At 52.7% G+C, this 57,671-nt stretch carries 53 protein-coding genes, 4 tRNA genes and 3 pseudogenes (2 of these 60 cut by a window edge); 28 read left to right on the plus strand and 32 right to left on the minus strand.

All coding sequences use genetic code 11. The features are described from left to right. The 14 genes from BG55_RS23320 to nnr all read right to left on the minus strand — a co-directional run. Window positions 1–311, minus strand: partial view of an ATP-binding cassette domain-containing protein gene (locus BG55_RS23320; RefSeq protein WP_338070026.1) — the 5' portion only. Its footprint begins 307 nt before the window's first position; only the first 311 of its 618 coding nucleotides appear in the window; its start codon is at window positions 309–311; its stop codon lies off the left edge, out of view. Further along, the gene (locus BG55_RS16830) at window positions 263–1,519 is read right to left on the minus strand and encodes an ABC transporter ATP-binding protein (protein ID WP_235192780.1); all 1,257 of its coding nucleotides are present in this window, start codon (window positions 1,517–1,519) and stop codon (window positions 263–265) included. Before BG55_RS16830 ends, BG55_RS23320 begins: the two co-directional genes overlap by 49 nt. Then, window positions 1,516–2,688 (minus strand): glycosyltransferase family 4 protein, encoded by a 1,173-nt coding sequence (locus BG55_RS16835; protein WP_034939906.1) that lies wholly within the window; start codon window positions 2,686–2,688, stop codon window positions 1,516–1,518. Before BG55_RS16835 ends, BG55_RS16830 begins: the two co-directional genes overlap by 4 nt. Window positions 2,689–2,701: 13 nt before the next feature. Next, window positions 2,702–3,925, minus strand: a complete 1,224-nt coding sequence (locus BG55_RS16840; RefSeq protein ID WP_034939908.1) for a glycosyltransferase family 4 protein — start codon at window positions 3,923–3,925, stop codon at window positions 2,702–2,704. Next, window positions 3,922–4,782, minus strand: coding sequence for a glycosyltransferase family protein (locus BG55_RS16845; RefSeq protein ID WP_235192781.1), 861 nt, complete (start codon window positions 4,780–4,782; stop codon window positions 3,922–3,924). The genes BG55_RS16840 and BG55_RS16845 overlap by 4 nt, the downstream gene beginning before the upstream one ends. 695 nt (window positions 4,783–5,477) lie before the next feature. Beyond that, the gene (hflC, locus tag BG55_RS16850) at window positions 5,478–6,488 is read right to left on the minus strand and encodes a protease modulator HflC (protein WP_034939911.1); all 1,011 of its coding nucleotides are present in this window, start codon (window positions 6,486–6,488) and stop codon (window positions 5,478–5,480) included. Between the two features lie 3 nt (window positions 6,489–6,491). Continuing rightward, a complete protein-coding gene (gene hflK, locus BG55_RS16855) occupies window positions 6,492–7,733 on the minus strand; it encodes an FtsH protease activity modulator HflK (RefSeq protein WP_034939914.1) in 1,242 nt (413 codons plus the stop codon). Between the two features lie 66 nt (window positions 7,734–7,799). After that, window positions 7,800–9,080, minus strand: a complete 1,281-nt coding sequence (hflX, locus tag BG55_RS16860) for a ribosome rescue GTPase HflX (protein ID WP_034939917.1) — start codon at window positions 9,078–9,080, stop codon at window positions 7,800–7,802. A gap of 196 nt (window positions 9,081–9,276) precedes the next feature. After that, complete coding sequence (gene hfq, locus BG55_RS16865) at window positions 9,277–9,588, minus strand: RNA chaperone Hfq (RefSeq protein WP_034939922.1); 312 nt, start codon at window positions 9,586–9,588, stop codon at window positions 9,277–9,279. Between the two features lie 100 nt (window positions 9,589–9,688). Beyond that, window positions 9,689–10,639 (minus strand): tRNA (adenosine(37)-N6)-dimethylallyltransferase MiaA, encoded by a 951-nt coding sequence (gene miaA / locus BG55_RS16870; RefSeq protein ID WP_034939925.1) that lies wholly within the window; start codon window positions 10,637–10,639, stop codon window positions 9,689–9,691. Continuing rightward, the gene (gene mutL / locus BG55_RS16875; protein WP_034939927.1) at window positions 10,632–12,512 is read right to left on the minus strand and encodes a DNA mismatch repair endonuclease MutL; all 1,881 of its coding nucleotides are present in this window, start codon (window positions 12,510–12,512) and stop codon (window positions 10,632–10,634) included. The genes miaA and mutL overlap by 8 nt, the downstream gene beginning before the upstream one ends. 78 nt (window positions 12,513–12,590) lie before the next feature. Beyond that, window positions 12,591–14,264 carry an N-acetylmuramoyl-L-alanine amidase AmiB gene (gene amiB / locus BG55_RS16880; RefSeq protein ID WP_034939929.1) on the minus strand — a complete coding sequence of 558 codons (1,674 nt, stop codon included), beginning with the start codon at window positions 14,262–14,264 and terminating at the stop codon, window positions 12,591–12,593. Beyond that, complete coding sequence (tsaE, locus tag BG55_RS16885) at window positions 14,264–14,737, minus strand: tRNA (adenosine(37)-N6)-threonylcarbamoyltransferase complex ATPase subunit type 1 TsaE (RefSeq protein ID WP_034939930.1); 474 nt, start codon at window positions 14,735–14,737, stop codon at window positions 14,264–14,266. Before tsaE ends, amiB begins: the two co-directional genes overlap by 1 nt. Next, complete coding sequence (nnr, locus tag BG55_RS16890) at window positions 14,737–16,257, minus strand: bifunctional ADP-dependent NAD(P)H-hydrate dehydratase/NAD(P)H-hydrate epimerase (RefSeq protein WP_034939932.1); 1,521 nt, start codon at window positions 16,255–16,257, stop codon at window positions 14,737–14,739. Before nnr ends, tsaE begins: the two co-directional genes overlap by 1 nt. On the opposite strand from nnr, the gene queG reads away from it, so the two are divergent. Continuing rightward, on the plus strand, window positions 16,256–17,395 hold the full coding sequence (gene queG / locus BG55_RS16895; protein ID WP_034939934.1) for a tRNA epoxyqueuosine(34) reductase QueG: 1,140 nt from the start codon (window positions 16,256–16,258) through the stop codon (window positions 17,393–17,395). The genes nnr and queG overlap by 2 nt on opposite strands. Before the next feature lie 307 nt (window positions 17,396–17,702). Here queG and BG55_RS16900 read toward each other — a convergent pair. Together BG55_RS16900 and BG55_RS16905 are read right to left on the minus strand one after the other, a co-directional pair. Continuing rightward, window positions 17,703–17,778, minus strand: a tRNA-Gly gene (locus BG55_RS16900). Window positions 17,779–18,146: 368 nt separating this feature from the next. Further along, a tRNA-Gly gene (locus tag BG55_RS16905) sits at window positions 18,147–18,222 on the minus strand. Window positions 18,223–18,672: 450 nt separating this feature from the next. Here BG55_RS16905 and BG55_RS22895 point away from each other — a divergent pair. Both BG55_RS22895 and BG55_RS16910 read left to right on the plus strand, forming a co-directional pair. After that, complete coding sequence (locus tag BG55_RS22895; RefSeq protein ID WP_160170873.1) at window positions 18,673–18,837, plus strand: hypothetical protein; 165 nt, start codon at window positions 18,673–18,675, stop codon at window positions 18,835–18,837. An 821-nt stretch (window positions 18,838–19,658) separates the two neighbouring features. Further along, window positions 19,659–20,108, plus strand: coding sequence for a winged helix-turn-helix domain-containing protein (locus BG55_RS16910; RefSeq protein ID WP_052018917.1), 450 nt, complete (start codon window positions 19,659–19,661; stop codon window positions 20,106–20,108). Window positions 20,109–20,525: 417 nt separating this feature from the next. On the opposite strand, the gene BG55_RS16915 is transcribed toward BG55_RS16910, so the two are convergent. Continuing rightward, a tRNA-Gly gene (locus BG55_RS16915) sits at window positions 20,526–20,601 on the minus strand. Window positions 20,602–20,783: 182 nt separating this feature from the next. Next, complete coding sequence (gene orn / locus BG55_RS16920; RefSeq protein WP_034939938.1) at window positions 20,784–21,329, minus strand: oligoribonuclease; 546 nt, start codon at window positions 21,327–21,329, stop codon at window positions 20,784–20,786. Between the two features lie 96 nt (window positions 21,330–21,425). Here orn and rsgA point away from each other — a divergent pair, with 96 nt between their 5' ends. The 3 genes from rsgA to mscM all read left to right on the plus strand — a co-directional run bounded on the left by rsgA (window position 21,426) and on the right by mscM (window position 26,838). After that, a complete protein-coding gene (gene rsgA / locus BG55_RS16925) occupies window positions 21,426–22,487 on the plus strand; it encodes a small ribosomal subunit biogenesis GTPase RsgA (RefSeq protein WP_034939940.1) in 1,062 nt (353 codons plus the stop codon). Window positions 22,488–22,592: 105 nt separating this feature from the next. Beyond that, window positions 22,593–23,492: an archaetidylserine decarboxylase gene (gene asd / locus BG55_RS16930; protein WP_034939942.1), complete on the plus strand. Its 900-nt coding sequence runs from the start codon at window positions 22,593–22,595 to the stop codon at window positions 23,490–23,492. 10 nt (window positions 23,493–23,502) lie between these two features. Further along, the gene (mscM, locus tag BG55_RS16935) at window positions 23,503–26,838 is read left to right on the plus strand and encodes a miniconductance mechanosensitive channel MscM (protein WP_034939945.1); all 3,336 of its coding nucleotides are present in this window, start codon (window positions 23,503–23,505) and stop codon (window positions 26,836–26,838) included. 43 nt (window positions 26,839–26,881) lie between these two features. Here mscM and epmA read toward each other — a convergent pair whose 3' ends face one another. After that, window positions 26,882–27,859 (minus strand): elongation factor P--(R)-beta-lysine ligase, encoded by a 978-nt coding sequence (epmA, locus tag BG55_RS16940; RefSeq protein ID WP_034939947.1) that lies wholly within the window; start codon window positions 27,857–27,859, stop codon window positions 26,882–26,884. A 272-nt stretch (window positions 27,860–28,131) separates the two neighbouring features. Here epmA and frdA point away from each other — a divergent pair, with 272 nt between their 5' ends. From frdA to BG55_RS16965, 5 genes are all read left to right on the plus strand, one after another. Continuing rightward, window positions 28,132–29,916 carry a fumarate reductase (quinol) flavoprotein subunit gene (gene frdA / locus BG55_RS16945; RefSeq protein WP_034939950.1) on the plus strand — a complete coding sequence of 595 codons (1,785 nt, stop codon included), beginning with the start codon at window positions 28,132–28,134 and terminating at the stop codon, window positions 29,914–29,916. Continuing rightward, window positions 29,909–30,643, plus strand: coding sequence for a succinate dehydrogenase/fumarate reductase iron-sulfur subunit (locus BG55_RS16950; RefSeq protein ID WP_034939953.1), 735 nt, complete (start codon window positions 29,909–29,911; stop codon window positions 30,641–30,643). Before frdA ends, BG55_RS16950 begins: the two co-directional genes overlap by 8 nt. 10 nt (window positions 30,644–30,653) lie before the next feature. Then, window positions 30,654–31,058 (plus strand): fumarate reductase subunit FrdC, encoded by a 405-nt coding sequence (frdC, locus tag BG55_RS16955; RefSeq protein WP_034939956.1) that lies wholly within the window; start codon window positions 30,654–30,656, stop codon window positions 31,056–31,058. Further along, window positions 31,055–31,408: a fumarate reductase subunit FrdD gene (gene frdD, locus BG55_RS16960; protein ID WP_034939958.1), complete on the plus strand. Its 354-nt coding sequence runs from the start codon at window positions 31,055–31,057 to the stop codon at window positions 31,406–31,408. The genes frdC and frdD overlap by 4 nt, the downstream gene beginning before the upstream one ends. A gap of 74 nt (window positions 31,409–31,482) precedes the next feature. Continuing rightward, complete coding sequence (locus BG55_RS16965) at window positions 31,483–32,007, plus strand: lipocalin family protein (protein ID WP_034939961.1); 525 nt, start codon at window positions 31,483–31,485, stop codon at window positions 32,005–32,007. 35 nt (window positions 32,008–32,042) lie between these two features. Here the strand turns inward: BG55_RS16965 and BG55_RS16970 are convergent, their stop codons facing one another. The 3 genes from BG55_RS16970 to efp all read right to left on the minus strand — a co-directional run bounded on the left by BG55_RS16970 (window position 32,043) and on the right by efp (window position 33,021). Next, complete coding sequence (locus tag BG55_RS16970) at window positions 32,043–32,177, minus strand: entericidin A/B family lipoprotein (RefSeq protein WP_034939964.1); 135 nt, start codon at window positions 32,175–32,177, stop codon at window positions 32,043–32,045. A gap of 90 nt (window positions 32,178–32,267) precedes the next feature. After that, the gene (locus tag BG55_RS22060; protein ID WP_071995050.1) at window positions 32,268–32,399 is read right to left on the minus strand and encodes an entericidin A/B family lipoprotein; all 132 of its coding nucleotides are present in this window, start codon (window positions 32,397–32,399) and stop codon (window positions 32,268–32,270) included. Window positions 32,400–32,454: 55 nt separating this feature from the next. Continuing rightward, the gene (efp, locus tag BG55_RS16975; protein ID WP_034939967.1) at window positions 32,455–33,021 is read right to left on the minus strand and encodes an elongation factor P; all 567 of its coding nucleotides are present in this window, start codon (window positions 33,019–33,021) and stop codon (window positions 32,455–32,457) included. 41 nt (window positions 33,022–33,062) lie between these two features. On the opposite strand from efp, the gene epmB reads away from it, so the two are divergent. Further along, window positions 33,063–34,091: an EF-P beta-lysylation protein EpmB gene (epmB, locus tag BG55_RS16980; RefSeq protein ID WP_034939969.1), complete on the plus strand. Its 1,029-nt coding sequence runs from the start codon at window positions 33,063–33,065 to the stop codon at window positions 34,089–34,091. An 87-nt stretch (window positions 34,092–34,178) separates the two neighbouring features. Here the strand turns inward: epmB and BG55_RS16985 are convergent, their stop codons facing one another. The 4 genes from BG55_RS16985 to BG55_RS17000 form a co-directional block, all read right to left on the minus strand. Continuing rightward, window positions 34,179–34,529, minus strand: coding sequence for a DUF4156 domain-containing protein (locus BG55_RS16985; protein WP_034940039.1), 351 nt, complete (start codon window positions 34,527–34,529; stop codon window positions 34,179–34,181). Between the two features lie 343 nt (window positions 34,530–34,872). Then, entirely contained in the window at window positions 34,873–36,528 is a 1,656-nt protein-coding gene (groL, locus tag BG55_RS16990; protein WP_034939972.1) for a chaperonin GroEL, read from the minus strand. A gap of 46 nt (window positions 36,529–36,574) precedes the next feature. Next, complete coding sequence (locus BG55_RS16995; RefSeq protein ID WP_016190751.1) at window positions 36,575–36,868, minus strand: co-chaperone GroES; 294 nt, start codon at window positions 36,866–36,868, stop codon at window positions 36,575–36,577. A 213-nt stretch (window positions 36,869–37,081) separates the two neighbouring features. Continuing rightward, the gene (locus BG55_RS17000; protein ID WP_034939976.1) at window positions 37,082–37,546 is read right to left on the minus strand and encodes an FxsA family protein; all 465 of its coding nucleotides are present in this window, start codon (window positions 37,544–37,546) and stop codon (window positions 37,082–37,084) included. A 308-nt stretch (window positions 37,547–37,854) separates the two neighbouring features. On the opposite strand from BG55_RS17000, the gene aspA reads away from it, so the two are divergent. The 5 genes from aspA to BG55_RS17025 all read left to right on the plus strand — a co-directional run bounded on the left by aspA (window position 37,855) and on the right by BG55_RS17025 (window position 43,452). Then, window positions 37,855–39,288 (plus strand): aspartate ammonia-lyase, encoded by a 1,434-nt coding sequence (aspA, locus tag BG55_RS17005; RefSeq protein ID WP_034939978.1) that lies wholly within the window; start codon window positions 37,855–37,857, stop codon window positions 39,286–39,288. A gap of 115 nt (window positions 39,289–39,403) precedes the next feature. After that, a complete protein-coding gene (locus tag BG55_RS17010) occupies window positions 39,404–40,705 on the plus strand; it encodes an anaerobic C4-dicarboxylate transporter (RefSeq protein WP_034939980.1) in 1,302 nt (433 codons plus the stop codon). Between the two features lie 177 nt (window positions 40,706–40,882). Then, window positions 40,883–42,625 carry a protein-disulfide reductase DsbD gene (locus BG55_RS17015; RefSeq protein WP_034940041.1) on the plus strand — a complete coding sequence of 581 codons (1,743 nt, stop codon included), beginning with the start codon at window positions 40,883–40,885 and terminating at the stop codon, window positions 42,623–42,625. Window positions 42,626–42,687: 62 nt separating this feature from the next. Next, on the plus strand, window positions 42,688–43,266 hold the full coding sequence (gene dicD / locus BG55_RS17020; protein WP_034939983.1) for a division control transcriptional repressor DicD: 579 nt from the start codon (window positions 42,688–42,690) through the stop codon (window positions 43,264–43,266). Window positions 43,267–43,376: 110 nt separating this feature from the next. After that, window positions 43,377–43,452, plus strand: a tRNA-Phe gene (locus BG55_RS17025). Window positions 43,453–43,733: 281 nt separating this feature from the next. Here BG55_RS17025 and BG55_RS17030 read toward each other — a convergent pair. Together BG55_RS17030 and BG55_RS17035 are read right to left on the minus strand one after the other, a co-directional pair. Then, window positions 43,734–44,693, minus strand: a complete 960-nt coding sequence (locus BG55_RS17030) for a tyrosine-type recombinase/integrase (RefSeq protein ID WP_034939985.1) — start codon at window positions 44,691–44,693, stop codon at window positions 43,734–43,736. A gap of 34 nt (window positions 44,694–44,727) precedes the next feature. Beyond that, window positions 44,728–46,227, minus strand: a complete 1,500-nt coding sequence (locus BG55_RS17035; RefSeq protein WP_152542826.1) for a TraI domain-containing protein — start codon at window positions 46,225–46,227, stop codon at window positions 44,728–44,730. Window positions 46,228–46,416: 189 nt separating this feature from the next. On the opposite strand from BG55_RS17035, the gene BG55_RS17040 reads away from it, so the two are divergent. Together BG55_RS17040 and BG55_RS17045 are read left to right on the plus strand one after the other, a co-directional pair. Continuing rightward, entirely contained in the window at window positions 46,417–46,983 is a 567-nt protein-coding gene (locus BG55_RS17040) for a hypothetical protein (protein WP_034939987.1), read from the plus strand. Between the two features lie 682 nt (window positions 46,984–47,665). Further along, on the plus strand, window positions 47,666–48,421 hold the full coding sequence (locus tag BG55_RS17045; protein ID WP_034939990.1) for a helix-turn-helix transcriptional regulator: 756 nt from the start codon (window positions 47,666–47,668) through the stop codon (window positions 48,419–48,421). Here BG55_RS17045 and BG55_RS17050 read toward each other — a convergent pair. Then, complete coding sequence (locus BG55_RS17050) at window positions 48,393–49,025, minus strand: acyl-homoserine-lactone synthase (protein WP_034939992.1); 633 nt, start codon at window positions 49,023–49,025, stop codon at window positions 48,393–48,395. The genes BG55_RS17045 and BG55_RS17050 overlap by 29 nt on opposite strands. Window positions 49,026–49,125: 100 nt before the next feature. Further along, a complete protein-coding gene (locus BG55_RS22655) occupies window positions 49,126–49,482 on the minus strand; it encodes a hypothetical protein (RefSeq protein WP_152542827.1) in 357 nt (118 codons plus the stop codon). A 141-nt stretch (window positions 49,483–49,623) separates the two neighbouring features. On the opposite strand from BG55_RS22655, the gene BG55_RS17055 reads away from it, so the two are divergent. From BG55_RS17055 to BG55_RS17090, 8 genes and pseudogenes are all read left to right on the plus strand, one after another. Beyond that, the gene (locus BG55_RS17055) at window positions 49,624–50,592 is read left to right on the plus strand and encodes a hypothetical protein (protein WP_034939995.1); all 969 of its coding nucleotides are present in this window, start codon (window positions 49,624–49,626) and stop codon (window positions 50,590–50,592) included. A 110-nt stretch (window positions 50,593–50,702) separates the two neighbouring features. Next, complete coding sequence (locus tag BG55_RS17060; RefSeq protein ID WP_235192782.1) at window positions 50,703–51,902, plus strand: conjugal transfer protein TraF; 1,200 nt, start codon at window positions 50,703–50,705, stop codon at window positions 51,900–51,902. A gap of 46 nt (window positions 51,903–51,948) precedes the next feature. Next, window positions 51,949–52,476 carry a hypothetical protein gene (locus tag BG55_RS17065; protein ID WP_034939997.1) on the plus strand — a complete coding sequence of 176 codons (528 nt, stop codon included), beginning with the start codon at window positions 51,949–51,951 and terminating at the stop codon, window positions 52,474–52,476. A 67-nt stretch (window positions 52,477–52,543) separates the two neighbouring features. Then, window positions 52,544–53,110: a hypothetical protein gene (locus BG55_RS17070; protein ID WP_034939999.1), complete on the plus strand. Its 567-nt coding sequence runs from the start codon at window positions 52,544–52,546 to the stop codon at window positions 53,108–53,110. Beyond that, window positions 53,103–53,378: a hypothetical protein gene (locus tag BG55_RS17075; RefSeq protein WP_052018918.1), complete on the plus strand. Its 276-nt coding sequence runs from the start codon at window positions 53,103–53,105 to the stop codon at window positions 53,376–53,378. The genes BG55_RS17070 and BG55_RS17075 overlap by 8 nt, the downstream gene beginning before the upstream one ends. Further along, window positions 53,371–53,892, plus strand: a pseudogene (locus BG55_RS17080) (class I SAM-dependent methyltransferase); the annotation flags it as partial. The gene BG55_RS17075 and the pseudogene BG55_RS17080, both read left to right, overlap by 8 nt. 321 nt (window positions 53,893–54,213) lie before the next feature. After that, window positions 54,214–54,522 carry a hypothetical protein gene (locus BG55_RS17085; RefSeq protein ID WP_052018920.1) on the plus strand — a complete coding sequence of 103 codons (309 nt, stop codon included), beginning with the start codon at window positions 54,214–54,216 and terminating at the stop codon, window positions 54,520–54,522. A gap of 48 nt (window positions 54,523–54,570) precedes the next feature. Then, a complete protein-coding gene (locus tag BG55_RS17090; protein ID WP_034940000.1) occupies window positions 54,571–54,840 on the plus strand; it encodes a hypothetical protein in 270 nt (89 codons plus the stop codon). A 126-nt stretch (window positions 54,841–54,966) separates the two neighbouring features. On the opposite strand, the pseudogene umuC reads toward BG55_RS17090, so the two are convergent. After that, window positions 54,967–56,007: pseudogene (gene umuC, locus BG55_RS17095) on the minus strand (translesion error-prone DNA polymerase V subunit UmuC); the annotation flags it as partial. A 123-nt stretch (window positions 56,008–56,130) separates the two neighbouring features. After that, a pseudogene (locus BG55_RS17100) lies at window positions 56,131–57,042 on the minus strand (LysR family transcriptional regulator). 99 nt (window positions 57,043–57,141) lie between these two features. Here BG55_RS17100 and BG55_RS17105 point away from each other — a divergent pair. After that, window positions 57,142–57,671 carry the 5' portion of an alkene reductase gene (locus tag BG55_RS17105; RefSeq protein ID WP_034940002.1) on the plus strand. 580 nt of this gene lie beyond the right edge of the window, so only the first 530 of its 1,110 coding nucleotides appear in the window; the start codon lies at window positions 57,142–57,144; its stop codon lies off the right edge, out of view.

The following is a 57,671-nucleotide window of genomic DNA, read 5'->3' on the forward strand; positions in this document are numbered from 1 at the left end:
CGTTGACGTTGCCCCCCGGACAGCGAGTTTCCCCGCTCACTCAGAATCGTATCGTAGCCGTCTGGCAGCCTGAGGATAAATTCGTGCGCCCTCGCCAGCCTGGCGGCGGCGTAAATCTGTTCGTCCGTAACGGCTTCAGTGGCCGCCAGCGCGATGTTTTCACGGATGCTTAGCCCAAACAGCAAATTGTCCTGCGGAACATAGCTGATGCTTTGCCGGACGCTTTTTATCGTGCAGTAACGTAGATCCTTACCATCGATGGTTATGCGTCCTTCCTGGGGATCATACAGCCGCAGCAGCAGACTGAGCAGCGTGACTTTCCCGTGCCGGAAGGCCCAACGATGGCAAGTGACTCGCCTGAACGCAGATAAAAACTGATCTGGTGCAGGGTATTCTGTCCGGAACGGCTGGCGGACGGGTAGCCAAAACTGACCCTCTCAAAGCAGATGTTGCCCTCCACGCGCTGAAGCGCGGTGGCATCCTCTCTGTCGACTATTTCAGGCTTCTCTTCCAGCAGCGCCACCACACGTTCACCGGCAGCCAGCGCTTTTGACAGCCGCCCGGCGTACCGGGCGTATTCACGTACCGGCCGGAAGGAGTTTTTCAGATAGGAGACAAAGATCAGCAGATCGCCAGCCGACATCACCCCTTTGAGAACGTTGGTTGCGCCGTAAAACAGCACAATGGCGGTGGCAACAGCAATAATCAGATCGACCTTACGCTCAAGACCGGCCAGCAGGCGGCGGGACCTTACGTTCTGCTGCATGCTTTTACCATCATCACTGGCAAAGCTTCTGGCGGCAACGGCTTCCAGCGAAAGCGCCTGCACCACGCCAATGGCACCGAGAAACTCTGCCGTACTGGCAGCCAGCGCGCCCTCACGTTTGCGCTGATCGCGACTGACCTTGTGAACTTTACCGCTGGTTTGTCGGGTGCTCCAGATAATCAGTGGCATCAGCAACAGCGACAACAGCGTCATTTGCAGGTTGATGTACAGCATCATGGCGAACATCCCAATCAGGATCAGCATGTTCGCCAACAGTGGCACCAGCGCCGTAATGATTGCCTCGCGAAGCATACCGATGTCATTCACCAGCCGGGTGGTAAGGTCGCCGGTCTTTGCCTGTTGATGAAAGGTCAGTGAGAGTCGTTGCAAATGGTTGAACAGTTCCTGCCGCACGCCACTAATCACCCGACTTCCGGCGACCGCCAGACCGATGGTGCTGAGATAGCTCAATCCTGCCTTGACTGCGGCAATGACCACCACACTGGCGGCACAAAGCAGCAGAAGGTTCTCAAGGCTCATCTCGGGCAGCAACGCATCCAGCTTACTTTCAATTCGGCTGCCATGCTGATTGAGAAGATCGTCAATAATAAATGCTAGTGGCCACGGCTCCAGCAGACGCATCCCTGTCGACAGCAACAGCGCAATGAGTGCCTGAATAATTAAGCCGCGTTGCTGACGAAGCCACGGCGAAAAACGGCGGGCTACCCGCAACCAGGGATGGGATTTCATCATGCCTTCCTGCCCGTGTTCAGCCCGGCCAGTCGTAAAATCTCATCCACCACCGCCAGCCAACTGTGGCGATGAAGCACATGTTGACAGGCCGCCTCGCCCAGCCGTTTACGCCAGGCGGGATCGTCCACCAGCTGCTGCAATGCTTTGGCCAGTTCAGCCGGTTTATCCGGTGCAACCAGTAACCCGGTTTCGTCGTGGCTTATCACTTCGGCAAGATGCCCCACGCGCGAGGCCACAACCGGTAGCCCGGATGCCATATACTCGTATATTTTCAACGGTGAGAAGTAGAACCCCGCCAGCTCGGGATAAGGTGCAACGGCAATATCCATCAGGGCAAGCCATTGCGGCACACCGGCAGGTTCCACACGGCCCGTGAAGATAACGTCGGCCAGCAGGCGAGTGTCTGCAACCTGTTCACTCAGCCGCGCTTTTTCTGGTCCGTCCCCCACAATCAGCAGCCGGGTATGGGGACGCTGCGAGTGGAGCTGTGCAAACGCCGCTATCAGCGTATCCACCCCATGCCAGGGTTTCAGCGTGCCCAGAAAGCCAATCACCACCGCGTCCTGCGGGACGCTGCTCAGCGACTGGCGAACCGCAGGGGTAAAGCGCTGAGAATCAACACCATTCGCGATCACATGAATATTTTCTGCTGAAGGAAAAAAGTCATTCAGGTACGCTTTTACCCCGGGTGATACCGCGATAATCACTGCTGCGCTTACCATTAACCGGCGTAGTACCTGACTGGCTTTCTCTTCGGCGACCATCTGACGGTAGTTGCGCTGCTCTTCAATTAATGGGGCATTCACTTCCAGAACCGTCTTCCAGCCCTGACGGCTGGCATACTCCAGCGCGGCATAACTCCACAGGGAATAACGCTCATAAACCAGATCGAATGGCCCCTGCTGATGCAGTGCCTCAGCCAGCTGCTGGTTGCTTTCCAACGCGACTCTGGCGCGAAGCTGCGCATCTTTTCCGGGAATGGCTGGCAGTGAACAGAGCTGAACAGAGCGCAGGTCAGGTGGCGGATTGCCGCCAAACCGGCTGGCAAACAGAACCACGCTGGCCCCTTTTTTTATCAGCGCACGCAGTACTTCCTGAACGTGGACCGAGGCCCCTTTACAACCAAACACCGGAATACCGGCATCGGCACAGACGTATGCTATGCGCATAGTAAATTCCTTTTCAACCGTGACTGGCGGACGCTTGTGGCTCCTGAGCAAACAGGGCCCTTAATTCGGCGGTATTACGGTCCACGTCATACTCCCTGACAATTTTTTCCCTGGCCTGACGTGAAAGTTTTTCCCTGATATCTGCGTCCAGCAACAGGCAGGCTATCGCCTGCGCCAGCTCATCAATATTATCCGGCGCTACGCACAACCCCGTTTGCCGATCGCAGACCAGTTCAGGGATACCGGCCACGCGAGTGGAGATAACCGGCGTGCCCAGCGCCATCGCCTCGACCAGAATGGTCGGCAAACCATCGCGGTCGCCATCCTCACTCACGATACAGGGAGCAACGACCACGGCGGCACCTTGTATCGCCTCCGCCACCCGATCGCGCGAAATCGCGCCGGTCAGGGTAACCTGCGACTCCAGCCCGGCACGCGCAATGCTATCAGCCAGCGGTTCGCGCAATGGCCCGTCACCGATTAGCGTGCAGTGAAACGCGATACCCCTTGCTTTCATCAGTCGCAGCGCATCGACCAGTAATAAAAAACCTTTTTTAGCCACCAGGCGGCCAGCTGCAACGATTTCTGGCGGACGCTGGTAAGGCGATCGCCACGGAAATTGCGCCAGTGCCAGACCATTATAAATACGTCGGATTTTTTGCCGGGCAGCGCCGTGCTGCTCACACAGCCAGCACAGATTGTAGTCTGAGACGGTAACCACGTGGCGGGCATCACGCAGCTTAAGCGCCAGTTGGATATCCTGCGGATAGTGGAAGTAAATGTCTTTTGCATGCGCGGTCAGAGTCCAGCTTATGCCGCTGAATTTTGCCGCCAGACGGGCAACCGTCGCAGCCTGAGTGGCAAAATGCGCATGCAGATGGGTGATTTTTCTTTGCTGTATCAACAGTGCTAACTCAATGCCCTGCGCCAGTTCGTGCACGTCGTGGTTTTTTTCCTCTCTCAGCTTTTCAGTAAAACCCGTCAGGCTGGTCAGCGCATCGCTGACCAACAGCCAGAAAGCGTCCACATTGCGCTGTTTATCCCGCAGGCGAATCAGCGGGGAGCATACTTTGCCAATATCCGCCTGAAACCAGGTTTCCATTACCGGTCCAAGAGCAAAAATATCCACCTGCATCCCTGCCCGTTCATGAGCCAGAATTTCGTTAACCACAAAAGTCTCCGAAAAACGGGGATAGCGCTTTAAAACATATCCCACCCGCAACGGCGTTACCTTCATGACACACGCTCCCTGGTTGTTACTCTGTCCGCAAGAATGCTACGCACGCTTTCGCCGATATAATCCAGCCCGCCAAAATCGAGGAGTTCACGCGGATCGGCAAAGTGATGCTGCCGTGCCAGCCAGCGGCTCAATGAACCGACCGTCAGTTGATGGGGATGAATGCAGTCAATCAGGCCCCGTTGAGCCAGCCGCTCAGCTCTGATCCACTGCTCCTGTCGGGGATCGACCCGGGGTACAATCAGCGCATTCTTGTTGAGGGTAAGAATCTCTATCACCGTGTTGTATCCTCCCATCGCCACCACGGCACGGGCATCACGCAGTAAACCCAGTGGTTCTGCAACGAACTCCAGCATTTTCATATGGGGACGTTGCACAACGAGCTGGCTCAGCGCCTTTCTCTGCGCCGGAGGCATCATTGACCCCGTGACCAGGATGCCCCGGACGCCGACGGGAAATTCTGCCCTGGCGAAAGTTTCAGCAAGGTGGAAACCATCCTGACCACCGCCCACCAGACAAAGTAAATAAGGAGAAGAGTGAGAAGAGGCGCTGTATGCGGTCAGTCGATGACGATTTGAAGCATCAAGGTAACCCGTGAAGGCTATTTTTTGCCTGAAGGATAAAGCCGAAAAATATTCCTTACGCAAATCATACAGTGTCTTATCGCCGTAAACCCAAATTGTGGAATAAAACAAATTAATGGCTGAAGTATTATCCTGTTTACTCCACTGTTTTTTTACTGCTTCAGGACTGTCAATAATATCCCTTAGTCCTAAAACCATATGCGTTTTCTTTTTAGTCAGCAGCGGAAGACTAAGATCTAATTCACGCATCGCCCCACGAGGAACATTATCCACCACCATTATATCCGGGGAGAATGCATTCAACGCTGCATATATTAATTGCGAACGCAATCGAACCAGCGACTTAACATCTTTTCCTAACGAACGGGGGAAATATTTTCCTTCTGACGTCTTAATATAAGAGGGGAGAATGAGAGAGTCTGCTCCAGCCGGGAGCGCAAAGCTTCCCGCTTCCCGTACCCCTGAGATCAGCAAGACCTCAGCATCGGGGCAAGCTTTGAGAACAGTCTGACTGAGCAACATATTTCGACGAATATGCCCAAAGCCCATAGTATCGTGCGAATAAAATACGCAGCGAGGTGGCCGTTTTCTCTTGTCGGAAACATCCATTTCCCATCATCCTTTTTTTGATGAAACAATCCTTGTATTACCGCGGGCACCGCAATATTTTCAATCTGATAATAATGCTCTTAATTATTACCAACGGCATTCAGCTTGCTGAAATAATCCCACAACAATTAATTACCCGTAATTAATCCAGAAAGAACATTAGAGAAGAAGAGGCTACACAAACCATCCGTCAGCGTCAATGGCAAAAATACCCAAATATACGCAGGGAATTATTAAATATGTCTGACACGATATTTAATAATTTTCAGTAAAGCACATGGAATAAAAAAGTTAGCCAGAAATAAGCAAAAAAAAACCGGGAATATAACTATTCCCGGTTTATGTTAATGCCAACTTAATCAGTGACCGTTAGCACTGCTGGCAGGCGATTTCATAAAGCGGAAGAAATCACTGTCCGGGCTCAGCACCATGACATCCTGATTATTTCTGAAGCTGTTTTCATAAGCTCGTAAGCTACGAATAAAGGCATAAAAGTCCGGATCCTGGCTGAAAGCATCAGCAAACAGTTTAGCGGCTTCCGCATCCCCCTCACCACGGGTGATCAGGGCCGTACGCTGCGCTTCCGCCAGCGTGCGCGTCACTTCGTAATCAGCGGTAGCCCGCAGTTTTTCGGCCTCTTCCTGTCCCTGAGAACGCTGGCTACGGGCAACAGCCTCACGTTCGGCGCGCATACGGTTGTAGATCGCATCAGACACTTCGGTAGGCAGGTTGATCTGCTTGATGCGCACATCCATCACCTGAATCCCCAGCGCCGCCATACTGTTTGGATTGATTGCTGGCTCTTTGCTGGTGGTCTCACGTTCCACACGAGCCGCCACTGAAGCGATAGCATCATCCGCTGCCGGGGTGGCAATTTCGTCATCCTGACCGGCACTTCCGGTATTCAGCGCATCCCGAACGTCCGTCGTCAGCCGTCCGCGGGAATCCGTAACGATATCTTTGACATCCAGACGCCCAATTTCAGAGCGCAGACGGTCACTGAATTTGCGTTTTAACAGCACTTCAGCCTGAGAAACATCGCCACCGCCAGTCGCCAGGTAGTAACGGCTGAAGTCGCTGATGCGCCACTTGATGTAGGAATCAACGATCAGGTCTTTTTTCTCTTTGGTGACAAAACGGTCCGCCTGGTTGTCCATGGTCTGAATACGTGCATCCAGCGACTTCACCGACTCGAGGAATGGAATCTTGAAATGCAGACCCGGTTCATAGACCAGTGGCTTGTTCTCGCTGTCACGCAGGACCTTGCCAAAACGCATCACGATGCCACGCTGGCCTTCCTGCACAACAAACAGTGACGCGTAGAGCACCACCAGTACAACAATCAGCACTCTGATTAATGGCTTACGCATCGCTTACTCTCCCCCTGCGCGCTGGGTATCGTTGCGCTGAGCATTTGCCCTGCGCTGCTCCATGAAACTGGCCGAACCGTTTGATGAGCTGTTGTTACTACTGACATCACCGTTACTGGTAGCCGGAGGCAGGCGAAGCAGACTGTTACTGCCGCTATCCTGTGCCGTGCTGGTTTTTACACCACCCTGACCGCGCATCAGTTGATCCAGCGGTAATACCATCAGGTTACTACCCTTGTCATTGACCAGCACTTTACGGGTATGGCTGAGCACGCTCTCCATAGTTTCAATGTACAGACGCTCGCGAGTGATTTGCGGCGCAGATTTATACTCCGGCAGAATCCGTGCAAAGCGATCCACTTCCCCCTGCGCTTCCAGCACCGTGCGGGTTTTGTACGCCCGCGCCTCTTCCAGAATACGTTGCGCCTGACCATTCGCACGTGGTTGTACTTCATTAGCGTAAGCTTCGGCCTCACGCACGTACTGTTCCCGATTTTCACGTGCGGCGATAGCATCGTCGAACGCAGCCTTCACCTCTTCAGGTGGACGGGCTGCCTGGAAGTTAACGTCTAACAGGGTGATCCCCATATCGTAAGGACGAATCGTTTCCTCCAGCTCACGCTGAGTATCACTGCGCACCACCGTACGCCCCTCAGTCAGGATACGATCCATGGTTGAGCGACCAATTACCCCGCGCAGGGCACTGTCGGTAGCCTGGCGCAGACTGTCATCAGCACTGGTCACCGCGAACAGATATCGCTCAGGATTCGTTACGCGGTACTGCACGTTCATTTCAACCCGCACGACGTTTTCATCTGAAGTCAACATGGTGCCTGAGGCAGCCAGTTCACGAACGGCTTCGACATTGACCGCACGGACCTCATCGATAAAGGTCGGTTTCCAGTTAAGCCCTGGCTCGACCAGGTGGCTGAACTTACCAAAGCGCGTTACCACTCCGCGCTCTGCCTCTTTAATGGTATAAAAGCCGCTCCCTGCCCAAATCACCACGGCAGCGACCACCACAATACCAATGGCCCGACTACCAAATCCCGGAGTTTTCTGCCCGCCGCTTTTACCGCCGCCAAAACCACCCAGCTTTTTGCTCAGCTTGCGAAAGATATCATCCAAATCAGGTGGCCCTTTGTCACGACCTCCTTTGTTTCCCCCAGAGTTGCCGCCTTGATTATTGCTGCTTCCCCACGGGTCGCGGTCCTGTCCGTTATTACCGGGCTGATTCCACGCCATGTTTGTGCTCCATTATTAGTGTGTGCGGTGTTGTCCCAAAGCCGGGACAGGCATCAGGCCAAATCGCTAAACAATGTAATTCACCAGCCCTGGCTCCTGTTTACACAGTCGCCGCCAGTCGACAACAGGCATACGCACAGCCAACCCCACGCTGCCATCATCCTCATTCCACTCTTTTTCGATCGCCTGCAACTGATAAAAACGGCTGCGCAGCCGCCCTGCCTCTGGCGGCAAACGTAATGCATATTCGGCAATTTCCCCCGCCAGTCGCTCGGTCAGCGCCTGGAACAACAGCGGAACGCCCTCGCCCGTTTGCGCGGACAGCCAAACGCGAACGGGCAGATTCTCTTCGTTACGATCGATTCTGGGAACAAAGTTCTCCAGCATGTCGATTTTGTTCATTATTTGCAGCGTGGGGATCTCATCAGATTCAATCTCTGTCAGAACGTCCTCCACCGCCGCGATATTCTCATCAATGCGCAGGTCTGCCGCATCAATCACATGCAACAACAGCGTTGCCTGACGGGTTTCCTGCAAGGTGGCTTTGAATGCTGCAACCAGGTCATGGGGCAGATGGCGAATAAAGCCTACCGTATCAGCCAGCACCACTTCCCCGACATCAGCGACGTCGATTCTGCGAAGGGTCGGGTCCAGGGTGGCAAACAGCTGATCGGCAGCATAAACCTCTGCCGAGGTCAGGCAGTTAAACAGGGTGGATTTACCGGCGTTGGTATAACCAACCAGCGAGATTGTTGGCACGTCCGCTTTGTTACGGGCCTGTCTGCCCTGATCACGCTGTTTTTCTACCCGCTCAAGGCGGGAAAGGATTAGGGTAATACGATTGCGCAACAGGCGACGGTCGGTTTCAAGCTGGGTTTCACCCGGCCCACGCAGACCAATACCCCCTTTCTGGCGCTCAAGGTGAGTCCATCCGCGAACCAGTCGCGTGGCCAGATGGCGAAGCTGAGCCAGCTCTACCTGCAATTTACCTTCATGAGTTCGCGCCCGTTGGGCAAAGATATCGAGAATAAGCCCCGTGCGATCGATAACACGGCATTCGCACAGTGCTTCCAGATTACGTTCCTGGGCCGGGCTGAGGGCATGATCAAACAGCACCACTGACGCGCCGCTGCTTTTTACTGCTTCAGCAATCTCAACAGCCTTTCCTTCACCGACAAAATATTTAGGATGGGGGGCTTTACGGCTGCCTGTCACCACCCTCAGCGCATCAACGCCCGCAGAAGACACCAGGGTTTCGAATTCCTGAAGATCTTCCATATCTTTGTCCTGGGAAAAGTAGATGTGAACCAGTACGGCCTGCTCACCAGCATCATAACGGTCAAACAAACTTATAACCTCTCAGAACCTTGTTATATCTGCTACGCGATGGCCACACTACGTTGAATCAGAGTCAAAATGCGCGTTAAACGACGTCTTAAGAGCATCATCTTAGCCACGTCAGAATGATGGGCCAGATCGAGCGAAAAGAAGATTGCCAGGACGGAGCCAGGAAAACCTGCGGGACCCGTCCTGAAAACAGTGTTTACTCTGCGTCTTCACCGTCTTGCTGAGGCTGAGAAGAAGCCCCCTGATTGCTGCCACCGTGATGATAGTTATTGCTTCCGCCACCCGCGTTGTTACTGTGATGGGAAACCGGACGGGACGGAACAACGGTAGAGATAGCATGTTTGTACACCATCTGGCTCACCGTGTTCTTCAATAAAATAACAAATTGGTCAAACGACTCGATCTGGCCCTGTAGTTTGATACCGTTTACCAAATAAATCGAAACCGGAACACGTTCACGACGCAGTGCGTTCAAGAACGGATCTTGCAATGATTGCCCCTTAGCCATTCTATCTTTTCCTTATATGCTTGTTGTTTACTACTTAAGGGCCTTCGCCCTGAAAAACTGCGTAAAAATTTGCGCACGATAACGTACCAATTGTACACAATCACCCAGGCTTCGCACTAAGAACCTGTAACACATCAGCCAGCGCGGCATCAGGATGTTCGCTGTCCAACCAGTGGACACCCTCCCAACCACGAAGCCAGGTCATCTGACGCTTAGCCAGTTGCCGGGTCGCACAAATTCCCCGATAAACCATTTCATCGTAATCGATTTCGCCTGACAGATATGACCACATCTGACGATAACCAACACAACGAACGGAAGGCATATCCGTATGCAAATCACCCCGTGCGAACAGCTCACGAGCTTCTGTTTCAAACCCTGACGCTAACATCTGCTGAAAACGCAACTCAATACGCTGATGAATGAGCTCACGTTGCCGGGGAGCAATCGCAAACTGGACAACATCGTATGGCAAAGCCTCACCGGACGTTTTAGTCAGCTCCGTTAAAGTTTTACCCGAAATAAAAAAAACTTCCAGTGCTCGCGAGAGTCTCTGGGGATCATTCGGATGAATACGATTTCCAGCCGTGGGATCTATGCCACATAACTGACGGTGAAGGGCATCCCACCCCTTCTCACTTGCCATTTGCTCTATATGCTGGCGCACTTGCGGATCTGCCGGGGGCAACGGCGACAATCCTTCCAGCAGCGCTTTGTAATAGAGCATCGTGCCACCAACAAGCAACGGAATACGCCCACTTTGGGTAATGTCCGCCATTTCTGCCAGCGCATCCCGACGAAACTCTGCTGCCGAATACGCTTCAGCAGGGTCACGGATGTCCAGCAAACGATGAGGTGCCAACCGCAGCTCCTGCGCAGAAGGTTTGGCTGTACCAATATCCATTCCCCGATAAATCAGCGCTGAATCAACACTAATCAACTCAACCGGCAACTGCTGACGCAAAGCTATTGCCAGCGCTGTTTTACCGGAGGCCGTTGGCCCCATCAAAAAAATGGCCTTTGGGCGGCCAGCCTTACCAGTTTCACTCATGCTTCAGGGCGTTCATCGCCAGTTCAATATCAACGTGTTGTACTAAGCCAGAAGGTGGCGATGTAACCAGTTGTGGGCAAAGCCTTTCGACTTCAGCCAGCAATGCTATCGCCTGCGAGTGATTCCAGTGCGGTTGTTCGACTACCGAATGCCGTGCCAACCATTGCACCATCTGGCTCGCCGATACATCCTGTTGTCGGGCGAGATAGCCTAACAGGTCTGGAATCAAGTTTTGTAAATTTTGTTGTCGCAATGGTAAAGGTACAGCGCGCAGCGTGACGTGTTGCCCGTCAGGCAACAGTTCAATCCCCATCTGAATCAACAGGGATGAGTAGCGTTCAAGCGCATCACGTTCTGCTTTATCTGACCTGATTCGTACCGGGATGAGCAACGGCTGCGCTTTTAATCCCTCTTTACCGGGATCCAGCTGCGCCTGCTTCAGCCAGCGATCGGCCACTGTTAACGAGATCAGCGCCAGACTCCCCTTCGTCTCCACCAGCGCATAACATTCGTGCATCACTGCCAGCACCCGTCCAAAGCTCTGGCTGTGGCCACTTAACGGAGCCGGTACGGCATCGGATGAAACAGGATGATTCTTTGCTAAAGCACTGTGGCTTTTCGCAGGTTGCGGTTGGGTTTGCAGCAATTGCTGATATGCCGCCCCCTCCCTTTTTTGATACGCCGGTTCCTGTCGTGGCCAACTGCCGGATGCCGTTTTGTTTCCTGTCTTAGCCTGCCACTGAGCTGGCGTGCTCTCTCTGGCCTCATGAGTTTGCGGCGGGCCAGAGGAGGCAAAGTGATTTGTGCCGGCAGCCTGACGATTTTCTGGCTGCCAGCGCCCGGCGGGTGCTTCAACCGCAGGCAGGACTTCAGCCCCGGTATGCTGAAGAACGCTGCTCACCCCCTGATAAATGAAATCATGCACCAGCCTGGATTGATGAAAGCGCACTTCATGCTTGGCCGGATGCACGTTGACATCGACCTGATGAGGATCAATTTGCAGGTAGAGAACATAGGCAGGTTGATGCTCATCGCCCAGCTTATCCTGATAAGCCTGGCGAATAGCATGGTTGATCAGTCGGTCACGCATCATCCGGCCGTTGACATAGCAATATTGCAGGTCGGTGATACTCCTGGAACCAGCAGGATCGGCCACCCAGCCGTGTAGCGCCAGGTCACCATGCTGCCACTCAATCGCCAGCGCGTGGTTAAGAAATGCCGTGCCACAAATCGAACCCAGTCGTCGCTCGCGCTGACTGTTTTCAGTTACGCCACGATACTGCCGCATCAGCTTACCGTTATGACTGAGTGAGAAGGCCACATCAAAGCGCGCCAGTGCAATGCGCCGAATGATTTCGTCGATATGCGTAAATTCGGTCTTTTCAGTACGCATAAATTTACGACGGGCGGGGGTGTTGTAGAACAGGTCCAGCACTTCCAGCGTACTACCGGGTGGATGGGCGGCAGGCTTGATGCTTACCTCCATATTGCGTCCTTCAGCATAGGCCTGCCATGCTTCAGTTTGCGCTGTGGTCCGCGAAGTCAGCGTCAGGCGGGATACAGAACTGATACTGGCTAACGCTTCGCCCCGAAAACCGAGGCTCATAATGGCTTCCAGATCGTCGAGCGTGGCAATTTTACTGGTGGCGTGGCGAGCCAGCGCCATCGCCAGCTCATCTTTTCCAATACCACAGCCGTTATCACGGATGCGGATCAGTTTTGCGCCACCTTTTTCGATTTCAATATCAATCCGGGTCGCTCCGGCATCCAAGCTGTTTTCCACCAGCTCTTTCACCACCGACGCCGGACGTTCAACCACTTCACCCGCCGCTATCTGGTTAGCCAGTTGGGGAGGTAACACCTGAATCGGCATAATGAAATTCCTTGCTGTTCAATAATGAGACAGAGAATCGGTCATTCCGGATATCAATGGCAGCCAGATCCCACCCGATTACGAGGCCGGAATAATCAACGTCTGCCCCAGCATGACGTTCTGCGACTTCATATTATTTGCCTGCTGAATCGCCTTTGGGCTGACGCCATAATGCGCCGCGATCGCCGTTAGCGAATCCCCTCGAACCACTTTATGCCTGACAGGTTTTTTCGCCTGCGACACACTGGCAGCTTTGGATATGCTGCTGCCCGCAGGTACTTTCAACCGCTGGCCTACCCAGACCACATCATTTTTCAACGTATTCATGCCACGCAACGTTGCGGTGCTGACGCCATAATGGGCCGCAATCCCTGACAACGTTTCCCCGCGTTTTACCACATGGCGGCTAACCACCCCAGAATATTGCGTGTTCACCGGAGCAGGGTTAGTTTCAACGTTAACCACCGCTGCGGACTGCAACGGCCGGTTTTCCTCCTTTGGGACAGATTGCAGCGGATGCGCCAGGAAGTAGTTACGGAGTCCTTTATAAATCGACTCGGCAATCTTCTGCTGGTAAGCGCTACTGCCGAGCAGTCGCTCCTCCGAAGGGTTACTGATAAAACCGGTTTCCACCAGCAATGAAGGGATATCCGGCGAACGCAATACGCCCAGACTGGCGTGTTCTGGTCGGCGCTTGTGCAGTGCACCAACACGCTGAAGCTGGGCGATGACTTTTACCGCCACATCATAACCAACCCGCTGGGAGTGGCCGAACTGCAAATCAAGTACCGCCTGGCTGAGGTAAGGATCCGCCTGACTGTTCGCCAGCAAGTCACCCGCACCACCTAACAGCTCTGACTGCTTCTCATGCTGTTCCAGCCACCCCGCCATCTCACTGTTAGCGCGGCGGTTGGACAATACCCATACCGATGCACCGGAAGCGCTGCGGTTAGGGGCGGCATCGGCATGAATTGACACCAGCAGATTAGCATTTTGTTTACGTGCCACATCAGAACGGCCCATCACAGAGATGAAATAGTCACCATCACGGGTCATCACGCCTTTAAACATGGGGTCGTCATTCAGCAATGCCTTAAGTTTACGGGCAATGGCAATAGTGACATTTTTCTCCTTCAGGCCACCGGCCCCAATCGCGCCGGGGTCCTGCCCGCCATGGCCGGCATCAATAGCCACGATTACCACATCATTGGCCGAACGAGCGCTCCGTCCCGGTGCCACAACGCGGTCGCCGCTGGTCACTGCGGTGACAGGATTACCCTTGAAAGGATTTTCCGCAGGCGCAGAGGATGCCGGACGGGAAACAGAGCTGACTTCAGCCGGCGCTGATGAAGCTTTTACTGGCTGAGTTCCACTAATGGTGAATACGACGTTATAACTACTGCCCTGGCGCTGTGTCACCGCTCGGGTTTTAGCAGGCTGAGTCAGCTCAAACACCAGACGAATGCTCTGATTGTCTTTAGGCTGGCTTGAACGGATGCGTTTAACAATGTTCTCGCCACTGAACGTCAGCGGCAGGCCCTTCACAACGCCACTTTGACGAATGTCCAGCACGACCCGATTTGGGTTATGCAACGGGAAAAAACCATATACCGGCTGACCATTGAAACTGAGGGTTACCGTTGCCTGGTTGTTGCCGTTTGCCACCTTAATATCAGCAAGATTTGCCGCCAGACTCGAAAAAGTCGCCAGTATCAGTACCAGTAAAAAACCAAACTTCATCCGCAACATCATTAACAGCCCTTTTCCATCACAACCTGTCGCATCATCATTTCACCCACGGCTGAACAGGCTCTCAACTCGGCCTGGCGCGCCCGATTGTGGTAGCTGAGGTGCAGTTCGATATCGGGCGTGGGCAAAATCCCGGCTCCCTGCTGCGGCCATTCAATCAGGCAAAGGCTGTCGTCGGCGAAATAATCGCGAATCCCCATAAACTCAAGTTCCTCCGGGGAAGCCAGACGATAAAGATCGAAATGATATACCCGATGTTCAGGAAGGTTATAAGGTTCCACCAGCGTATAAGTCGGGCTTTTTACGTTTCCCTGATGCCCAAGTGCTTGCAGAAAACCACGGCTGAAAGTGGTTTTTCCTGCACCAAGATCGCCATAAAGATAAAGCGTTACGCCACCTTTACTGACGCGGGCGAGGCTGGCCCCTAAAGCAAGGGTGGCGGCCTCATCGGGCAATGTCATTACGCAGGTATTCATTATTTTTGATTCAACGTCTCTGGATTGACAAACAGATACAGTTCGGAAAACAGATCGCTGGCAATCATGCCTCGCTGACCCGTCCGTTTTGACACTTCTTCCGCCGCAGCACCGTGAACGACACATCCGGCACAGGCGGCATCATACAGTGAGAGTTTTTGCCCGATCAGGCTGCCGATAATACCGGAGAGAACGTCCCCCATGCCACCCGCAGCCATCCCGGCATTCCCCACATCGGCAAAAGCCAGTTGTCCCGCCTCACTGGCAATCAGTGTCCCGGCTCCCTTCAGTACCACCACACCGCCATAACGTTTCGCCAGGCTACGTGCAGAAAGTAAGCGATCACTCTCAATTTCACTGATACTGAGGTTAAGCAGCCTTGCCGCTTCGCCCGGATGTGGCGTAATAATGCGATTTTGACGTTTATCGGGACTGATTGCCAGCAGGTTGAGCGCATCAGCATCCCAAAGCATGGGTTTCTGAGAGTTTTCTACCTTTTTCAGGGCATTTTTCCCCCATTCACCCTGCCCAAGGCCGGGGCCAATGACGATAACATCAGCCCATTCGAGCGCCTCTTCAATAGCCGGGTTGCTCAGTTCATGCACCATCAACTCCGGACGTGCCGTCAGCAGCGGTGCAATATTTTGTTTGTGAGTGAGCACTCGCACTAAACCAGCACCTGCACGCAATGCAGCCTCACCGGCCAGACGTATTGCGCCCGCAGTCCCGTGATCGCCACCGATAATCACCAGTTTACCGTTGTCGCCTTTATGTGAGGTCGGCCTGCGTGGCGAAAGCCAGTGGGTCAGAGATGAAGCGTCATAACGGGCGAACGGCGCGACCTGGCTCGCCAGCCAGCGCTCCAGATTCAGCGCATGGTAGTGCAGCCTGCCAACATAATCGCGGGCTTTACCGGTAAGCAGACCCGCTTTCAGGGCAATGAAAGTCAGGGTATGTGCAGCTGTAATGACCTCGCCTGGTGCCGTTCCGTCAGCCGCGCTCAATCCTGAGGGGATATCCACAGAAAAAACGTGGGCGGGATGCGCATTGGCCTGCTTAATCAACTGCTGATACGCTCCCTGAGGGGCCTTATTCAGACCGGTTCCCAGCAGCGCATCAACGATCACCTCAACTTTTTCCGGCCAGATAACAGAGGGATCGTGAATTACCCCACCCGCCGCCAGCCAGGCATCACGCGCACGCTGCGCATCTTCAGGCAATGGTTTGCTCCCTTCACAGGCAACGAGCGTGACATGCATCCCAGCGGCCAAAGCAAGACGGGCGATAACAAAGCCATCTCCGCCGTTGTTACCGTGCCCGCTGAGAATCAACCAGTGCTGACTGTCTGGCCACAGGCTACGGATATGGCTGAAAGCCGCCTCGCCCGCACGCTGCATCAGCTCATACAACGTTAGCCCAAACGCATCAGCAGCATCTCGCTCAAGTTGCGCTATCGCCTCTACAGGCCAGACGGAATAGGGTAAACTTAGTGGGTTATTGTGCTGGCTCAGGTTATTCATGTCGCATCCTCTCGATCTTCATCAACTTGCCCGAAATATTAAACAGTGGGGGCAACAGCTTGGCTTTCAGCAGGTAGGTATCTGTGATACCGATTTAAGCCTGGAAGAACCGCGTCTACAGGCCTGGCTGGAAAAGCAATATCATGGTGAGATGGCCTGGATGGCACGACATGGCATGATGCGCGCCCGCCCCCATGAACTGCAACCTGGTACCCTGCGGGTGATTAGCGTAAGAATGAATTATCTTCCAGCCAAAGCCGCTTTTGCACGTACCTTAAAAAATCCTCAGCTTGGCTATGTCAGCCGTTATGCGCTGGGCCGTGATTACCACAAAGTATTACGCAATCGCCTGAAAAAGCTTGGGGATCTGATTCGTGAACACTGTGAAAACGCAGAGTTCCGCCCTTTTGTCGATTCAGCACCCGTCATGGAAAGGCCACTGGCAGTGAAAGCCGGACTTGGCTGGACCGGTAAACATTCGCTGGTCCTTAACCGCGAAGCGGGATCCTGGTTCTTTCTTGGTGAACTGTTAATCAACCTGCCGCTGCCTGTCGATACCCCCCAGCAGGAGCAGTGTGGGCGTTGCGTCGCCTGTATCACTACCTGCCCGACCGGAGCCATCGTCGAGCCTTACGTTATTGATGCCAGGCGCTGTATTTCCTATCTGACAATTGAGTTGGAGGGGAGTATTCCGCAAGAGTTCCGGCCGCTGATTGGCAATCGTATTTACGGCTGCGATGACTGCCAGCTGATTTGTCCGTGGAACCGCTATGGGCAGCTGACCGATGAGGATGACTTCAGCCCGCGAGCCGTACTGCATTCTCCGCCGTTAACCGAGTTGTTCGCCTGGGATGAAGCAACCTTTTTACGCGTCACAGAAGGTTCTGCTATCCGCCGCATCGGGCATCTTCGCTGGTTACGTAACGTCGCAGTGGCGCTGGGAAATGCTCCCTGGTCGGTTGAGAATATTGCGGTTCTTAACAGCAGACTCGGTGAAAACGCCATGCTGGATGAGCATATCCTCTGGGCGCTGGCACGCCAGAAAGCAGCTCGTGCTGAAAATGCGATTGAAATGCAAAGTGGACAACAAAAACGGCTGGTCAGGGCAATTGAAAAAGGCTTAACAAGAGATGCCTGACGCGATTCTACCCTTGTCATCATCAGGCGCTACCGTTTTCCACACGCTGTGCATAAAAATAAAAAGTTGTTGTCATTCAATCGTCACAGAAAGTACAAGCGATCTGAACGACAATTTGAAATATTATTTATTTTATTAAAAACAATAAATTACGAATAAAACGTAAAAAAATGTGTATGCAGGCCATTCAACTCAGAGCTGGATTATCTGTGGATAACTCTGTTGAAGAATGTCGATGAGCGTTAAAATACCTGGCAATATTATTGTTGTGGGTAACGATTATCAGGAAACGGAGAGTTTTTAAAACTGGAGCGGGAAACGAGACTCGAACTCGCGACCCCGACCTTGGCAAGGTCGTGCTCTACCAACTGAGCTATTCCCGCTTAATAAGGAGTGCTGTTACAGACCGGATTTGATGTATTTTATTGATAAACAACAAGTTTATCCAAATCCACCGCCGTAAGATGGTGTGCATTATGGACTAAACCCTGGGCCTTAGCAACCTCTTAATACAAGAAAGATTGCAGGACAATTCTGCCGTTTATTTTTTCACCGCCCCACTCCTTTTATACTGCTTATTGCCAACAATGGGGTAACACCAACTTCAGCAGTCAGTTGATGACACACCCTGACTCTGAATATTCACGCGTGAATAAGCGAGAAGAAACAAGGGAGAAGATCAGACGGCTGACAGTTTCATGACAGTAATTTTTGTGCAGGGGTGTGCAGAAGGCTGTCTGCAAAGAAAATCTGGAGCGGGAAACGAGACTCGAACTCGCGACCCCGACCTTGGCAAGGTCGTGCTCTACCAACTGAGCTATTCCCGCAAAGAAAGGCATGTAACGTTGCTTATTACTTCCGTAACGCAAATTTAATATAACTTACTGATTTATAAGAATTTGCATTCCTGCAACAACGGAACGGGTGGCATTATGGACTGATTACATCCCGGTGACAAGCTTTTTCTTTCATTACTGTGAGATAAACTGAAACCGTTTCCGGCATACAGTTACCGCTTTATAAACACAAAAAGTGCCCGATATCCCCGGCACATCAGAGATAAGATTACATATACAGTGGCATTATAAAAACCATGCTGTTCAGATAGTTGATCATCTGCCCTTGCTGGCAGAACCGCCTGCATTTGCAATGTGACCGGCTGGGTTATCCAGCGAAAATACCTTATTTTGAGTTGAAAAATTTCCGGTCGCCTTCGTGCGTCAGGAGGTGTTCACTCCAGGATGAGTAGCACTGCCCTGTACCATCAGGAGTACCATGTGAATCAGGAACAGCGTAATTCTGTGCGTGGGTTCAGAGGTGATCGCTTAAAATACCCTATCGCTGGCACCCTGGGGATTAATACCGCCAGTAGTGACAAGCCCGAACCACCCGATGATAAAATGTTGTGGCGTTTTATTAAAAAATTTCAGGTTAAATACTGATATTCTGAAAGTACAAATCCAGTAATGGCGTGTCCTGATGAAGTCAGGCTCACTGATGTTGTTGGCTTTATCACAGACAGTCACCTCCTTAATTTCAGATAAGCAGGCTTTGAATTAATTCAGCTGACTTGCAATCTCCCTGTTCGGCTTGTTTACCAGTTGTGTTGAGAGCGATTATTCTGACTCTTCGCAGCATTACAGTGAAGTCCATTCGGCAATACCTACATAATAAAAAAATCAGGCCAAATCTGAAAGACCGCCATGCAAAAAATTAAAATTTTCAGTAAAGAAAAAAATGGACCCAAAGGTAAATTTAATTGTTTTTTATTATTTTTATTAATTCATTTGTCTTTTTTTGTATTGCCAGTCATTTTTTCAATACTGCTATTTTGAAAGAAACAACACCAAATAAAGTAACAACAAGAAAACATGCGACATATATTTTTCTGGTGTAATTCTGACATCACCATGAATATCAATAAGAAGTGCAGTGATGCCAAATTTTTTTAAAATATGCTTAGCCTGCAAATAAATCCTGTTACGCTACAAAACCTAACATAAGATTACAAATTCTGTCTCTCAACCTCGCCTCACAATCATAAAGTGTCTGCTAAAGAGAAAACTTAATTAAGCAATTTCAACTTAACTTTAGCGATAAATTGTCGATAATAATTATCGTCGTCAAGAACGCACTTGAGAACCGATATCGTGCGGTTCCGCTACATACAGTACAAAATGGCACATACACATCAGGCCTCCTTAATCTGTACCAGTTCTTTTTTGGAATTTTTGGATTAACCTCTTTAAGGATGTTTAACACTATGGAAAATACTAAAGTCACCAGTTATTGCATTAACAATATTGTCGATTTTATACCCGATAAAAATCGGCTCATTAACTGTGAAAGCAGGGATGAAAACACCCTGTACAGCACTGCGTCACGATGTCTTTTCCTGCTAATAACCAATGTCGGCAAGGTTGTCTCTCATAAATCATTGTATGAAGCAGGGTGGGAGAGTCAGGGAAAAGAAGTCACACCCAATACACTGTACCAAACCATTTCAGAGCTTCGTAAACAGTTAAAGAATGCCGGGTTTAAGCAGAATATTATTCAAACATTGCCTCGCCAGGGGTGGACGATTAATAATGATGTAAAAGTAACTAAAGTCACTGAATCAGTGTTACTGGAAGAGACGTTAGCCATGTCAGCAATTCCTGATAATGGCATCAAAAAATTGTGTAAAAACCTTGTAAAGTTCCTGACCCAGTAAATACGGCAACAGAATACAAATCGATGACCTCTTTATTCTTTTCTGGATAAAGAGGCGATAACTAAACCCTGTGCAACATCAACATGGTAACTATTGGTTGTCTCTTTCTTAGCAGGTCAGTTGCAGGAAAATTTTTCATTTTTCCTGTCGGTCCGGGTAAATGCATGTCACCCACCCGGCGGCCAGTGGTCATCAGAAAAGACTCAACGAAAGATAATAACCGGCAATATTTTAAATTGATGTATGGACGAAGATGAAAATGATATTGAGCCTGATTAACCGGCTTACTGGTGGTCATACAGAAGAGAGGGAGTAACAATGCAGATTATTCAATCTGGCAACTGAAACAATATGGCATTAACTATAAAAAAGAGGGTAGTTCAGTCAGGAGAGTGGCTACTGGTGCTTGTGTAAAACTGGAGCGGGAAACGAGACTCGAACTCGCGACCCCGACCTTGGCAAGGTCGTGCTCTACCAACTGAGCTATTCCCGCTTGGTACGACGCTTAGAAAAGCGTGTCGTTATGGGGTGCGCATTATACGAAAAAATCATCCCCCTGCAACACCGCAAGTAAATTTTTATCCTGACTTGGTTTCATTTGCTGTTTAAATCAGCAAAGTGCTGTCATTTTCAGCACTCTGCCGCAAAATCTGGCAAATCGTACCATTTGATCAACTACGACTGAATAAAATGCTCGCGATAGTAAGCCAGTTCAGCTACCGATTCACGAATATCATCCATAGCCTGATGCGTGCCCTGCTTTTTAAAGCCTGCCAGGATTTCCGGCTTCCAGCGGCGGGCCAGCTCTTTCAGGGTGCTGACATCCAGATAGCGATAATGGAACCAGGCCTCCAGCTCCGGCATATATTTAAACAGAAAACGGCGATCCTGCCCGATGCTGTTACCACAGATTGGTGAGCTGTTCGCTGGCACCCATTGCTTCAGAAATTCAATTGTCGCCAGCTCAGCGGCACGATCATCATATTCACTGGCCTTCACCCGAGCGACCAGCCCACTGTTGGTGTGAGTTTTCACATTCCACTCATCCATCAACGCCAGCTGTGAATCAGACTGGTGTACCGCAAAAACCGGCCCTTCCGCCAGAATATTCAGGTCGGCATCCGTCACCAGCGTGGCAATCTCAATAATGCGATCCCTTTCCGGATCCAGCCCGGTCATTTCAAGGTCAATCCAAATCAAATTACTGGCATTTGCAGTCATAGAGTCTCTCGCCGTGGCTTATATCATCAAACGTTAGCGTGTATCATAAACGTTTTGCCCTGTCAGGGCGAAGTCTGACAAGCCGTGTGAGGAAGAGTGAGTAAAAACAAACTGTCCAAAGGTCAGCAACGCCGTGTCAGTGCCAACCACGAGCGCCGCCTGAAACAGCGAAACGATAAGCCTGAACCCGATGACAGCCTGTTTGGCGATGCGCAGGATGGCGTGGTCATCAGCCGCTTTGGCATGCATGCCGATGTGGAGGATAACAATGGCGTCAATCACCGCTGTAATATTCGCCGCACCATCCGCTCACTGGTAACCGGCGACCGCGTGCGCTGGCGTCCGGGTTTGCAGGAGGGCACTACGGCAAAGGGCATCGTCGAAGCGGTTCATGAACGCAGCTCTGTTCTGACGCGTCCGGACTTTTACGACGGCGTAAAACCCATTGCGGCCAATATAGACCAGATTGTGATTGTCTCGGCAATCCTGCCTGAGCTGTCGCTCAACATCATCGATCGCTATCTGGTGGCAAGTGAGACGCTGGATATCAGGCCGCTACTGGTGCTGAACAAAATTGACCTGCTTGATGCAGAAGGCCGCCAGTTTGTGGATGAGCAAATGGCTATCTATCGCAAGATTGGCTATCGCGTGCTGATGGTGTCAAGCCAACAAAAAAATGGTCTGCAAGATCTGGAAGAAGCGCTGACGGGCAATGTCAGCATTTTTGCAGGCCAGTCTGGCGTCGGTAAATCCAGCCTGCTCAACGCCCTGTTGGGCCTGGAACCAGGCACCAACGAGATTCTCACTAATGAAGTGTCGGATGTCTCAGGTCTGGGCCAGCACACCACCACGGCCTCCCGCCTCTATCATTTTCCTCATGGTGGCGATGTGATCGACTCTCCGGGAGTGCGTGAGTTTGGTTTATGGCATCTGGAACCGGAACAAATTACCCGTGGATTTGTCGAATTCCGGGAGTTCGCCGGTCACTGCAAATTCCGCGACTGCAAACATGATACCGACCCTGGCTGCGCCATCCGTGAAGCCGTTGAGCGCGGTGATATCGATGAGTCGCGTTTTGATAATTACCACCGCATTCTGGAAAGCATGTCAGAGATGCAGCTCAAGACGCGGCGCAGTTTTGCAGAAAACAGTGATTAAAAACAGGCCTGTCCGGTTCGCTGCACAGCCATAGCCCGAATGCACCGGCGCTGTTACAATCCGCACCCTTATATCTTTGCATGCTTACCAAGCCAGGAGGCTATTGTGTTGGATCGTCTGAAACTTGGACTGAATTCTGTTCTGCCCAAAAAAGGCCTTACTGAACTGGCCGGATGGGGCGCAAGCAAGCGCGGCGGCTGGTTAACGAAAGCCGTAATTGATATTTTTGTCTGGTTTTACAAGGTGGATATGAACGAGGCGCAAAAGCCCGACACCGCCAGCTACCGTACGTTTAATGATTTTTTTGTCCGCCCGCTACGCGACGACGTGCGTCCGATAGAAACCGATCCCAACCTGCTGGTACAGCCGGCAGATGGCGCAATCAGTCAGCTTGGTAAAATTGCTGGCGATCAACTGTTCCAGGCGAAAGGCCACACTTACTCACTGGAAGCACTGCTGGCGGGTAATGCAGCCATCAGCGAGCTGTTTCGCGACGGTGAATTTGTCACCACCTATCTCGCGCCGCGTGATTATCACCGCGTGCACATGCCCTGCAACGGTATCCTGCGCGAAATGATCTACGTACCTGGCGATCTCTATTCGGTCAATCCGCTGACCGCGCAGAATATTCCAAATCTGTTCGCCCGCAATGAGCGTGTTATCTGCCTGTTTGATACCGAATTTGGTCCGATGGCACAAATTCTGGTGGGCGCCACTATTGTAGGCAGCATCGAAACTGTCTGGGCTGGCACGGTGACGCCGCCGCGTGAAGGCATAATCAAACGCTGGAGCTGGCCTGGTGCAGAAGAAGAAGGTTCGGTTGTGCTGCTGAAAGGCCAGGAAATGGGGCGTTTCAAACTGGGTTCAACGGTGATCAATCTCTTCGCGCCGGGTAAAGTGAAGCTGGCAGAGCATCTGGCAGCAGAGAGTGAAACCCGCTGTGGTCAGACCCTGGCAACCGGGGTACATAAGGAGCAGGCTTCAAGCGTCCTGCACCACCCGTAGCAGAGCCACCATGTTACGTCTGATACTGGTTATGTTATTGGGCTGGGCACTGTACCAGCCCGTCTGTGCCGCCGCCGTCCCCACCGCAGCACAGCTCAAACAGACGCTTGAAGAAACGCAAGCCAATAAAAACACGCCAAATCAGGCGGAAATTGTAGAAAGCTTACAGTCAGCGCTCAACTGGCTGGATGAACTACAAAAATCGCAGGCTAACGCCAGTGATTATCAGCAAATCATCGACAACTTCCCCAAACTGTCTCGCGAACTACGGCAGCAGATAACCGCCCTGGCCGACAGCCCAAAAACGGTGCGCAGCACGATGACCGCCTCTGAACTGGATCAGGAGATCCTTCAGGTGAGCAGTCAGTTGCTGGAAGAGAGGCGATTGTCGCAGCAGGAACAGGACCACGTCAGGGATATCAGCGATTCGCTGGCGCAGTTGCCTCAACAACAGACTGAAGCCAGGCGTGCGCTTAACGAGATTGAACGGCGACTTCAGGGACAACCACCCGCCGCGACCCCACTGGCGCAAGCGCAACTAGCTGCCCGTCAGGCGGAGTCGGCAGCCAGAAAGGCGCGGGTGGATGAGCTGGAGCTGGCACAGCTTTCGGCTAACAACCGCCAGGAACTGGCACGTATGCGCAGCGAGTATCATCAGCAGCGAGCCAGCCAGCTGGACAGCGGATTACAGGAGCTGCGCAACCAACTTAACAGCCGCCGTCAGCAGGAAGCCGAGCAGGCTCTGGAGAAAACCGAGCAGCTGGCAGAAAACAGCGGCGACCTGCCTGAAAATATCAGCAAACAGTTTCGCATCAACCGCGAGTTGTCCGAAGCGCTGAACCAACAGGCTCAGCAGATGAGTCTGGTGGTTTCACAGCAGCGCACGGCGGTAAATCAGACCATGCAGGTCCGCCAGGCGCTGGATACCCTTCGCGAGCAGTCACAGTGGCTGGGCGTTTCTAATGTGCTGGGTGAGGCGCTGCGTGCACAGGTCGCCCGGCTACCGGAAATGCCCAAGTCGCAGCAGTTGGACAGTGAAATGGGCCAGCTGCGCGTGCAACGTCTGCATTATGAAGATCTGCTGGAACGGCAGCAGCAGCTGCTGATGGCCAGACAGGATGACGGTAGTCCGCTAACCAGTGATCAACGCAGGATCCTCACCGCGCAGATCAAAACCCAGCGCGAACTGCTCGGATCGCTCCTCTCCGGCAGCGACAATCTGATCCTCGAAGTGACCAAGCTGAAAGTGTCGAATGGTCAGTTACAGGATGCCTTGCGCGAGGTGCGGGAAGCCACCCACCGCTACCTGTTCTGGACGGCGGATGTCAGCCCATTGAGTCTCAGCTTTCCACTGGATGTGATGCGCGATCTGAAAACCCTGCTGTCCCTGGACACCCTTGGGCAGCTGGGTGGCGCGCTGGTGATGATGTCTACCAGCCAGGAAACCATATTGCCGATCCTTGGCGCTCTGTTGCTGGTCGGCTTCAGTCTCAGTTCACGTCGCCACTATCGTGACTTCCTTAACCGCTCAGCCAGTAAAGTTGGCAAGGTCACTCAGGATAAATTTGCGCTGACCCTGCGCACCGTGTTCTGGTCAATTCTGGTGGCCCTTCCCCTGCCGGTGCTGTGGATGGCATTGGGCTACGGTCTGCAACACGCCTGGCCTTACCCGATTGCCGTCGCGATCGGCGACGGCGTGACGGCTACCGTGCCTCTGCTGTGGGCCTTTATGATCAGTGCCGGATTCGCCCGCCAGAAGGGGTTGTTTATTGTTCATTTCCGCTGGCAGCAAAACCGGGTTGCCAGAGCGATGCGTTTTTACAGCCTGTGCGTCGGCTTTGTCGTGCCGCTGATTATGTTGCTGATTAGCTTTGATAATCTGGAAGACCGGCAGTTCTCCGCTACGCTGGGCAGACTCTGCTTCATTCTCATTTGCTGCGCACTGAGTCTGGTCACTATCAGCCTGAAACGCGCCGGTATCCCGCTGTACCTCGATAAAGAGGGCAATGGTCAGAACTTTATCAGTAATGTGCTGTGGAATTTGTTGATTGGCATCCCGCTGATTGCCGCACTGGCATCCTGTACCGGTTACCTTGCAACCGCACAGGCGCTGCTGGCAAGACTGGAAACCTCGGTCGCCATCTGGTTTCTGTTGCTGGTGATTTACCACATCATTCGCCGCTGGATGCTGATCCAACGGCGACGAATTGCCTTTGACAGGGCGCGAACACGTCGGGCAGACATTCTTGCTCAACGCGCCAGGGGCGAAGAGGATGTTATCGCCGCCCAGCATAACTCTGATGTGCCGGATATGGATGAGCCGGTTGTCGATTTGGATACCATCAGCGCCCAGTCGCTGCGCCTGGTTCGCTCAATCCTGACGCTGATTGCGCTGGTGTCAGTTATCGTTCTGTGGTCAGAAATTCACTCCGCCTTCGGCTTTCTGGAGAATATTAATCTGTGGGATGTCAGCACCACCGTACAGGGCGTGGAGAGTCTGCAACCCATCACGCTCGGCTCAGTGCTGATCGCCATTCTGGTGCTGATCATCACCACCCAGTTGGTGAGAAATATGCCCGCCCTGCTTGAGCTGGCTCTGCTGCAACACCTTAATCTGACCCCCGGCACCGGCTATGCCATCACCACCGTCACCAAATATCTGCTGATCCTGTTCGGTGGTCTGATGGGCTTCTCAATGATCGGCATCGACTGGTCGAAGCTGCAATGGCTGGTCGCCGCACTGGGTGTCGGGCTGGGCTTTGGTTTGCAGGAGATTTTCGCCAACTTTATTTCCGGCCTGATTATTCTGTTTGAGAAACCCATTCGCATCGGCGATACCGTGACCATCCGCGATCTGACCGGTAGCATCACGCGTATCAATACCCGTGCCACCACCATTACCGACTGGGACCGTAAAGAGATTATTGTGCCGAACAAGGCCTTTATCACCGAACAGTTTATTAACTGGTCCCTTTCTGACTCGGTCACCAGGGTGGTGCTGACCATTCCGGCTGCGGCGGAGGCTGACAGCGAAGAAGTCACCAGGGTGTTGCTGACCGCCGCAGAACGTTGCCAGTATGTGCTGGATGTCCCGCAGCCGGAGGCCTGGCTGGTTGATTTACAACAGGGAATTCAGTTATTCGAATTGCGCATTCATGCCGCAGAAATGGGACACCGTATGCCACTGCGCCACGATCTGCATCAGTTGATACTGCGCGGCTATCAGGAACAGGGTCTGGAAATGCCGTTCCCACCATTCCAGGTAAGAATGGAAACAATCGGCCGCAAAGTAGCGACTAACCCGGCAGCACCTGCTGCCCGAACTTATCGCTCGGGTGGGTTGTAAGGCGGCTGGCTCAGGGAGAGCATTATCCCTGAGCGGCTCACCATCAACAGCGATCGACTGAAAACGCGATCACCTCACTGAGCTGTGACGCTTTCAGTGCCAGCATCACCATGCGATCCACCCCCAGCGCCACACCGGAGCACTCCGGCATACCATGCGCCAGGGCGTCAAGCAGATAGCTGTCAATCGGCTGCTGAGGCAGACCACGGGCGGCGCGTTTGCGGTTATCCTGCTCAAAACGCTGGCGCTGTTCGCGGCTGTCGGTCAGTTCACGAAAACCATTGGCTAATTCCATTCCCCTGAAATAGACCTCAAAACGCTGAGCTACCCGATGATCTTCCGTACTGATCTCCGCCAGGGCCGCCTGAGTTGCCGGAAAGTGATAAACGAAGGCCGGCTTTTCTTTACCAATCTGTGGTTCAACCCCGATGACAAACAGCAGTTGCAGCAGGGTATCGCGATCTTCTTCCCGGTTAGCCAGGTCGCCCACGCCCAGCCTGTCGGCTACCTCGCGCAGCTGGGCCTTATCGGCCGACAGCGGATCAATCTCCAGATGACGGATAAACGCCTGCTGATAGGAAAGCGTTTCCGCCGGGGCACATTCCAGCACCTGCTGAAGCAGATCGTCCACTTCATTCATTAACCGGTACATATCGTAATGCGGCCGATACCATTCCAGCATGGTGAATTCGGGATTGTGATGGCGTCCGGCTTCTTCATTACGAAAACTGCGGCACAGCTGGAAAATGGGGCCACTGCCCGCAGCCAGCAGACGCTTCATATGGTATTCCGGGCTGGTCATCAGATAGAGATCCAGGCCGTCAGCGGCTCCCGGACCCACAAAGCGCGTCTGAAAAGGAAACAGATGGATATCGGTCACAGTCGCCTGACTCATCGCCGGGGTTTCTACTTCCAGCACCCCACGATCGGCAAAAAAGCGCCGTATTTCAGCGATAATTGCCGCCCGTTTTAATAAATTGGCGATGGGCGCGCTCGGCAACCAACTGGCCGTATCGCTCATAGTTTCTACTCCTCATTTAGCAGGGTGAAGCAGTCTACCCGAGCAGGCAGCGACAAACAAATCTGTGTGGATAAATTAAGCATCGTCGTTTATCGCCTGCGCAGCAAGCGACGCGCTGCGGTAAAAAACGCAGGAACGATCGTATTTTTGACGCTTATTTCGCACGCAAATACCTGAGCACATCAAGTTTGCAGTTAACCGGCAGTCTTATACTGTCCACCCCGGAAACAGGGGACTTTCCCCTCATCCTCTATTCTGACAGGAAGAACATCGTGCAAACTTATACTGCCGATCTGGTGATTGTCGGCGCTGGCGGGGCGGGACTCCGCGCAGCTATCGCCGCGGCTGAAGCAAACCCAACCCTGGCTATTGCTCTGGTTTCCAAAGTTTATCCTATGCGCAGCCACACCGTAGCGGCAGAAGGCGGTTCTGCTGCGGTCACCCAGGATCATGACAGTTTTGATCTGCACTTTCAGGATACGGTTTCAGGGGGTGACTGGCTTTGTGAGCAGGATGTGGTGGACTATTTTGTCGAACACTGCCCGCAGGAGATGGCTCAGCTGGAAATATGGGGCTGCCCCTGGAGCCGTCGCCCGGATGGGTCGGTTAACGTAAGGCGTTTTGGCGGTATGAAGATCGAACGAACCTGGTTCGCCGCCGACAAAACCGGCTTTCACATGTTGCACACGCTGTTCCAGACCTCGCTGAAATATCCACAAATCACCCGCTTTGATGAGCATTTTGTCCTCGACCTGTTGGTGGATGAGGGGCAGGCTCGCGGGCTGGTAGCGATGAATATGATGGAGGGAACCCTGCTACAGATCCATGCGGGCGCGGTGGTACTGGCAACCGGCGGCGCAGGAAGGGTCTATCGCTACAACACCAACGGCGGCATTGTCACCGGGGACGGTATGGGGATGGCTTTACGTCATGGTATTGCGCTTCGTGATATGGAGTTTGTGCAGTATCACCCCACCGGCCTCCCAGGCTCTGGCATTCTGATGACCGAAGGCTGTCGCGGCGAAGGTGGCATCATGGTGAATAAGGATGGCTATCGTTATTTACAGGATTACGGCCTTGGCCCGGAAACGCCTCTCGGCCAACCTAAAAACAAATATATGGAGCTGGGACCAAGGGACAAAGTTTCTCAGGCTTTCTGGCACGAATCGCAGAAGGGACGCACCATCCATACCCCGCGTGGTGAAGTGGTTTATCTTGACCTCCGCCATCTTGGAGAGAAGAAACTACAGGAGCGCCTGCCGTTTATTTGCGAATTGAGTAAAGCCTACGTTGGCGTCGATCCGGTTACCAGCCCCATTCCCATCCGTCCCACGGCACACTACACGATGGGTGGCATCGAAACCGATGCCCGGTGTGAAACCCGGATCCGCGGCCTGTTTGCAGTGGGTGAATGTTCCTCGGTGGGACTGCACGGTGCCAATCGTCTTGGTTCTAATTCGCTGGCTGAACTGGTGGTCTTCGGGCGACTGGCCGGAGAGACTGCCGCCGCACGGGCGCTGGAAAACAACAAAACCGCGACGACCAGCCTGCAAGCCCAGGCCAGAGACTGTGAACGGCGGCTGAAAGGGCTGGTTAACCAACAGGGGGACGAAAGCTGGTCCCGGCTTCGCGATGAGATGGGCCAGACTATGGAAGAAGGCTGCGGCATCTATCGCACCCCGGAGCTGATGGAAAAAACCATCAATAAACTGGCCGAGCTGAAAGAGCGTTTCAGCCGGGTACGCATCAGCGATACCTCAAGCGTTTTCAACACCCAGTTGCTTTACAGCATTGAGCTGGGCCACGGGCTGGATGTCGCTGAATGCATGGCCCATTCTGCCTTCCAGCGTAAAGAGTCCCGTGGCGCGCATCAGCGGCTTGATGAAGGCTGCACACAACGCGACGACACGCATTTTCTCAAACATTCTCTCAGTTTCTTCAATCCACAGGGCGCACCCACCATTGCCTGGGACGAGGTCAACATTACCCGTCTGCCACCGGCAAAACGTGTCTACGGTGCCGAAGCAGAAAGTAAGGAGAGCAGTCAGCATGTCTGAACTACCTCGCTGTAAAATTGAAATCCAGCGCTACAACCCGGAAACAGACAAGGTCCCGCGCAGCGAATTTTTCGATGTGCCGTGGGACGAACAGACCTCACTGCTCGATGCGCTGGGCTATATCAAAGACAATCTGGCGTTTGATCTCTCTTATCGCTGGTCATGCAGGATGGCTATTTGCGGCTCCTGCGGCATGATGGTCGACAACGTGCCGAAGCTGGCCTGTAAGACCTTTTTGCGTCATTACCCGAACGGAATGCGTGTCGAGCCGCTGGCTCACTTTCCAGTCGAACGCGACCTGGTCGTCGATATGAGCCGCTTTATTGAGAGTCTGGAAGCCATCAGACCTTATATTATCGGCAGCCATCAGGATGCCAGCCGTGGGCCGGGCAAGCAGACGCCGGGACAAATGGCGAAGTACCATCAGTTTTCCAGCTGTATCAACTGCGGGCTGTGTTATGCGGCCTGTCCACAGTTTGGCCTGAATCCGGAATTTATTGGCCCTGCGGCCATCACCCTCGCCCACCGCTATAACCTAGACAGCCGTGATCGCGGCAAGCGTCAGCGTATGCCCCTGCTGAACAGCGACAATGGCGTCTGGCCCTGCACCTTTGTCGGCTACTGCTCGGAAGTCTGTCCGAAACACGCCGATCCGGCGGCTGCCATCCAACAGAGCAAAGTTGAAAGTGCCAAAGACTTTATGATTGCAACCCTGAGGCCTCAGTAAGGAGCGCGTGATGACCACCAAACGTAATGCTTATCATCGCCCGATGGCCGCCAGTTGGTGGCAAAAATCGGGCTTTTACCGTTTTTACATGCTGCGGGAGGGCACCGCCATTCCGGCGCTGTGGTTCAGCATTGAGCTGATTAGCGGGCTGTTTGCACTTAAGCATGGCGCAGAAAGCTGGCAGGGTTTTGTCACCTTCCTTCAGCACCCGGTGGTACTGCTGCTGAATATTTTCTCACTGGCGGCGGCACTGCTGCACAGTAAAACCTGGTTTGAGCTGGCACCGAAAGCGGCGGTAATCGTTATTGGTGATAAAAAACTATCGCCGGAACCGATCATTAAAGCGCTGTGGGCAGTAACGATCGTCGTCAGCGTTGTCGTGCTGATCGCGACTTTTCTCCAGGAGGTACGATGAAAACAACCACTACCCGTTCTGATGAACCGCTGTTCTGGGGCCTGTTTGGTGCCGGTGGCATGTGGGCAGCCATCGTTTCTCCGGTGCTGGTGCTGCTTATTGGTGTGCTGCTGCCGCTGGGTGTTGGCAGGCAGGCGCTGAGCTACGAACGCATTCTGGATTTTGCCGGGAGCTGGCCGGGCCGGGGGCTGATTTTTCTCGCTATTGTGCTGCCCTTATGGTGCGCGCTCCACCGTCTTCATCACGCCATGCACGATCTGAAAATCCACATCCCGGCTGGCAAATGGGTATTTTACGGGCTGGCCGCCATTCTGACCGTCGTTGCCGCCATCGGCGTGTTAACCCTGTAAATCTCAGGCGGCACGCCTGCCGCCTGGGTGAAAAACACCTATACTCAGGCTGTTCAATAATAAAGGAATAGCTTATGTCTCTGTGGAAAATGCTGGCCGCAGGCGCTGGCGCACTGCTTTCCGTTGCCTGTAGCACCACCCCGCCGAAAGGCGTCGTCCCCATCGAAGGATTTAACGCCTCGCTCTATCTGGGTAGCTGGTACGAAATCGCCAGGCTCGACCACAGCTTTGAGCGCGGTCTGGAACAGGTGACGGCGACCTACAGCAAGCGCGACGACGGTGGCCTGAAGGTGGTAAATCGTGGCTATAACGTCAAAAAACAGCGCTGGCAGGAAAGCACGGGTAAAGCTTACTTTACGGCATCACCCAGCCGGGCATCACTTAAGGTGTCGTTTTTTGGTCCGTTTTATGGTGGCTACAACGTGATAGCGCTGGACAAAGACTATCAGTATGCACTGGTCTGCGGTCCGAATCGCAATTATCTGTGGATCCTTTCGCGACAGCCACAGCTGCCGGAGCAGGTCAAAGAACAGCTGCTCACACAGGCCCGACAGGCCGGGTTTGACGTGACTAAATTGATTTGGGTAACACAGAAGTGAGATAACGCCGGTGCGATGAAAGCACCGGCGTTTTGCTACTGAGCGCTGCGCTGAATGGCACGACCACCGGCTGATACATCTTCACCCACACCACGCGTGGTGTTGCAGGCAGTCAGCGCGGATGAGAGCACCAGAACGGAAAAGATAGCCACAATACTTTTCTTCAACATGACAATGTCCTTTTAACCAGAAGTAAGATACAGCAACTAAAGCATAGCTGTAATTTGGTCGGACGCGCACATTGCGTACAGTAAAAGTGTTCAGCTGGCGGCGTGCGAAATAGCACCGCCCAGATGCTGAACATCCTCACCAAAGCCATGAAAAGTGTTACAAGCGCTCAGCGCGCTGGAGATCATCATTGCCACTGCGATAAAGAGTATCCGCTTCGTCATCTGCTCAGACCCACATAGCCGTAAAAAGGGCCTGAGAACAGGCCCGATCATGCGCTTATTTTACGCGAGAGACATATTCAGCAGAACGGGTGTCAACTTTGATCACTTCGCCAATCTGCACAAACAGGGGCACTTTGACCACGGCACCCGTAGAGAGGGTGGCAGGTTTACCGCCAGTACCAGCCGTGTCCCCTTTCAGACCTGGATCGGTATCCACAACTTCCAGCTCGACGAAGTTGGGGGGCAATACCTGAATAGGCTTACCATTCCACAGGGTCACGATACATTCGGCGTTGTCGAGCAGCCATTTCGCCGCATCACCTACGGTTTTAGCTTCAACAGGGTGCTGCTCGAAAGTTTCAGGATGCATAAAATGGTAGAACTCACCGTCGTTGTACAGGTAGTTCAGGTTGGTATCCACTACGTCAGCACCTTCAGCCGAATCGGTAGACTTAAAGGTCTTCTCAACGCGGGAACCGGTCAGCAGACGACGCATTTTCACACGAGCAAATGCCTGGCCTTTGCCGGGTTTGACGAACTCACTTGATTCGACAGCGTAAGGTTCGCCTTCGAACATGATTTTAAGACCGGGACGGAAATCGTTGCTAGAATAAGTCGCCATAAAGGCCCTCTACAATTTAATACTGGTACTTAGCCAAAAAAATGGCAGACATTGTAACCCTAAACATCCCTTCGCGAGAAGAATGGTTGCATCAACTTGCAGATGTAATCACCGATCCAAATGAATTACTGCAACTTTTAGGCCTCGATTCGCACCCGACGCTGGCGATGGGCAGTGATGCGCGCCGCCTTTTTGCCTTGCGGGTACCGCGCGCCTTCGCCGCCAGAATGCAAAAAGGCGATCCACAAGATCCTCTCCTGCTTCAGGTGATCACCGCCCGTGAGGAATTTATTGATGCTCCGGGTTACAGCACCGATCCACTCGATGAGCAGAGCAGCGTTGTGCCGGGTTTGTTACATAAATATCGTAACCGTGCGCTGTTACTGGTTAAAGGCGGCTGCGCCGTTAATTGTCGCTACTGTTTCCGCCGCCATTTTCCTTACTCTGATAACCAGGGCAACAAGCGCAACTGGCATCAGGCGCTGGAGTATATCCGACACCAGCCCGAACTGGATGAGATTATTTTCTCCGGCGGCGATCCGTTAATGGCGAAAGATGCCGAGCTGAGCTGGTTAATAGCTGAACTGGAACAGATCCCACATATTAAGAGGCTACGTATTCACAGCAGGCTGCCGGTGGTGATCCCCAGTCGTATCACCTTGTCGCTGTGTCAGCTTCTGGCGCAGTCCCGTCTGCAAGTGCTGCTGGTAACACATATCAACCATGCGCAGGAAATTGGTGACGAGCTGAGGGACGCTCTGCAACAGTTAAAACGCGCCGGGGTGACGCTACTGAATCAAAGCGTTCTGCTGCGTGGCATCAACGACCAGGCCAGTATCCTTGCTGCGCTGAGTAATGCCCTCTTTGATGCAGGCGTGCTGCCCTACTACCTGCATGTACTGGATAAGGTGCAGGGCGCGGCACATTTTTGGGTTTCTGATGATGAAGCGCGAAGGATTATGCGCGAACTGTTAGGGCAGGTTTCTGGCTATCTGGTTCCGAAGCTGGCCAGAGAGATTGGCGGAGAGCCGGCAAAAACGCCGCTTGATTTGCAGTTGCGTCAGGTCTGAACCACCTAAAATTGTGTGCCCGGCAATCTGCAGAGGCGAATGCAGATTGATTCGCCCCTTAAACATCCATTCAGCCTGCCCGGTTTATCACGGGCATTTGTAGACCTGGCCGCTCATTTTGCTGTCCAGCGGTGCGAAGCTTGACCAGATAGTTTGGGTGGGGCTGGTTGCGCCATAAATCACATTACCGCCCATTTCCGCAGCCCGGTTACGCAGGTCATTTGCCGCACCACGCAGGGAACTGCTTTCACCGCCGCCAGCGCCACTCAACCAGTTACTTTGTGCACCGGTCACATTACCCAGCAACTGACAACCGGCGGCAGGTTGTTTGTCGGTAAAGGTCACTCGCTCTCCCGCAGGACTGAGCGTTTTGGAGCTGCTACAGCCTGCCAGCAGCATCGCCGCGACTGAAACTCCCAGCAAAATGTTAATCCGCATTTTTATCCCCATTATTATCATCAGAGTTCCTGATCGTACCGAACGTCCCGGTTTTTACGTAAGCATCCATTGCTCAGCCAGCTGTCAGAGTATTATTCAGGTCTGTTGTTACGCGCTAACTTAGCGCCAGGCCCACCAGGCTATTTTATTTGCCATTTTGAACCTGGGCAGTGCTCACAATCCTCCCGTACTAGCTGTACGCTCCGGTTGTTCCGCGCTGTCCGTCTCCAGAGTGACTACAACAATACACGCCCGTTGGGACAGGCTTTTATACTATTTTCCCCGCAAAAAGAAAAACCCCCTGTCAGAGACAGAGGGTTTGTTCTTAGCAAGGTGGGGGGGATTACATCATGCCGCCCATGCCGCCCATTCCACCCATGCCGCCCATACCACCGCCTGCACCTAAGTCAGGCGCATCGCCTTTCGGCAGTTCGGTGATCATGCATTCAGTGGTGATCATCAGACCCGCAACGGATGCGGCGTACTGCAAAGCAGAACGGGTAACTTTGGTTGGATCCAGGATACCGAAGTCGATCATGTTGCCGTATTCTTCAGTCTGCGCGTTATAACCGTAGTTGCCTTCGCCCGCTTTAACATTGTTAGCAACAACGGAAGGCTCTTCACCGGCGTTGGAGACGATCTGACGCAGAGGCGCTTCCATCGCACGCAGGGCAACTTTGATCCCCACGTTCTGATCTTCGTTCTGACCGGTCAGGCCTGCAAGCACCGCAGCAACGCGCACCAGCGCAACACCACCACCGGCAACCACGCCTTCTTCAACCGCAGCACGGGTTGCATGCAGAGCATCTTCAACGCGCGCTTTCTTCTCTTTCATTTCAACTTCAGTTGCTGCGCCCACTTTCAGCACGGCCACGCCGCCTGCCAGTTTAGCCACACGCTCCTGCAATTTTTCACGGTCGTAGTCAGAAGTTGCTTCTTCAATCTGCTGGCGGATCTGAGTCACACGGCCAGAGATAGTCGCTTCTTCACCCACACCATCGATGATAGTGGTGGTGTCTTTGTTGATCACAACACGTTTAGCCTGGCCCAGGTCTTCCAGGGTGGCTTTTTCCAGTTCCATACCGATCTCTTCAGAGATAACAGTACCACCAGTCAGTACCGCGATATCCTGAAGCATGGCTTTGCGACGGTCACCGAAACCTGGTGCTTTCACCGCAGCCACTTTCACGATGCCACGCATGGTGTTGACCACCAGCGTTGCCAGTGCTTCGCCTTCAACATCTTCTGCAATAATCAGCAGAGGTTTACCGGCTTTAGCAACCGCTTCCAGTACCGGCAGCATTTCACGGATGTTGGAGATTTTCTTGTCGGCCAGCAGAATGAACGGGCTTTCCAGCTCAACTGCACCGGTTTCGGCTTTATTGATGAAGTAAGGGGACAGGTAGCCACGGTCAAACTGCATACCTTCAACCACGTCCAGCTCGTCTTGCAGGCCGGTGCCTTCTTCAACGGTGATAACGCCTTCTTTACCAACTTTCTCCATTGCCTGGGCAATCAGTGTACCCACGCTCTCATCAGAGTTAGCAGAGATGGTGCCCACCTGAGCGATAGCTTTAGAGTCAGAGCAAGGAACAGAAAGTTTTTTCAGTTCTTCAACAGCAGCAACCACAGCTTTGTCGATACCGCGCTTCAGATCCATCGGGTTCATACCCGCAACAACGGCTTTCAGACCTTCGTTAACGATTGACTGAGCCAGAACGGTTGCCGTGGTGGTACCGTCGCCTGCCGCATCGTTGGCTTTAGAAGCAACTTCTTTCACCATCTGTGCGCCCATGTTTTCGAACTTGTCTTCCAGCTCGATTTCACGCGCAACAGAAACGCCATCTTTAGTGATGGTAGGTGCACCAAAAGATTTATCCAGCACCACGTTACGGCCTTTCGGGCCAAGGGTCACTTTTACCGCGTCTGCCAGAACATTCACGCCACGCAACATTTTTACGCGAGCGTCATTACCGAATTTTACGTCTTTAGCTGCCATTATAAATATCCCTTAAGTTCTTTTCGTTCAGTGAGTCAGGTGCAAATCAGGCTTCAACAATTGCCAGGATGTCGCTTTCAGAAATGATCAGCACTTCCTGGTTGTCGATTTTCTCAGTTTTCGCACCGTAGCCTTCGTTGAAAATAACGACGTCGCCCACTTTAACGTCCAGTGGTTTTACTTCGCCACTTTCCAGAATGCGACCATTACCCACCGCCAGCACTTCGGCACGTGTTGATTTGCCTGCTGCGGAGCCGGTCAGAACAATGCCACCAGCTGATTTAGATTCCACTTCTTTACGCTTGACGATCACACGGTCGTGCAGTGGACGAATTTTCATTGATAGCTCTCCTTTGAGAAATCCAGATCTGTCTTTTGGGATGAACACCGGGCCTCACTGGCACGGTTTCGTGACGAAAGAGATAGGGACAGCGGCAGGGGCTTTCAAGGGCAAAAAAAGAATTTTTTTTCTTCTGTGTCACAAATGAACAAATATTGCGCACGGCTTCACATTAAAAAACAGAAAGGCGGAAAATTCCGCCTTTGAGATTGTTTATCGGTCATCACGGTTATCGTCGTGTTCAAGGCGTTTTGCATCCTTACGCTCATACTCGCCGTCGACGGTAAAACCGCTCTCCGCACCGGCACCTTGCCCACCCCGCCAGACCCGCAGATGTGGCATCAGTTTCAATGTCAGATGTCGCTGCACCGGCGGCAACAGCAACAGCAGGCCCAACAGGTCGGTGAAAAAGCCGGGAAGCAGCAGGAGAAAGCCGGCCAGAATCAGTGACACGCTTTTGATCATTTCGGCAGCCGGACTCTCTCCCGCTGCCAGCTTCTGCTGCATCAGCATGAAGTTCTTCATGCCCTGCTGTTTTACCAGTGAAATTCCCATGCAGGAGCTGACTATCACCAGCAGCATAGTGACCAGCACACCCAGCACATGTGCAACCTGGATAAAGAGGGTGATCTCAATCCACGCCAGAACAAAAAGCACAATAAACGGTATCAGACGCACCGTATTCTCCTGTCAGTCAGGGCCATTCCGCACAGGGCGTAAGGGCAAAAAGGGATAGTCATGCAGCATAAGATTGGCGCCTGAAAGGCATTTTTCAACCACCGCAGAGTAAATTCATGCCGACAGACTGAAACGGGCTTAACCACATAAGCGGCGACGTTATCGTTACAATTAAGCGAAGATAATCGTGTTCCGAAAATTCAAAATGGATAAAATGTTGCCCCGGCGACCTGTGATCGCTTTGTTCGTGATACCCCACTCGCCCAAAAGCGCTGAAAATGATGAAGGGCATTAATAAGAAGGTTCCCATGGCTAATGACATTCGTATCGAAGAAGACCTGTTAGGTATACGCGAAGTCCCGGCGGATGCTTACTACGGTGTTCATACTCTGCGTGCGATTGAAAACTTCTCTATCAGTAACAGTAAAATCAGTGATATACCCGAATTTGTTCGCGGTATGGTGATGGTCAAGCAGGCGGCTGCTATGGCTAACAAAGAACTAAAAACGCTGCCACGCAACATTGCCAATACCATCATTCAGGCCTGTGAAGAGGTGCTGAACAACGGTAAATGCATGGATCAGTTTCCGGTTGATGTTTATCAGGGGGGTGCAGGAACCTCGGTGAATATGAACACCAATGAGGTGCTGGCAAATATCGGTCTGGAACTGATGGGGCATCAGAAAGGGGAATACCAGTTTCTCAATCCAAATGACCACGTCAATAAATGTCAGTCCACCAACGATGCCTATCCGACCGGATTCCGCATTGCGGTTTACTCATCAATTCTGAAGCTTCTGGATGCGATTGGCCAACTGAGCGAAGGTTTTCAGCGCAAGGCCGTCGAATTTAACACCATCCTGAAAATGGGGCGCACCCAGTTGCAGGATGCCGTGCCGATGACCCTGGGCCAGGAATTTCACGCTTTTAATGTGCTGCTCAATGAAGAGATCAAAAACATTCTGCGCACCGCCGAGCTGCTGCTGGAAGTGAACCTGGGCGCCACCGCCATTGGTACGCGCCTCAACACGCCGGATGGGTATCAGCAACTGGCGGTGAAGAAGCTGGCCGAAGTCAGCAAACTGCCCTGCGTACCGGCGGAAGACCTGATTGAAGCCACGTCAGACTGCGGTGCCTACGTGATGGTGCACAGCGCCCTGAAACGTCTGGCGGTGAAATTGTCCAAAATCTGTAACGACCTGCGCCTGCTCTCTTCCGGGCCGCGTGCGGGTCTGAATGAGATCAATCTGCCGGAACTTCAGGCGGGTTCGTCGATCATGCCCGCCAAGGTGAATCCTGTCGTGCCAGAAGTGGTTAATCAGGTCTGCTTCAAGGTGATTGGCAATGACGTCACCGTGACCATGGCTTCCGAAGCGGGACAGTTGCAGCTTAACGTGATGGAACCGGTTATCGGCCAGGCGATGTTTGAATCCGTGGATATTCTGACCAATGCCTGTAGCAATCTGCTGAATAAATGTGTAGACGGCATCACCGCTAACAAAGCGGTATGTGAAGCCTATGTATTCAATTCTATTGGCATCGTGACCTACCTGAACCCGTATATCGGTCACCATAACGGCGACATCGTAGGCAAGATTTGTGCTGAGACGGGCAAAAGCGTTCGCGAAGTCGTACTGGAACGAGGTCTGCTGACCGAAGCGGAGCTCGATGACATCTTCTCTACCCACAATCTGATGTACCCGGCTTACAAGGCCAGACGTTATACCGATGAAGATGAGTAAATTGACAGGTTGAGCCAACCAGGCACGGGCGTTCTCAGAACGACGTGCCTTTTTTGTGGGCGTTTTCCACATATTTTTAACGGTTAATTAGCAAATACATGCAGGGAGAAGAACTATGGTTGTGCCGCAATTAATTATCGTGCTGGCAGCGATCTATCTTGGGGCCAGACTGGGCGGCATCGGTATCGGCTTTGCGGGGGGCGTGGGCACCTTAATCCTCACGCTGGGTTTCCAGATAAAACCCGGCGTCATCCCCAGTGAGGTGATTGAAATCATCATGGCGGTGATCGCCGCCATTGCTGCGATGCAGGTCGCGGGTGGGATGAATTATCTGGTAAGTCTTGCAGAACGCCTGCTGCGCAGACACCCGAAGCACATTACCCTTGTCGCACCGTTGGTGACCTATGTCATGACCCTGCTGGCCGGTACAGGCCACACCGCCTTTTCAACCCTCCCGGTGATCGCCGAGGTGGCAAAGGAGCAGGGCGTACGCCCTTCCCGTCCGCTGTCGATCGCGGTGGTTGCGTCACAAATCGCCATTACCGCCTCACCAATTTCTGCTGCGGTGGTGTTTCTTTCCGGCATTCTCGAACCGCGAGGCGTCAGTTATCTGGACCTGCTGGCGGTCGCCATTCCATCAACCATGGTGGCTATTTTTCTTGCCGCACTGGTCACCAACTTTCTTGGTTGCGAGCTGAAAGATGATGCGGTTTATCAGCAGCGTCTGGCGGACGGCGAGACGCTGCTACGCGGCACACAGGATGTTGAACCACAGCCCGGTGCCCGGCGCGCCGTGATGCTGTTCCTGCTGGGTATCGTCGCGGTGGTTCTTTACGCCACCGCCATCAGCAAAAACGTTGGACTCATCGCCAACCCTGTATTGCCGCGCAACGACGCGATTGTGGTGTTTATGCTGACCACCGCCGCCCTGATTTGCCTGTGTTGCAAAGTGGATACCGCCAGGATCCTCTCGGCCAGTACCTTCAAATCCGGTATGAGCGCCTGCATTTGTGTGATGGGTGTGGCCTGGCTGGGGGATACCTTTGTAAAAGCGCACATCAGTGATATCCAACAGGTTGCCGGTGAACTGTTAAGTGATCATCCCTGGATGCTGGCAGTCATCCTGTTTTTTGCTTCCACGCTGCTTTATTCCCAGGCGGCCACCACTCAGGCGCTGATGCCCGCCGCCCTTCTGCTGGGTGTATCGCCCGTGACGGCGGTAGCCTCTTTCGCCGCCGTGTCAGCCCTGTTCGTATTACCTACCTATCCCACGCTGCTGGCGGCAGTAGAAATGGATGATACCGGCTCTACCCGGATTGGAAAATTTGTGTTCAATCACCCGTTTATCGTACCGGGTACGCTGGCCATTGTTCTGTCCGTCGCCTGCGGATTTCTGTTTGGCCACCTGTTTCTGTAAACGTTTAAAGATGAGGCGATGCGCGCTGTGGTGCGGGTTACATCCTGAAAAACATCATCCGCCGCGCCGTGGTATATTCCCCTGCCGAAGGATGACCCTCTGAGCCATCCTGGGCGGCAGGGCCATATTCCTGCCGCCGGTTTACTCAGTTCAACATGGAGAATGTGGTTAACTGCCATGGCTAAATTCCTGACACTGTCTGTTTTTCTGCTACTGACCACGCTGTTCGGCATCCCGGCTGAAGCCTCGTTTTTTGCCCAAAATAACAACAGTCAATTCATTACTGCCAACCAGGCTTTTGCTTTCGACTTCAATCAGCAGGGCAACCAGCTGACGCTCAGCTGGCAAATTAAACCCGGTTACTACCTTTATCGTCAGCAGTTCAGCATTACCGTCAGGGACGCGCAGCTGGCGGAGTGGAGCCTGCCAGCAGGCAAGCCGCACGAAGATGAATTTTATGGCAAAACGCAGATCTATCCGGAGAGCCTGAAACTGCCCTTTACCCTGCTACAGGCGGCAAAAGGTTCAACCCTGACGGTAAGCTGGCAGGGCTGCGCCGCCGCCGGTTTTTGTTACCCTCCCGAGACCCGCACCCTGCCGTTGAATGAGGTCAGGGCCAGCACGTCGGTTGCTGCTGTCGCATCCGCCGCCGCACAGGACGATACGGCAACCAGCCAGCCGGAGATGCCGCAAAGCGCCCCGGTCGGCAAGCTGCCTTTCTCACCTCTGTGGGCGCTGCTGATTGGCATTGGCGTGGCTTTCACCCCCTGTGTACTGCCGATGTACCCACTGATTTCCGGCATTATTCTTGGAGGTCAACGCGCATATTCTTCAGCCCGACTGTTCGCACTGGCACTGTGCTATGTGCAGGGTATGGCGCTGACTTATACGCTGATGGGGGTGATCGTCGCCGCCGCCGGACTGCGCTTTCAGGCTGCATTACAGTCGCCTGTATTACTGACTGGCCTGTCAGTGGTGTTTATTTTGCTGGCGCTGTCGATGTTCGGCCTGTTTACGCTGCAACTGCCCTCATCATTACAGACCCGTTTAACGCTGTGGAGCAACCGCCAGCAGGGCGGCTCTCTCTCCGGCGTGATGATGATGGGTGCGCTGGCTGGCCTGATTTGCTCGCCCTGCACTACCGCGCCGCTCAGCGCTATCCTGCTGTATATCGCCCAGAGCGGTAATCTGCTGGCCGGAGCGGGTACTTTATATCTGTACGCACTGGGAATGGGGCTGCCGTTGATTGCGGTTACGCTTTTTGGTCACCGCCTGCTGCCCAAAAGCGGTGCCTGGATGCAGACTGTCAAGGAAGGCTTTGGCTTCGTGATCCTCGCCCTGCCGGTTTTCCTGCTGGAGCGGGTTGTTGGCGAACTCTGGGGATTGCGATTGTGGAGTTTCTTAGGTGTGGCTTTTTTCAGCTGGGCATTTATCAGTCTGAAATCGTCCAATGGCTGGCTGCGTCTGGCACAAATCGTCATGCTGACCGCCGCAATGATTGCAGCCCGGCCATTGCAGGACTGGGCTTTTCCCGCATCGGTGAGCACAGCAAAGGTTAATACTCTGAACTTTCGTCCTGTCAGCGATATCAGCCAGCTCTCCCAGGCGTTACAACAGAGTAATGGCCGCATCACCATGCTCGATCTTTATGCTGACTGGTGTGTTGCCTGTAAAGAGTTTGAAAAGTACACCTTCAGCCAGCCAGACGTACAGACTGCTCTGAAAAACACGCAGCTGCTCCAGGCCAATGTGACCCGCAACAGCGCCCAGGATAGCGCATTGCTTGCGCACCTTCAGGTGCTGGGCCTGCCGACACTGCTGTTTTTTGATGCCAGTGGTAAAGAGATCCCCCAGTCACGGGTAACCGGTTTTATGAATGCTGCCGATTTCAGGCAACATTTGCAGAAACTGACTCGTTAAACGACACTGTGTCAGGTTTTCCGCCGTGAAGACGGAAAAAATGCATTCAGGGGGAGAGTCATTTGCAACGTGAACAGGTACTTGAGCATGCACTGAACGTACTTGAGCAAAATGGCCTGGCCAGCTCAATGTCGTTTGCCATGATGGCCGAAGCCCTGGCATGCCGGGAAGAGGATTTACAGCGTTACTGGCCGGATCGTGAGGCTTTGCTGTATGACGCCCTGCGTTATCACAGCCAGCAGATTGACGTCTGGCGTCGTAAGCTGCTGCTGGACGAAACGTTGAATGCGGGACAGAAACTGTTGGCCCGTTATCAGGTACTGGAAGATGCGGTGCGCAACAATCGCTATCCGGGCTGTCTGTTTATTGCCGCCTGTAGTTTTTTCCCGCAGCCGGATCATCCCATCCATCAGGTCGCCGAACTGCAAAAACGGGCATCATGGCAATATACCCATGACCTGCTGGCTGAACTGGAGACCGATAACCCCACGCTGGTGACGCATCAGATGGAGTTAATCCTTGAAGGCTGTCTGAGCCGTCTGCTGGTGAAACGCAACGTACAGGAAGTGGAGACGGCGCGTGCGCTTGCGGAGGATGTGCTGAGTATTGCACTCTGTCGCAGGAATGGTGCCCTTACCTGAGCGGATTGCCACGATGATGCATAAAAAGCACTCACTCAGTAGGTATTCCGGTATTTTTTATGACAAAGCCGTTGACGGCGGACGGCCTTTACGGTTTAATGCGCCCCGTTGCCCGGATAGCTCAGTCGGTAGAGCAGGGGATTGAAAATCCCCGTGTCCTTGGTTCGATTCCGAGTCCGGGCACCACTTCTTCAGAGCCTGTTCGTTAAGGGATGAGATCCTTAACGGGCAAGACAGTGGTCCTTTATCGTCACCGTACAGAATGAGGCATTTCGTTCTGCACCTGAGGGTAGAAGGACTAAGAAACCGGATGATGTTGGCTCATCATCCGGTTTTCTCACATCCCAACAATTTCAGTTACAGGTATTTACCTTTTCAGCGTCCCTATGTCAACGTTATGTAAAGCAAAACATAAGAATTTTTCTCTCTTTACTATCATCACGTTGAAATTTGACTTAGGATTAGTCTCAGAAAGCAAACGCTGCCTCCAGGTTTTTCCGTAGGTTATCAATATTCGCCTCTACGTACTCCAGCGTAACCGCAAGGCTTGAATGCCCCAACAGCATCTGCACGTCGTTCAGGCTCCGCTCCGGTCTTTTCATAAGATCTGTTGCTATAGTGTGGCGGAAGCGATGGGGGCTGATAATGCATCCACACTCCCTGGACAACCTTCTGAAAAATGACCTCAGCGGCGGGTGATCCATGTTTTTACCCTGCACATTCTTTTTGTAAGTGAAACGGTTGATGTTAAACAGCTGATCTTCTGGTTTTGCACCTTTGTCAACGGACCGCGCGTGAAGGACCGCAAGCCCAGGCCTGAGCCTGTCGGTTACGGGGACACGATGTTCACGGTGGTTTTTCGACCCTTCCGGACAAAGATTAATGACCCCGTTTTTTAGATCCACATCACATAATCTGATATGCAGCAGCTGATTCTGCCGCATACCGGTATACCTCAGCGTATCAATCACGGTCATCCAGAACCACGCTGGTTTGAGCGCGTTGGCGCGGTGCTCATGCGTTCCCCGCTCCTCTTCCATTATTTTTCTTTCCATCACCAGGCAGGCTTTTTTTATCTGCTCATCCGTCAGGGTTTTTTTGCGCTTAATATCAGGCCTTACGACAACCATTGAAAAAGGATTATCCTCATGTGAAGTCAGTTTGTGGCTGATGGCATGATTGAATATCGCACGCATATGTGAAACTTTGTTATTCCAGGTCCGCTTACTCAGCTTTTGCTCGACAAGAACATGCCTGCGCCATTTTAATATATCCATCCGCGTAATATGTTCCGGATTAATATCGTCCCCGCAAAACTCAGTAAACGTTTTAACCACCTTACGGTAACTCCATTCTGTTGCAGGACGAAGTACCTTACTGAAAAAATAGTCCGTCAAAATATCCTCAAACGTCATTCTCTGCTCCATATTATTCCCGTATTATCACGTTAAAAATCACGCATTATTTCTTCGCGGTAAGCCATATGCTGTCTGCGGGACAGCTTCCTTTTTTTAAAATAAGCTCAGCGCTGATCATGTAGCCTGAGATTCTGGTGTAACGTCCGCTTTTATCCGGCGAATCGTACTGGTGATAATGAAACAACCCCTTACCCTGCCGTGAATGATGTATACCCAGCGCCTCAAAACTTTTCTGGAGCGTATCCTTGTCCGTGGTGATGCTGCCCTCAGAGGCTCCGTAGCGGTAAAAGCAGCCCGGCGATACCATAAAAACAAACTGCGCCAGGACGTGAAGAATGCTGTCCTGCTCATTGACCGTCAGCGTGCCGTCCTCAACGCCCGCCCTGAGCCAGGCCAGAAAAACTTCGCCGGGACTGTCTGCCTCAGGTTGCGTTGCCTTGTTCGCTTTCTCCAGGGCTTGCAGAGCGTTCGCTCCGTCCGGCTCAGCTGTCACCTCACCGTCAGGACCGGTGACGCTTTTTCCTTCGGCCATCAGGTCCAGCAGGGAAAGCAGTCCCCCGGTATCCGGCGGTCCATCCTGCCCCTCACGGGCGCTGCCATCATGTTCAGTCGGGGGTACGACGCCCTCGTCAGCACCCAGCGCGGACGCCAGTGACAGTACAGCATTTGTATGCGGTGACGCGTCCTGATTGCTTTCTGGTAAGAGAGCATGGGTAGCTGCGTCTGTTTTTATCGGTGCTGAACTCACTGGTACATTATTCATACTGGACAATGGTTCAGAGGCGATTTCAGATAGTTTATCCGGGGTTATGCCGAGGCCCATCCCACAGCTGCTTAACGCATCGCTGATAATGCCGTTCAGAATGCCCGACCGTGCACGCTGCCCGGAGAGAAATGTCAGCAGACTTTCTGACAGCGCCGGCCAGCGTTGCAGCCAGACCAGCCCGTCGGCAGGCAGCAACGTCAGTGCCATATACGCCCCGCGCATCGGGCGTCCCTCTGCCCCCGGCCGCACGCGCCACGCCGCCTGCGGGACGGTCAGCCCCGGATACCAGGCGCGACCGCCCTGCACCTCACCCTCCATCTGCGTCAGCCAGTCAAGGTGTTGCAGCAGCCCTGCCCAGTACACCGCACAGACCCAGCCCGGTCCCTGCTCCGCCTGCGCTTCCGGCGTGGCACCCGGCGGCAGCATCATGCCCCGCACCAGCCTGACCGCCCGTGTGGCCACGTTCAGGCTCAGGTCGGTAAAGCCGCCTGGCCCGGAGAACGGCCCGCTCCATGCCGCCGGACATGCCTGTACCCGGTCAGCCATCTCCTCCAGCGGACGCACCCACCATGCCTGGGTGAGCGGCCCGGACAGCGGGCTGTTGTCCGAGAGCATCCGGATAAGGCGCTGCCGCTCACCGGTCTGTATTATGTCCCTGCCCGACCTTACCGCATTAAATCCTGACGCCCCGGTCTTACCCACCTGCATGTCCGTAGAAGCTACGCTGACGTCCTGACTGCCCCTGCCCGTCAGCCATCTTGGTATGCGCATCATCATCACCCCCGCTTCCCCGTGAAAATGCCGATACGCTAAAAGCCGGGGGAGGAATTGCAACGAAAAAGCCGAAGCGCGGGCGGGTATAAATCCCCCTTGCTTAAATGTTCAGGCTCGAATATCGGGTTTATCGCTGCGGTATCACCCGACAGATGCTTTGATGGCATCCCTTTTCGTCCCCCGGGAAGTTATATGCAGCAGCGCATCGTGTTTTTTATTCTTTTCACCTGGCTGACGCTCTGCGGCGCGGCCGGCCTTGTCCTGACCGCCGGTGAAGACGCGCAATTCTGGCTGGCGTGGCCGCTGATGTCTGCACTGCCCTTTCTCCTGCGGCCGCTGGGCATGGCTGAACGCCTGGTGCGACCCGGCCTGACGCTGATCAGTCGCCGTCGCGGGCGGGTATGGGTGCATCTCGCCCCATGGCAGCCGACCGTGGGGCTGAAGGCCTGCCAGGTGAACGCCTTCTGGCAGGCCGTCAGCGTATCAACCTGTGCGGCCCTGCGGCATAACAATAATAACAATGCCGTCATCGTTTCTTCTCACCTGCTGACAACGGCACGGCTGCGCCGCCTGCAAGGCGAGCTGACGGGCTGCGGCCAGCCTTTCCGTTGTCGGGTATTCAGCGTTCCCTTCACCCCGGCGGCCAGGGCAGTCATGCAGCTGGAAATCCTCTTTCGCCAGTGGCGCTGGCGTACTGCCTTCCGTGATGCCTGGCCAGTAATGGTTATCTGCCGTAGTTCTTTAAATGGCAGAATATAATTTCTCTATTGGAAAATATTTTCTCCGTTAATATCTGCACTGAACGAAAAGGTAGTGGTGTGTGCGGGTACGACCTGAACCAATAGCTCAACGAAAATAATGCGTCGATGACCTAACCTACCACTTCACTTATCAAACATCGCATAGCACAGTGTGAGAATTTTTCGTTACTAAGTTAATTTAATAATTTAAGAAATGTCGTTATCTAAGCACATTAATTATAACGAAAGAAAATAAAGGACTCTTACTTTTTTAAAACAGCTTCCTTTCAATAACTTTGACTGAGGTTAAAATATTAATTTTAAAAAATCCAACAAATTAAGATGCGGCAATATCTATTAAAATCCTTTGCGCCTTTAAATTCTAAATGTAATTATATTTAAATTTATAAATTCCCCGATGTCGCAATAAAATACTCACTTTATCGCAATAAGGCATAACAGGTTGTAATATAAGTTACCCTCCCCGGCGGAACTTTATGTGAGTGTCCCGTCCGGGCAGGGTTTTCCCTGGTGTTGGCTGTTCATTGCCTGGCCTGACAGGCCAGTTTTTTTGTATCTGAACAATGAAACTGATTGTAATCGGGGTGGAATGATAAGTAAGCTGTACTTAAGTTTTAAGTTAACTGTACTTGAGTATAGTTGCTGTGTTTGATACACAGGAAAAGTTGCATGGAGCCTGAATGTTTTCAATTTTTCGTGAAAATAAGACGCTGAAAGACACGCTCAGGGGTTACATAGACAGGAAACTATCCCCATTTGGGTGCATGGAGTATGCGTATACTGTCGTCAGTAAGAAGAATCCTTCCGACGTATTGATTATATCCACTTACCCTGATGAATGGGTGCGACTTTATCATGAGGGGCAGTTTCAGTTAACCGATCCGGTGGTTCTCACCGCTTTCAGAAGAACTTCACCGTTCTCCTGGGATGAAAACATCACACTCATGTCTGAGCTGCGTTTCACCCGTATTTTTTCCTTGTCCAGGCAATACAATATTGTTAACGGATTTACCTTTGTGCTGCACGATCATATGAATAATCTGGCGTTGCTGTCGTTTATTATTAAGGGGAACGATCAGGGGGGACTTGAGCAACAGCAGCGATTGTCTGCTGAGCAGGGGGTTCTTCAGATGCTACTTATTGATTTCTGTGAGCAAATGTACCGTCTTGCAGGGCCTGACCTCTCCGGGACAATGCATACAGCGGCAGCCGAAGATAAAGCCATTTTTTCACCCCGTGAGAACGAAGTTTTTTATTGGGTCAGCATGGGAAAAACCCATGCCGAAATCGCGGTCATTGCGGGAATATCTCTGAGCACGGTCAAATTTCATATGAAAAATGTCCTGATCAAGCTGGGCGTGAATAATACGCCCCAGGCCGTGCGTCTCGGCATTGAACTCGGCCTTATTAAATCGGTAGCATCAGTGGCCAGGTAGTGAGCAAGGTGGTTTCACACTTTGTTTGGGCAATAATTCCCTGTGCAAGCTGGGTCTGTGCCTGCTCTCCGGCGGGCAGCTTAAGCAGGTAAATACGCTCCCTTTCACTGAGAAAAGCCTCCTTCAGCACCGTAGACTGCCATCCCGAGCGGTTTACTATTGTCAGCATGGGACGGCTGACAATGGTGTGTATGTGGTCGTGACCATTACGTTGCGCCCAGTTCACCATTGCAAGAAACAGTACCTGCCCGACGGGAAATCTCTCACCAAGCAGAGCACGAGCGCGGGCCTTATCTACAAAAAAACGGCTGGACTCAATCCCCGTGTCCGGTAGTTTGACAGTATTGAAACAGGCGTTAAAAGTGTGAGTGATCATGTTTGGCCGCTCAAGCCCGGTAAATCTCACGCTGCACACCAGTCTGTCCCCATACAGGCCAAGAATATAGTGTGTCCCTTCCCCGTCAAACTCATCTGATTCCATTCCCTGGGTGCACAATACTTCCCACCCGAGTCGGTCACTAAAGGTTGTTTTCCGCAACCGGTAGAGTTCCTCTGACCGTGTGCTTTTCAGTTCGTCATAGCTGACATCAAAGAGTTCAAGCATTCCCTGTTTCCTTATTCGAACGTACTGGCCTGGTGTGCGAAATTCTACAATTTTTTACCTGTCCGGTCAGCAGGCTGGAGCATGTGCAGCGGTCACTTAATTAGCCGTCCGAACGTGCAATATGCAGTAGTTCCCGAAAGCTAAGGTAAAAAAAGTGCCAGGCGAAATTTGTCTTAGGTGAGAAAGGTACCGAGTCGTAATTGGTATTGAATATCAGAGAAAATAAAAATGCAGTGCAAGGATAAGGCCTGATATTCCGCAAATAAACAACTGAAATAATATTGCCATTAAATAATGCAGCTCGTCGATCAGGGCCCTCATGCAGCTGGAAATCCTCTTCCGCCAGTGGCGCTGGAGCTCTGCCTTCCGGGATACCTGGCCGGTGATGGTTATCCGCCGGAAATCTTTCAACAGCAAAAAATAATTTCGCCTTTTGAGAACATTCAGACTTCTTCACACTGGCTACATATACGTAGTCGATCTGAACGATCGAATTTATCCGTTATACATGCACCGACCGGCCAGGTATTGTCATCACAGCGGATACAACCGGGGCGCACGGCCTCAGCGCAGGATACGAACCAACACCAGGGGAATTATGAATCGTCATAATATTACAACCCTCATCTCCCGCATGGCACTGGGAAAGAATGAGGAGATACAGCAGCTCGTCCGGCAGGTTGCGGACGGCAAAAAAACGGCCGGCTCACCGGTTGCTATCCGCTTTCGCCCCGCCGTCCGGACGTTTATCACGGAGGTATCACGCAATCTGGGTATCTCGTTCGCCGAGCTGGTGAATACCCTGATGGAGAGCGTGATGACAGAGACGCTGATGCCTGAATGCGCGGCGGTCACCCGCATTTATGAGCGGTTCTGGCAGCTGATGGACGCACACCGCCTGAGCGTGGCCAGCGTGGCCACAATGCTGGCAGAGCTGAATATCAGGCTGAGCGTTCTGGAAAGCCGCGAACGCACGCTGGACCACCTGACCGCGCCGGTCATCAGGCAGATTGCCGCCTGGACTGGCGTGTCATCCGCCTGGCTCGATGGCACGGATGACCGCCCCGTCCGGCCCGTCGTCGTGTCAGACTGGCAGGAAGTGGCCACACACCTGTCTTCTGACGGGGAACCCGGCATACCGGGTATTCGCCTGGTCCGCCGTGACAGAAAATTTCCGCGGTACGACATATACACCGATGATATTGCGGTGAGTATTTTTCGTCTGAAGAAAATCAACGGCATCTGGCTGCGTGCGAATGTCTTCAGCGGATTAATGCACAATGCCGGTGACGGAAATAAAGGTACGGATGCGTTCCTCGCCTTTTGTGAAACTCTCCGAAGAAAAGTATTGCTGAGTGACGTTAGTACCCGACTGGCACCGGAATATCTTTATACCCGGCTTAAAGATGGCAGTGAAATACCGTTATCCGTCTTTGATGCGCTGGATAAACATTATGAGAGCCGGCATTTCGATTCTCTCTGGCCGGAGAGTGAAATACAGGGAATAAGAAAACCCGAAGCGTACATTACGCCCGAATGGGAAAGTTATGCAGAAACGCTGATTTAAGAAATACCAACGCAGTAAATAAAAAATAAGAAGTTTGCAACTGTTTAAATAATTCGGTGCGTCAGCATCAGGGAATCTCTTTGTCCAAAAATAATAAAAGGTAGCAATTGATGAAAGTGAAAATGATGAAGCACAGCATAGCCCTGGCGCTGATGGCGGCCACCGGCCCGGCCATCAGCGCCACCACCTGGTCTGAAGCTCGTAATGATGCAATGGGGGGTACCGGCGTGGCCTCATCCGCCTGGTCCTCCGCCGCGCTGGTCAACCCTGCGCTGATGACCAGACACGGTGCCAGCGATGATGTGGGCATTATTCTGCCCGGCGTGGGGGCGAAGGTGAGTGACCCGGATAATCTCCGGGACGGCATCGATCGCGTGCAGGATGCCTGGTCGGCGCTGAATGCGTCAGCAGGAACCGACGCCCGGACTCAGGCCGCCGCGCTGAATAACGCCCTGCGTAACGTTTCCGGCGACAGCGCGAGGGCCGGGGCAGGCGTTTCCGCCGTGGTTACCATCCCGAACGACACGCTGCCCTTTGCCCTGGTCATTAAGGGATGGGGGCAGGCAAAAGCCCGCACGGTGGTGACAGACCATGACCTCCTCTGGCTCGACGCGGTGCAGAACGGGCTTGTGCCGGTCGGTCAGCAGGACCTGAATCAGCTGACATCCCGCGCAGAGGGCGTCGCCGCGCTGGTCAGCGAGTACGGTCTGGCAATGGCGCATCAGTTCAGCCTGGCAGGCATGCCGGTGTCCGTCGGTATCACGCCAAAATTGCAGCGCGTAGATACCTGGAACTACAACGTCTCCGTCAGCGATTACAACACGTCAGACTTTCACGGCGGCGAATGGAGACGTTCTGAAAACGGCGGCAACGTTGACCTGGGTCTGTCTGCTGTGCTTACGCCGGAATGGACCCTCGGCCTGACCGCGCAGAACCTGGTGTCGCGTGATGTTAACACCCTGACGGTAAACGACCGGAAAGACACCTTTCAGATACGTCCGCAGGCCACGGCCGGTACGTCATGGAGCAACGGGGTCGTGACGCTGGCAACAGACTTTGACCTGACGCCCGCAAGCGGGTTCGCGTCAGATAAGAAAGCACAGTATGCCGGCGTCGGGGCTGAAGTTAATGCCTGGGACCTGCTCCAGGTGCGTGCCGGCTATCGCGCCGATATACGCGGCGGCGACCAGAACGTGATGACGGCAGGCGTCGGAATTTCCCCGTTCAACGTGGTCCATCTTGACCTGACCGGCATGGCCGGCACCGACCGGAGGTACGGCGCGGTCGCCCAGCTTACCTTTACGTTTTGATGATGTCGGGCCGCCGTCACGCGGACCTGACCAGGAGAAAATACTGATGAAACATTCAGCCCTGAACGCCACCATGCTGACGCTGATGCTCTCACTGCAAGGGTGCAGCAGCCTGCCCGATGAGTTGAAGCTGAACGATATCACCCGCCTGCTCAGCCCCGCCGCGCAGCAACGAAACGTTAATGAGGAAGATACGCCGGCACGCAATGAGGTCAGCTGGCAGTCAGGCACGATCCCCGTCCCCGTTGACACGGCAGCCCTGCGCCTCAAAATGCATTACGGGTTTGTATCAGAGGACGACATTAACGCCGCACGCAACAGCGGCCAGGGCAACGCCGGCTGGTCGGCCTCCGCCATTTCAGAGGGCACAAGCTGGCAGGCACAGCCGGGCAGCGCGTACCGCATGAGCCGTAACTGGGCCGGTGACGACCGCCTGACACTTGAGGTAACGGGAAATGGCCGGACCAGCGTGATTACGGCGCACTACCGTTCATCCAATCCCGGACATCTGAAAGAGGCCTGGACCGCACGCTTGTGGAAGCAAATCCCCGACGTGGCCCGTCACGGTGGGTAGCCACGTCTGGATTCAGGCATGTATTTAATTACACAAGCCCACGCAGCCAATTAAGAGATTTATAAAAATGGAAAAATACCGTATATCCGGCGTTCAGGTTGATGCCAGAGGTTATTGTACAGACTGCACCGATGATAAAGCGCAATACTGGAGCGTATACGCGCAAAAAGAAAATGGTCAGAGTCAGTGCGTTTTCGACTGCCGCGACAAATTGTCGGCTCACTCTGCAATGACACATCTTATCGCCTTTGACAGTTTGCTTCGGCAGGTAAACTCATTAACTAAACAGTTAGAAGATAGCAGCAAAAGCTACAGCCAGTTATTGGCAGAAAATGTCCAGCAATATCAGCTTTTGAAAAAAATTTATAACAGTAAGCCAGGAGGGGTTTATTTCAATAAGTTTGAAGCAGAGGTTAAATCCGTTCTCAGTGAAAACGTCCACACCGATTCAGTTGAGCGGGAATGTATGGCTCGTGGTGTTGATATGTTTGCGGCGAAACAGCGTGATATTGCAAAAGAACAGGAGATGGCCAGACAATTCGAATTTTCACGCCATTGCAGCATTTCAGCTGACGAGTCAGCTGAGTTTGCGGCTGAACTTCGTGCCGGCAATAAGGAGGGCGACGATGTCTGAATATTTTGACCTTGAAAGCATTTATGACGAACAGATTGCACCGCTGATGACACAAATCATCACGATATGCAAAACGCACCAGATGCCGATGATGTGCTCTTTTGCTTACAGAAACGATGATAAGACGGGGATGAATTTCTGTTCCACTGCATTAAATGGTTTTGAAGACAGACTTGTACCTGAATACACCCAGGCAGTACGAGTTATGCGTGGCAACGATTTCACCATCACAATTATGTCCGGGAAAAAAGGTGGTGGTCATGATTAAATCCGACGTCCCCTGCTCCGTAACCTCAGTGGCATCAGGACACAGACACACCATTCTGGATGTGTGCTGTGGTTCGCGGATGTTCTGGCTGAATAAGTCAGATAAACGCGCCGTATTCACTGATATCCGTTGTGAGCATCACACGCTGTGCGATGGCCGTAAACTGCACATCATGCCGGACGTTATAGCTGACTTTCGTGCGTTGCCATTCGCTGACGGTTCGTTTGCCCAGGTCATCTTTGACCCACCCCACCTGGTGCGGGTTGGGGAAAATTCGTGGATGGGTAAAAAATATGGCGCGTTAAACCGAAAGACGTGGCAGGACGATATACGCCAGGGTTTCAGCGAGGCATTTAGGGTATTACGCCCTCAGGGTACACTGGTATTTAAGTGGAATGAAACGCAAATCCCCATCAGCAGGATTATCGCATTGACACCGCAACAACCCACAATCTGGCAACGCACCGGCAAAGCCGATAAAACCCACTGGCTCCTGTTTCTGAAAGATTCAGCGGTAATAAGCGAAACAGACAGAGCCATCAGCATTTTAATAAAGAAAGCTGATGCACTAAGAAATGAAGGACTTCTGGCTGAGGCTGATGCCGTTTTTAACGTATTAAACCTTCTTGAAGAGGATGCTGACCATGCCTGATCGTACTCACGATAAAACTAAACCGCTGAGCCAGCAACCCTGGCTTTTTACCGTTCCGGAAAAGAGATAATTCTGGCAAGCAGCTACCAAACTGGCAGCAGGGCAATAGTATTTTCTAAGGTCAGAAACTAATTACTCAATACAGATCCGGTTGACGGGAAACACCTGATGTGAGAGCTGAATATGTCCAAAAAAAATGAAATCTGTGAGCGTCATGATATTTTGATCTCCAAATTAATCAGGTCAGAAGGTGGGATCTATAAGCGCATTGACGAAAACCGGGAATTAATAACGACATTAATTGAAGAATGTCCTGAACTTTTTGAAAAAAAACCGTGGATCTACGGATGGCTGCTTTCTCAGGATGTTTTTCTTAACGATTTACTCAAGGCAGCAGTAGTGGATTTCAGGGGCGTTAAAGGTCGCCTGAAAACGGATTTAAGGCCGTTGCCAGTCCCTGCAAAAAAAAATAGCGTAATTTTCAGAATATAAACATTAACTTTTCACTAAAGGCAGACTAAATAAGTCACGGGAGCTGTCATGTCAGAATATGATTATCTTGTTTTTCTTGGGTGCATCTGGCTTTTCTGTCTCACCGTTTTGATGCTGGATCCACTCTCTGATATTGGAGAGGGAGGTGTGTTCGGCGCAATCATTGCACCGCTGGTGTCAGCTTTAACGTACTTTTTACCATTGCCTGAGTGGCAGGTGCCCTTGACGTGGCTGACACCGGTTGTGTCGGCAAGCCTGTTTTTGATTTCGGCCATTTTACTGTATATACGCTCACTTTTTATTAAGGACTGCGAGTGATTTTTATATCACACAGAGTAAAATCAGATATGACTGGACGGCCAAAAAGATTATGTGACTGGATAAGTGTGCGAAGCGCACCAGCTACCGCTCTGAAAGCAGATTGTTAAAGAGCGCGTACCTGGGCTAAATATCAAACCTCGCCCTGGGAATATCACTCCAGCGCGTGGTATAAGCAGGTGACAACATACCGCGCTTCATTTGCCACTCTGGCGCAATCCCTCTTCCTGCAAACCATATATTACCCAGGCCTGACTGGTTTATACCGTCAATAGCGTTCATCAGCCGCTCGCTGTTAGCTCTGGGTAGTGATTCATCAAAGAGGTTTAGTTGCGATACCCCCGAAGGCGAGAACTGGCCCAGCATGACGCCTGCTTTCAGGTAACGGTGACCATCCTGCCATATTTTATCGAGAGCTCGTACGGCCGCTTCAATGATGTCACGCGTATCGCGGGTTGGAGATAAGAGCGACTCAGAAGCAAGGTTGCCGTAATAGATTTCGCCCGGCGTAAATGGTGAAGTTTTGATAAATGCGCTGACCTGACGGCAATACTGTCCTTCACCACGCAGTTTTGCTGCGGCACGTTCAGCATGCTGGCAGATTGCCTGACGCATTTGAACGTAATCCGTTACTCTCACTCCAAATGACCGCGAGCAGACGATCTGTTGTTTCACCGGCGGAACGTCTTCCAGACTGATGCAGCTCTCACCATTCAGCTCTCGCACGGTGCGTTCAAGTACCACGGAGAACTGGCGTCGTATCATCGCCAGATTGGCGCGAGAGAGATCCAGCGCCGTTTCAATACCCATTGTCTTCAGGCGCTTCGCAATTCTCCCGCCCACGCCCCAGACCTCTTCTACCGGCTGACGAAGAAGCATTTTCTCAGCTCTGGCTCGCGTGGTGACCGCCAGTACCCCTTTAAACTGCGGCCACTCTTTGCTGCTCCACTGGGCACTCTTAGCCAGCGTCTTGGTTGGGCCAATGCCAACGCCGACTGTCAGGCCCGTTGCTGCCCTGACTTCCGAAAGGACCTGTTGCCCAAAAGCCTCATAATCCGTACTGCATTCAATTCCACTGACATCCATGAAAGCCTCATCAATGCTGTAGACTTCCAGTCGGGGGGCAAGTGTACCAAGCACCGTCATCACTCTGTTAGACATGTCAGCGTTTATGTGGAATGGAAATTTGTCGGACTTGTCCTGTCACAGAGCAGATCACAGAAACGGATGTTATCTGTTACTTCAGCAGCCGGGCTCAGGACAGTCGCAGGTAAGGCGCATGTTCTGAATTTATTCGTTTCTGAGCCAGTCAATGAAAAACTCGGTGAATGCGGAGACCTGCCGTGGCTGAAGCTTACGCTGCGGGTAGACAAACTGCATGCCAACGTTTTTACCATCATAACGGCTGAAACCGACAAAATCGTCTGCAAACAGCACGTGAAGCCTTTTCTGCTCAACGTCTTTTTTGACGTCCCACCAGGATTTGCCGGCAATACCCGCCCCGTTCAAAGCCCACTGACGCAGCACTGCGCCATCATCACACACCATCGCGGGATTCACCCTGACGGTTTCACTTACGCCATCTGTTTCAAAACGCCACTCATTCAGCACAACGCCATGCAACTCAAGCGCCAGACATCTGTGGTCGCGTAAAGCTTACGGTGAGGCGGGCATGCCTGCGGATTCAAGGTAGCTCCCCGATGCGACCAGCACCCGGTGATTGGGCGCAATACTCCGGATTACAAGGCTGCTGTCCGGCAGGTTGCCGAAGCGGATACTCATGTCCAGCCGGCTGGCTATCAGGTCCTCCACCCGTTCGCCCAGGCAGACCGAGGCTGTCACGCCCGGATGAATCCGGGTAAAGTCCAGCAGGGCGGGGCTGAGATACTGCCTGCCAAAATCGGAAGGCGCAGAAATACGTATGTTGCCGCTGAGCACGCAATCTTTCTGCGTCAGGAGCGATTCTGCCTGCTTCGCTTCGCTCAGAACGCGCAGGGCAGCATGATAAAAGTCCTCGCCCGCTTTAGTCAGCGTGATCGCGCGCGTGGAACGGTGAAACAGACAGGTCTGATAACGTGCTTCAATCGTTTTAAGCCTTGCGGTCATAGATGCCGGTGAAAGCGACAGACGACGTCCGGCCGCTGACAGACCGCCGGATTCTGCGACTTCCACAACCAGAGCCATATCTTCCAGTTTTCCCATTTTCATTTTTTCCGAACAGTCATTGTTGTTTTGCTGCCATTATCAAAAGAGTGTAGTGCCGGTAATGTTCCCTCACTGAACATTTTTCGGGAGCTGCATATGAACAGTCAGTCACTTTTCGAACCTTACAGCCTGGGAAAGGCTACCCTTAAAAACCGCATCGTCATGGCCCCTATGACCCGCTCCCGCTCGCTTCAGCCGGGAAATATTCCTTCAGCGCTGATGGCAGAGTACTACCGGCAGCGTGCCGGTGCGGGGATGATTGTGACGGAGGCCACGCAGATATCCCCTCAGGGGCAGGGCTATTCATGGACGCCCGGAATTTACTCGGGTAAACAGATTGCCGGCTGGCGGCTCATAACAGACGCGGTTCACCAGGCCGGCGGCGTCATCTTCTCACAGCTCTGGCACGTCGGGCGTATGTCGCACGCGAGTTTTCATCCCGATGGCCGACCGGTCGCGCCCTCTGCCCTTGCTCCGGATGCGAAGGTATGGGTCGTTGATGACAAAGGTGAGGGTCAGATGGCTGAATGCCCTGTGCCACGGGCGCTCGACGAGGCTGATATCCAGGGCATCCTTGAAGACTACCGTCAGGCAGCACTGAACGCCGTGCATGCCGGGTTTGACGG

Source organism: Erwinia mallotivora (assembly GCF_000590885.1).
GTDB lineage: Bacteria > Pseudomonadota > Gammaproteobacteria > Enterobacterales > Enterobacteriaceae > Erwinia > Erwinia mallotivora.

What these genes read in the sequence shown, in the direction of transcription:
- BG55_RS16830 (WP_235192780.1), bottom strand. Translation starts at nt 1,519, where the DNA reads ATGATGAAATCCCATCCCTGGTTGCGGGTAGCCCGCCGTTTTTCGCCG.
- BG55_RS16835 (WP_034939906.1), bottom strand. Translation starts at nt 2,688, where the DNA reads ATGCGCATAGCATACGTCTGTGCCGATGCCGGTATTCCGGTGTTTGGT.
- BG55_RS16840 (WP_034939908.1), bottom strand. Translation starts at nt 3,925, where the DNA reads ATGAAGGTAACGCCGTTGCGGGTGGGATATGTTTTAAAGCGCTATCCC.
- hflC (WP_034939911.1), bottom strand. Translation starts at nt 6,488, where the DNA reads ATGCGTAAGCCATTAATCAGAGTGCTGATTGTTGTACTGGTGGTGCTC.
- hflK (WP_034939914.1), bottom strand. Translation starts at nt 7,733, where the DNA reads ATGGCGTGGAATCAGCCCGGTAATAACGGACAGGACCGCGACCCGTGG.
- hfq (WP_034939922.1), bottom strand. Translation starts at nt 9,588, where the DNA reads ATGGCTAAGGGGCAATCATTGCAAGATCCGTTCTTGAACGCACTGCGT.
- miaA (WP_034939925.1), bottom strand. Translation starts at nt 10,639, where the DNA reads ATGAGTGAAACTGGTAAGGCTGGCCGCCCAAAGGCCATTTTTTTGATG.
- mutL (WP_034939927.1), bottom strand. Translation starts at nt 12,512, where the DNA reads ATGCCGATTCAGGTGTTACCTCCCCAACTGGCTAACCAGATAGCGGCG.
- amiB (WP_034939929.1), bottom strand. Translation starts at nt 14,264, where the DNA reads ATGATGTTGCGGATGAAGTTTGGTTTTTTACTGGTACTGATACTGGCG.
- tsaE (WP_034939930.1), bottom strand. Translation starts at nt 14,737, where the DNA reads ATGAATACCTGCGTAATGACATTGCCCGATGAGGCCGCCACCCTTGCT.
- queG (WP_034939934.1), top strand. Translation starts at nt 16,256, where the DNA reads ATGTCGCATCCTCTCGATCTTCATCAACTTGCCCGAAATATTAAACAG.
- nnr (WP_034939932.1), bottom strand. Translation starts at nt 16,257, where the DNA reads ATGAATAACCTGAGCCAGCACAATAACCCACTAAGTTTACCCTATTCC.
- BG55_RS16910 (WP_052018917.1), top strand. Translation starts at nt 19,659, where the DNA reads ATGGAAAATACTAAAGTCACCAGTTATTGCATTAACAATATTGTCGAT.
- orn (WP_034939938.1), bottom strand. Translation starts at nt 21,329, where the DNA reads ATGACTGCAAATGCCAGTAATTTGATTTGGATTGACCTTGAAATGACC.
- mscM (WP_034939945.1), top strand. Translation starts at nt 23,503, where the DNA reads ATGTTACGTCTGATACTGGTTATGTTATTGGGCTGGGCACTGTACCAG.
- epmA (WP_034939947.1), bottom strand. Translation starts at nt 27,859, where the DNA reads ATGAGCGATACGGCCAGTTGGTTGCCGAGCGCGCCCATCGCCAATTTA.
- BG55_RS16950 (WP_034939953.1), top strand. Translation starts at nt 29,909, where the DNA reads ATGTCTGAACTACCTCGCTGTAAAATTGAAATCCAGCGCTACAACCCG.
- frdC (WP_034939956.1), top strand. Translation starts at nt 30,654, where the DNA reads ATGACCACCAAACGTAATGCTTATCATCGCCCGATGGCCGCCAGTTGG.
- frdD (WP_034939958.1), top strand. Translation starts at nt 31,055, where the DNA reads ATGAAAACAACCACTACCCGTTCTGATGAACCGCTGTTCTGGGGCCTG.
- BG55_RS16965 (WP_034939961.1), top strand. Translation starts at nt 31,483, where the DNA reads ATGTCTCTGTGGAAAATGCTGGCCGCAGGCGCTGGCGCACTGCTTTCC.
- BG55_RS16970 (WP_034939964.1), bottom strand. Translation starts at nt 32,177, where the DNA reads ATGTTGAAGAAAAGTATTGTGGCTATCTTTTCCGTTCTGGTGCTCTCA.
- BG55_RS22060 (WP_071995050.1), bottom strand. Translation starts at nt 32,399, where the DNA reads ATGACGAAGCGGATACTCTTTATCGCAGTGGCAATGATGATCTCCAGC.
- efp (WP_034939967.1), bottom strand. Translation starts at nt 33,021, where the DNA reads ATGGCGACTTATTCTAGCAACGATTTCCGTCCCGGTCTTAAAATCATG.
- epmB (WP_034939969.1), top strand. Translation starts at nt 33,063, where the DNA reads ATGGCAGACATTGTAACCCTAAACATCCCTTCGCGAGAAGAATGGTTG.
- BG55_RS16985 (WP_034940039.1), bottom strand. Translation starts at nt 34,529, where the DNA reads ATGCGGATTAACATTTTGCTGGGAGTTTCAGTCGCGGCGATGCTGCTG.
- groL (WP_034939972.1), bottom strand. Translation starts at nt 36,528, where the DNA reads ATGGCAGCTAAAGACGTAAAATTCGGTAATGACGCTCGCGTAAAAATG.
- BG55_RS16995 (WP_016190751.1), bottom strand. Translation starts at nt 36,868, where the DNA reads ATGAAAATTCGTCCACTGCACGACCGTGTGATCGTCAAGCGTAAAGAA.
- aspA (WP_034939978.1), top strand. Translation starts at nt 37,855, where the DNA reads ATGGCTAATGACATTCGTATCGAAGAAGACCTGTTAGGTATACGCGAA.
- BG55_RS17010 (WP_034939980.1), top strand. Translation starts at nt 39,404, where the DNA reads ATGGTTGTGCCGCAATTAATTATCGTGCTGGCAGCGATCTATCTTGGG.
- BG55_RS17015 (WP_034940041.1), top strand. Translation starts at nt 40,883, where the DNA reads ATGGCTAAATTCCTGACACTGTCTGTTTTTCTGCTACTGACCACGCTG.
- BG55_RS17030 (WP_034939985.1), bottom strand. Translation starts at nt 44,693, where the DNA reads ATGGAGCAGAGAATGACGTTTGAGGATATTTTGACGGACTATTTTTTC.
- BG55_RS17035 (WP_152542826.1), bottom strand. Translation starts at nt 46,227, where the DNA reads ATGATGATGCGCATACCAAGATGGCTGACGGGCAGGGGCAGTCAGGAC.
- BG55_RS17040 (WP_034939987.1), top strand. Translation starts at nt 46,417, where the DNA reads ATGCAGCAGCGCATCGTGTTTTTTATTCTTTTCACCTGGCTGACGCTC.
- BG55_RS17045 (WP_034939990.1), top strand. Translation starts at nt 47,666, where the DNA reads ATGTTTTCAATTTTTCGTGAAAATAAGACGCTGAAAGACACGCTCAGG.
- BG55_RS17050 (WP_034939992.1), bottom strand. Translation starts at nt 49,025, where the DNA reads ATGCTTGAACTCTTTGATGTCAGCTATGACGAACTGAAAAGCACACGG.
- BG55_RS17055 (WP_034939995.1), top strand. Translation starts at nt 49,624, where the DNA reads ATGAATCGTCATAATATTACAACCCTCATCTCCCGCATGGCACTGGGA.
- BG55_RS17060 (WP_235192782.1), top strand. Translation starts at nt 50,703, where the DNA reads ATGAAAGTGAAAATGATGAAGCACAGCATAGCCCTGGCGCTGATGGCG.
- BG55_RS17065 (WP_034939997.1), top strand. Translation starts at nt 51,949, where the DNA reads ATGAAACATTCAGCCCTGAACGCCACCATGCTGACGCTGATGCTCTCA.
- BG55_RS17070 (WP_034939999.1), top strand. Translation starts at nt 52,544, where the DNA reads ATGGAAAAATACCGTATATCCGGCGTTCAGGTTGATGCCAGAGGTTAT.
- BG55_RS17075 (WP_052018918.1), top strand. Translation starts at nt 53,103, where the DNA reads ATGTCTGAATATTTTGACCTTGAAAGCATTTATGACGAACAGATTGCA.
- BG55_RS17085 (WP_052018920.1), top strand. Translation starts at nt 54,214, where the DNA reads ATGTCCAAAAAAAATGAAATCTGTGAGCGTCATGATATTTTGATCTCC.
- BG55_RS17090 (WP_034940000.1), top strand. Translation starts at nt 54,571, where the DNA reads ATGTCAGAATATGATTATCTTGTTTTTCTTGGGTGCATCTGGCTTTTC.